At 63.5% G+C, this 57,087-nt stretch carries 53 protein-coding genes (2 of these 53 running past the window's edge); 25 read left to right on the forward strand and 28 right to left on the reverse strand.

The window, feature by feature from the left end; translation table 11 throughout:
- The 3 genes from ACODR8_RS08510 to ACODR8_RS08520 all read right to left on the reverse strand — a co-directional run.
- Positions 1–1,167, reverse strand: the beginning of a protein-coding gene (locus tag ACODR8_RS08510; RefSeq protein WP_489006846.1) for a putative Ig domain-containing protein. Its footprint begins 35,493 nt before the window's first position; only the first 1,167 of its 36,660 coding nucleotides appear in the window; its start codon is at positions 1,165–1,167; the stop codon falls past the left edge of the window.
- 396 nt (positions 1,168–1,563) lie between these two features.
- The gene (locus tag ACODR8_RS08515) at positions 1,564–2,343 is read right to left on the reverse strand and encodes an SDR family NAD(P)-dependent oxidoreductase (protein ID WP_489006847.1); all 780 of its coding nucleotides are present in this window, start codon (positions 2,341–2,343) and stop codon (positions 1,564–1,566) included.
- Positions 2,344–2,352: 9 nt separating this feature from the next.
- The gene (locus tag ACODR8_RS08520; RefSeq protein WP_489006848.1) at positions 2,353–2,772 is read right to left on the reverse strand and encodes a nuclear transport factor 2 family protein; all 420 of its coding nucleotides are present in this window, start codon (positions 2,770–2,772) and stop codon (positions 2,353–2,355) included.
- 151 nt (positions 2,773–2,923) lie between these two features.
- Between ACODR8_RS08520 and ACODR8_RS08525 the strand changes: the two genes are divergently transcribed.
- Positions 2,924–3,727 (forward strand): SDR family NAD(P)-dependent oxidoreductase, encoded by an 804-nt coding sequence (locus ACODR8_RS08525; protein ID WP_489006849.1) that lies wholly within the window; start codon positions 2,924–2,926, stop codon positions 3,725–3,727.
- Positions 3,724–4,506 (forward strand): SDR family NAD(P)-dependent oxidoreductase, encoded by a 783-nt coding sequence (locus ACODR8_RS08530; RefSeq protein WP_489006850.1) that lies wholly within the window; start codon positions 3,724–3,726, stop codon positions 4,504–4,506. Before ACODR8_RS08525 ends, ACODR8_RS08530 begins: the two co-directional genes overlap by 4 nt.
- 80 nt (positions 4,507–4,586) lie before the next feature.
- On the opposite strand, the gene ACODR8_RS08535 is transcribed toward ACODR8_RS08530, so the two are convergent.
- Together ACODR8_RS08535 and ACODR8_RS08540 are read right to left on the reverse strand one after the other, a co-directional pair.
- A complete protein-coding gene (locus ACODR8_RS08535; RefSeq protein WP_489006851.1) occupies positions 4,587–5,021 on the reverse strand; it encodes a nuclear transport factor 2 family protein in 435 nt (144 codons plus the stop codon).
- 76 nt (positions 5,022–5,097) lie between these two features.
- On the reverse strand, positions 5,098–6,624 hold the full coding sequence (locus tag ACODR8_RS08540) for a long-chain-fatty-acid--CoA ligase (protein WP_489006852.1): 1,527 nt from the start codon (positions 6,622–6,624) through the stop codon (positions 5,098–5,100).
- 163 nt (positions 6,625–6,787) lie between these two features.
- Between ACODR8_RS08540 and ACODR8_RS08545 the strand changes: the two genes are divergently transcribed.
- On the forward strand, positions 6,788–7,549 hold the full coding sequence (locus ACODR8_RS08545) for an SDR family NAD(P)-dependent oxidoreductase (RefSeq protein WP_489006853.1): 762 nt from the start codon (positions 6,788–6,790) through the stop codon (positions 7,547–7,549).
- Between the two features lie 14 nt (positions 7,550–7,563).
- The gene (locus tag ACODR8_RS08550; RefSeq protein ID WP_489006955.1) at positions 7,564–8,319 is read left to right on the forward strand and encodes a ThuA domain-containing protein; all 756 of its coding nucleotides are present in this window, start codon (positions 7,564–7,566) and stop codon (positions 8,317–8,319) included.
- A gap of 233 nt (positions 8,320–8,552) precedes the next feature.
- Here ACODR8_RS08550 and ACODR8_RS08555 read toward each other — a convergent pair whose 3' ends face one another.
- Positions 8,553–8,918 carry a Rieske (2Fe-2S) protein gene (locus ACODR8_RS08555; RefSeq protein WP_489006854.1) on the reverse strand — a complete coding sequence of 122 codons (366 nt, stop codon included), beginning with the start codon at positions 8,916–8,918 and terminating at the stop codon, positions 8,553–8,555.
- Positions 8,915–10,012 (reverse strand): acyl-CoA dehydrogenase family protein, encoded by a 1,098-nt coding sequence (locus tag ACODR8_RS08560; protein WP_489006855.1) that lies wholly within the window; start codon positions 10,010–10,012, stop codon positions 8,915–8,917. Before ACODR8_RS08560 ends, ACODR8_RS08555 begins: the two co-directional genes overlap by 4 nt.
- 210 nt (positions 10,013–10,222) lie before the next feature.
- Here ACODR8_RS08560 and ACODR8_RS08565 point away from each other — a divergent pair, with 210 nt between their 5' ends.
- The 7 genes from ACODR8_RS08565 (at position 10,223) to ACODR8_RS08595 (ending at position 17,663) form a co-directional block, all read left to right on the forward strand.
- Complete coding sequence (locus ACODR8_RS08565; RefSeq protein WP_489006856.1) at positions 10,223–11,110, forward strand: helix-turn-helix transcriptional regulator; 888 nt, start codon at positions 10,223–10,225, stop codon at positions 11,108–11,110.
- Between the two features lie 310 nt (positions 11,111–11,420).
- Positions 11,421–11,825, forward strand: a complete 405-nt coding sequence (locus ACODR8_RS08570) for a Zn-ribbon domain-containing OB-fold protein (protein ID WP_489006857.1) — start codon at positions 11,421–11,423, stop codon at positions 11,823–11,825.
- A gap of 60 nt (positions 11,826–11,885) precedes the next feature.
- On the forward strand, positions 11,886–12,974 hold the full coding sequence (locus tag ACODR8_RS08575; protein ID WP_489006956.1) for a thiolase family protein: 1,089 nt from the start codon (positions 11,886–11,888) through the stop codon (positions 12,972–12,974).
- A gap of 1 nt (position 12,975) precedes the next feature.
- Complete coding sequence (locus tag ACODR8_RS08580) at positions 12,976–14,184, forward strand: acyl-CoA dehydrogenase family protein (protein ID WP_489006858.1); 1,209 nt, start codon at positions 12,976–12,978, stop codon at positions 14,182–14,184.
- Positions 14,185–14,215: 31 nt separating this feature from the next.
- On the forward strand, positions 14,216–15,178 hold the full coding sequence (locus tag ACODR8_RS08585; RefSeq protein WP_489006859.1) for a thiamine pyrophosphate-dependent dehydrogenase E1 component subunit alpha: 963 nt from the start codon (positions 14,216–14,218) through the stop codon (positions 15,176–15,178).
- Between the two features lie 18 nt (positions 15,179–15,196).
- A complete protein-coding gene (locus ACODR8_RS08590) occupies positions 15,197–16,213 on the forward strand; it encodes an alpha-ketoacid dehydrogenase subunit beta (protein WP_119743887.1) in 1,017 nt (338 codons plus the stop codon).
- A 7-nt stretch (positions 16,214–16,220) separates the two neighbouring features.
- Positions 16,221–17,663 (forward strand): dihydrolipoamide acetyltransferase family protein, encoded by a 1,443-nt coding sequence (locus ACODR8_RS08595; RefSeq protein ID WP_489006860.1) that lies wholly within the window; start codon positions 16,221–16,223, stop codon positions 17,661–17,663.
- 35 nt (positions 17,664–17,698) lie between these two features.
- Here ACODR8_RS08595 and ACODR8_RS08600 read toward each other — a convergent pair whose 3' ends face one another.
- The 6 genes from ACODR8_RS08600 to ACODR8_RS08625 form a co-directional block, all read right to left on the reverse strand.
- Positions 17,699–18,688 carry an NADP-dependent oxidoreductase gene (locus tag ACODR8_RS08600; protein ID WP_489006861.1) on the reverse strand — a complete coding sequence of 330 codons (990 nt, stop codon included), beginning with the start codon at positions 18,686–18,688 and terminating at the stop codon, positions 17,699–17,701.
- Positions 18,689–18,832: 144 nt separating this feature from the next.
- Positions 18,833–19,213, reverse strand: coding sequence for a hypothetical protein (locus tag ACODR8_RS08605; protein ID WP_489006862.1), 381 nt, complete (start codon positions 19,211–19,213; stop codon positions 18,833–18,835).
- Positions 19,210–20,943: an FAD-dependent oxidoreductase gene (locus ACODR8_RS08610; RefSeq protein ID WP_489006863.1), complete on the reverse strand. Its 1,734-nt coding sequence runs from the start codon at positions 20,941–20,943 to the stop codon at positions 19,210–19,212. The genes ACODR8_RS08605 and ACODR8_RS08610 overlap by 4 nt, the downstream gene beginning before the upstream one ends.
- A gap of 71 nt (positions 20,944–21,014) precedes the next feature.
- Positions 21,015–22,643, reverse strand: coding sequence for a GMC family oxidoreductase (locus ACODR8_RS08615; RefSeq protein ID WP_489006864.1), 1,629 nt, complete (start codon positions 22,641–22,643; stop codon positions 21,015–21,017).
- Positions 22,644–22,727: 84 nt separating this feature from the next.
- Positions 22,728–23,888 carry an acyl-CoA dehydrogenase family protein gene (locus tag ACODR8_RS08620; RefSeq protein WP_489006865.1) on the reverse strand — a complete coding sequence of 387 codons (1,161 nt, stop codon included), beginning with the start codon at positions 23,886–23,888 and terminating at the stop codon, positions 22,728–22,730.
- Between the two features lie 11 nt (positions 23,889–23,899).
- Complete coding sequence (locus ACODR8_RS08625; RefSeq protein WP_489006866.1) at positions 23,900–24,988, reverse strand: phosphotransferase; 1,089 nt, start codon at positions 24,986–24,988, stop codon at positions 23,900–23,902.
- 190 nt (positions 24,989–25,178) lie between these two features.
- Between ACODR8_RS08625 and ACODR8_RS08630 the strand changes: the two genes are divergently transcribed.
- On the forward strand, positions 25,179–27,449 hold the full coding sequence (locus tag ACODR8_RS08630; protein ID WP_489006867.1) for a TonB-dependent receptor: 2,271 nt from the start codon (positions 25,179–25,181) through the stop codon (positions 27,447–27,449).
- Between the two features lie 411 nt (positions 27,450–27,860).
- Here ACODR8_RS08630 and ACODR8_RS08635 read toward each other — a convergent pair whose 3' ends face one another.
- Both ACODR8_RS08635 and ACODR8_RS08640 read right to left on the reverse strand, forming a co-directional pair.
- Positions 27,861–29,279 carry an aromatic ring-hydroxylating oxygenase subunit alpha gene (locus tag ACODR8_RS08635; RefSeq protein WP_489006868.1) on the reverse strand — a complete coding sequence of 473 codons (1,419 nt, stop codon included), beginning with the start codon at positions 29,277–29,279 and terminating at the stop codon, positions 27,861–27,863.
- Positions 29,280–29,369: 90 nt separating this feature from the next.
- Positions 29,370–30,137, reverse strand: a complete 768-nt coding sequence (locus ACODR8_RS08640; RefSeq protein WP_489006869.1) for an SDR family NAD(P)-dependent oxidoreductase — start codon at positions 30,135–30,137, stop codon at positions 29,370–29,372.
- A 189-nt stretch (positions 30,138–30,326) separates the two neighbouring features.
- Between ACODR8_RS08640 and ACODR8_RS08645 the strand changes: the two genes are divergently transcribed.
- Positions 30,327–31,505: an aromatic ring-hydroxylating oxygenase subunit alpha gene (locus ACODR8_RS08645; protein ID WP_489006870.1), complete on the forward strand. Its 1,179-nt coding sequence runs from the start codon at positions 30,327–30,329 to the stop codon at positions 31,503–31,505.
- 289 nt (positions 31,506–31,794) lie between these two features.
- Here the strand turns inward: ACODR8_RS08645 and ACODR8_RS08650 are convergent, their stop codons facing one another.
- From ACODR8_RS08650 to ACODR8_RS08665, 4 genes are all read right to left on the reverse strand, one after another.
- Positions 31,795–32,826, reverse strand: a complete 1,032-nt coding sequence (locus tag ACODR8_RS08650) for an NADP-dependent oxidoreductase (RefSeq protein WP_489006871.1) — start codon at positions 32,824–32,826, stop codon at positions 31,795–31,797.
- A gap of 158 nt (positions 32,827–32,984) precedes the next feature.
- The gene (locus tag ACODR8_RS08655; RefSeq protein WP_489006872.1) at positions 32,985–34,334 is read right to left on the reverse strand and encodes an SPOR domain-containing protein; all 1,350 of its coding nucleotides are present in this window, start codon (positions 34,332–34,334) and stop codon (positions 32,985–32,987) included.
- 19 nt (positions 34,335–34,353) lie between these two features.
- Complete coding sequence (locus ACODR8_RS08660; RefSeq protein WP_489006873.1) at positions 34,354–34,869, reverse strand: hypothetical protein; 516 nt, start codon at positions 34,867–34,869, stop codon at positions 34,354–34,356.
- A gap of 12 nt (positions 34,870–34,881) precedes the next feature.
- Positions 34,882–35,601, reverse strand: coding sequence for a ParA family protein (locus ACODR8_RS08665; protein ID WP_006949984.1), 720 nt, complete (start codon positions 35,599–35,601; stop codon positions 34,882–34,884).
- Between the two features lie 199 nt (positions 35,602–35,800).
- Between ACODR8_RS08665 and ACODR8_RS08670 the strand changes: the two genes are divergently transcribed.
- The gene (locus ACODR8_RS08670; protein ID WP_489006874.1) at positions 35,801–36,853 is read left to right on the forward strand and encodes an SPOR domain-containing protein; all 1,053 of its coding nucleotides are present in this window, start codon (positions 35,801–35,803) and stop codon (positions 36,851–36,853) included.
- Between the two features lie 4 nt (positions 36,854–36,857).
- Here the strand turns inward: ACODR8_RS08670 and ACODR8_RS08675 are convergent, their stop codons facing one another.
- Complete coding sequence (locus ACODR8_RS08675; RefSeq protein WP_489006875.1) at positions 36,858–37,757, reverse strand: LysR substrate-binding domain-containing protein; 900 nt, start codon at positions 37,755–37,757, stop codon at positions 36,858–36,860.
- A gap of 86 nt (positions 37,758–37,843) precedes the next feature.
- Between ACODR8_RS08675 and ACODR8_RS08680 the strand changes: the two genes are divergently transcribed.
- The gene (locus ACODR8_RS08680; RefSeq protein WP_489006876.1) at positions 37,844–38,860 is read left to right on the forward strand and encodes a 2-oxoadipate dioxygenase/decarboxylase family protein; all 1,017 of its coding nucleotides are present in this window, start codon (positions 37,844–37,846) and stop codon (positions 38,858–38,860) included.
- Positions 38,861–38,862: 2 nt separating this feature from the next.
- Positions 38,863–40,263, forward strand: a complete 1,401-nt coding sequence (gene astD / locus ACODR8_RS08685) for a succinylglutamate-semialdehyde dehydrogenase (protein ID WP_489006957.1) — start codon at positions 38,863–38,865, stop codon at positions 40,261–40,263.
- A 6-nt stretch (positions 40,264–40,269) separates the two neighbouring features.
- Here the strand turns inward: astD (ACODR8_RS08685) and ACODR8_RS08690 are convergent, their stop codons facing one another.
- From ACODR8_RS08690 to ACODR8_RS08715, 6 genes are all read right to left on the reverse strand, one after another.
- Entirely contained in the window at positions 40,270–40,425 is a 156-nt protein-coding gene (locus tag ACODR8_RS08690) for a hypothetical protein (RefSeq protein WP_489006877.1), read from the reverse strand.
- A gap of 201 nt (positions 40,426–40,626) precedes the next feature.
- Positions 40,627–41,007 carry a VOC family protein gene (locus tag ACODR8_RS08695; RefSeq protein WP_489006878.1) on the reverse strand — a complete coding sequence of 127 codons (381 nt, stop codon included), beginning with the start codon at positions 41,005–41,007 and terminating at the stop codon, positions 40,627–40,629.
- Between the two features lie 361 nt (positions 41,008–41,368).
- Positions 41,369–41,581, reverse strand: coding sequence for a DUF2093 domain-containing protein (locus tag ACODR8_RS08700; RefSeq protein ID WP_006949998.1), 213 nt, complete (start codon positions 41,579–41,581; stop codon positions 41,369–41,371).
- Positions 41,581–42,984 carry an NAD(P)H-dependent flavin oxidoreductase gene (locus ACODR8_RS08705; protein WP_217675184.1) on the reverse strand — a complete coding sequence of 468 codons (1,404 nt, stop codon included), beginning with the start codon at positions 42,982–42,984 and terminating at the stop codon, positions 41,581–41,583. The genes ACODR8_RS08700 and ACODR8_RS08705 overlap by 1 nt, the downstream gene beginning before the upstream one ends.
- A 93-nt stretch (positions 42,985–43,077) precedes the next feature.
- The gene (locus tag ACODR8_RS08710; protein ID WP_489006879.1) at positions 43,078–44,211 is read right to left on the reverse strand and encodes a glycosyltransferase; all 1,134 of its coding nucleotides are present in this window, start codon (positions 44,209–44,211) and stop codon (positions 43,078–43,080) included.
- Complete coding sequence (locus tag ACODR8_RS08715) at positions 44,204–45,073, reverse strand: alpha/beta fold hydrolase (protein ID WP_489006880.1); 870 nt, start codon at positions 45,071–45,073, stop codon at positions 44,204–44,206. The genes ACODR8_RS08710 and ACODR8_RS08715 overlap by 8 nt, the downstream gene beginning before the upstream one ends.
- 37 nt (positions 45,074–45,110) lie before the next feature.
- On the opposite strand from ACODR8_RS08715, the gene ACODR8_RS08720 reads away from it, so the two are divergent.
- From ACODR8_RS08720 to ACODR8_RS08750, 7 genes are all read left to right on the forward strand, one after another.
- On the forward strand, positions 45,111–46,496 hold the full coding sequence (locus ACODR8_RS08720; RefSeq protein ID WP_489006881.1) for a protein adenylyltransferase SelO family protein: 1,386 nt from the start codon (positions 45,111–45,113) through the stop codon (positions 46,494–46,496).
- 352 nt (positions 46,497–46,848) lie between these two features.
- A complete protein-coding gene (gene astD, locus ACODR8_RS08725; RefSeq protein WP_489006882.1) occupies positions 46,849–48,282 on the forward strand; it encodes a succinylglutamate-semialdehyde dehydrogenase in 1,434 nt (477 codons plus the stop codon).
- A gap of 73 nt (positions 48,283–48,355) precedes the next feature.
- Positions 48,356–49,168 carry a uroporphyrinogen-III C-methyltransferase gene (gene cobA / locus ACODR8_RS08730; RefSeq protein WP_489006883.1) on the forward strand — a complete coding sequence of 271 codons (813 nt, stop codon included), beginning with the start codon at positions 48,356–48,358 and terminating at the stop codon, positions 49,166–49,168.
- Positions 49,165–49,461, forward strand: a complete 297-nt coding sequence (locus tag ACODR8_RS08735) for a DUF2849 domain-containing protein (protein ID WP_489006884.1) — start codon at positions 49,165–49,167, stop codon at positions 49,459–49,461. The genes cobA and ACODR8_RS08735 overlap by 4 nt, the downstream gene beginning before the upstream one ends.
- Before the next feature lie 3 nt (positions 49,462–49,464).
- A complete protein-coding gene (locus ACODR8_RS08740) occupies positions 49,465–51,096 on the forward strand; it encodes a nitrite/sulfite reductase (RefSeq protein WP_489006885.1) in 1,632 nt (543 codons plus the stop codon).
- 140 nt (positions 51,097–51,236) lie between these two features.
- A complete protein-coding gene (locus tag ACODR8_RS08745) occupies positions 51,237–51,677 on the forward strand; it encodes a DUF934 domain-containing protein (RefSeq protein ID WP_489006886.1) in 441 nt (146 codons plus the stop codon).
- Positions 51,670–52,455, forward strand: a complete 786-nt coding sequence (locus tag ACODR8_RS08750) for a phosphoadenylyl-sulfate reductase (RefSeq protein ID WP_489006887.1) — start codon at positions 51,670–51,672, stop codon at positions 52,453–52,455. Before ACODR8_RS08745 ends, ACODR8_RS08750 begins: the two co-directional genes overlap by 8 nt.
- A 4-nt stretch (positions 52,456–52,459) precedes the next feature.
- Here ACODR8_RS08750 and ACODR8_RS08755 read toward each other — a convergent pair whose 3' ends face one another.
- Positions 52,460–53,167, reverse strand: coding sequence for a hypothetical protein (locus ACODR8_RS08755; RefSeq protein ID WP_489006888.1), 708 nt, complete (start codon positions 53,165–53,167; stop codon positions 52,460–52,462).
- A 22-nt stretch (positions 53,168–53,189) separates the two neighbouring features.
- Positions 53,190–54,176, reverse strand: coding sequence for a magnesium transporter CorA family protein (locus tag ACODR8_RS08760; protein ID WP_489006889.1), 987 nt, complete (start codon positions 54,174–54,176; stop codon positions 53,190–53,192).
- A 478-nt stretch (positions 54,177–54,654) separates the two neighbouring features.
- Here ACODR8_RS08760 and ACODR8_RS08765 point away from each other — a divergent pair, with 478 nt between their 5' ends.
- Positions 54,655–55,566: a beta-1,6-N-acetylglucosaminyltransferase gene (locus tag ACODR8_RS08765; protein ID WP_489006890.1), complete on the forward strand. Its 912-nt coding sequence runs from the start codon at positions 54,655–54,657 to the stop codon at positions 55,564–55,566.
- 36 nt (positions 55,567–55,602) lie between these two features.
- Positions 55,603–57,087, forward strand: the 5' portion of a protein-coding gene (locus ACODR8_RS08770; RefSeq protein ID WP_489006891.1) for a DUF885 domain-containing protein. Its footprint extends 315 nt past the window's final position; 1,485 of the gene's 1,800 nt are visible here — the first part of the coding sequence; it begins with the start codon at positions 55,603–55,605; the stop codon falls past the right edge of the window.

The following is a 57,087-nucleotide window of genomic DNA, read 5'->3' on the forward strand; positions in this document are numbered from 1 at the left end:
GGCCAGCGCGCCGCCATCCTCGATCGTCGCGCCAAAAATGTCTCCAGCACTGATCGCAGTGGCCGTCGTCGAAAAATCGAGCAGGCGGAAGGCAAAATCACCGGTTGCGTCGCCATCGGCAAACACCGTCAGCTTATATTGTCCCGCGACCAGATTGAGCAGCGGGTCCCCGTTGAAGGAATCCGAACTGTTGAAATTCCGGTTGTTGATCACCTGGCCGCGCGGTCCGCTGAGCGACCATTTGAGGCTGTCGCGGCGGATCAGATTGTCGAACAGCAACTTGCTGTCGCTGGCGAGATCGAAATCGAACACCGTGCTGCTGCCAGCGGTCGCGAGACGGCCCTGCACCCGCTCGTTGATCGTCAGGGCAGCGCTGGTCTGCGTAATCTTGCCGAAGGTGAAGGAATAGCTGATGTCCGCCGTTGCCGAATTATAAACCCGGCCTTCAATCTCCATCATGTACGTGCCGCTGCGGTTCAGCAGATAGGCACCGGAATCGTCGAACCCATGTGGCCCGGTGACATATTCGCCGTCCGGGCCGATCAACCGCCAGGCCGTCGATTCAGCCGGATAACTGTGCGCATCGAAGAAGAAACTGTCCCCGGCCAGTGCGTCGAACTTGTAGAGCGCGGTTTCGTTCGCCTTGTGCAGCCCGTTGACGACATCACCCGGCGTAAAAACATCGGCATTGGCTATATCGAGCAGCCGGAATGCATAATTGCCGGTCGCGTCGGCCCGGCCATCGATGCTGAGCGTATATTCGCCCGCTTGCAGATCGAGGATGTTGCCGCCCGAAAAATCGTAGGAATCCGACTGGGCCAGATTGCGGTTCGAAACAATGCTACCCTTCTGGTCCGCCAGTGCCCAGAACATGGTGTTGGTGGCGGTAAGGGAATCGAACACCACCTTCTTGGGTTCGGTCAGGGTGAATGCGAAGCGATCGGTTTCGCCCGGTACTTCGATAGTGCCAGTGATCGGCGGCACGTCCGCCGCCAGCAGCAGGCGCGGCTCGACCGCTTCGAAATGGAGCCGGTTTGCCAGACTGGAGGAATTGCGCAGCGCGGCCCGGCGACGCAGACGCCAGTCCCCCGGCAACCGGTCCAAGGAGCGCCGCCCGCGGGCCAGCAAGTCGCCCAACTTGCGAAATGCCTTTACGTCCTGCTCCATAGCCCCCCCAAAACGGCATCCAGACTGAAATAATCGTCTGTTGTCCTGTTTTGGGACAAGAGGGTGGAACATACCCTCCGTTGAACCGGTCGGACCGTCGAACAGCGGAACCGGCAACGCGGACGACCGTTCCTGTCACACCGGCTAGTTGATGCCGGGGTAACCAGAACGTGAGCGACGCGACCCGCTTACTTTCAACATTTTCCGTGGAAACCTGACCGCGAATTATCGCGGCATGCTTATCATCGAATCAACCTAACTAGTCTGTCAAACCTTGCAACTTATCGCAAGCTGATTACCGGCCCGTCCCGGCGCACAGCGGGCAAGCCGGCTGGCCAAGACCATCGGATGTCGGTTTTTTCGGACGAGCAATCTTCGCCCGCACGGCAGACTAGATCAGACCCCGGTCATACCCGCTGTGGATGCGCCATCGATGGCATATTCCGCGCCGGAGATGAAACCGGCCTCGTCGGAGGCGAGGAAGGCGACCAGGGCAGCAATATCCTCGACGCTGCCCATCCGGCCCATGGGCGACATGTTGTTGTAGGCCGCGCGCGCGCCTTCGGGCGACGCGGACTTGGCGATGATCGCGGTGATCATCTCCGTCTCCACCACGCCGGGCAATATGGCGTTGCAACGGATCGGCAGTTTTTCGGTGGCGCAATGGATGGCGATCGACTTGGCCATGGCCAGCACGGCGGCCTTGGTCACCGAATAGGCCATATAATTGCCCATCACCTTGTGCGCCGACATGGACGAATTGATGATGATCGACCCGCACGCCCCGCCAGGATTGGCGCGCATCAGGCGCAGCGCCGTCCGGGCGGTCAGCATCACCCCGGTCTGGTTGACGCCGATGATCCCGGCCCAGCCGTCCATGCTGATCGATTCCACGCTGCCGTCGCCGCTTTCCGTCCCGGCATTGGCAAAGGCGATGTCGAGGCGGCCAAATTCGTCGCTGATGAAGGCGGCGACCTTGTCCCAGTCGCGCTCCTCCTGCACCCGCGCCTTGACAAAGCGCGCGCCGGTTTGTGCGCACAGGGTCCGTGCCGCATCTTCGTTCGACCCTGTGAACACAACCTGCGCCCCGTCCCGCGCCAGCCGCTGGACGGTCGCGCGGCCTATGCCCGATGTGCCGCCCGTGACGATCGCCACCTTGCCCGAAAGATCAGCCATATCTTGTCCTCAATCCGCCATCAGCGTGCCGGTTGCCCGCGCGATCGATGCTGTATCGAAATAATAGGGGGTGATGCCACTGAACTTGTCGCCGCGCAGATGAAATACCTCGCACAGCGGCATGGCCAGCTGCTGGCCATTGTGGCGTGAAGTGGCATGGACCGTCAGCATGACGATCGCATGATCCTCCGACACGGTGATATCGCTGGTTTCCAGCGACGCATCGTCCCAGAAGGCGAACACCTTGGTATAGAGGTCGCGCAGCGCGCCCTTGCCCAGATATTCCCCGGCATAGGGCAGGCTGTCGGCCTCCAAGATACGGAAATCGTCGGTCATCATCGCCTCCGCCTCGTCCCAGCGGCCCGCAGCAGTCAGGGCATAGAGATTTTCAACCATCGACCGGATGGCGGCATAGCGGTGCGAGTCCATGGCAATCACTCTCCTGTTCCAGCCTAGATGCGCGCTTGGGAATGTCGGCGAACCTGTAAAAAGCGGCAGGTGAAGCGAAGGGCCAGTGGGCCGACAAGTGCCTCGACAAATGAGACTGGCCCATACGGGCCATGCTGAGAGAGGAATGCCCATGGCGGGACGGTTGGACGGACGGGTGGCGCTGGTATCGGGCGCGCTGCGGGGCATCGGGCGAGCCATAGCGCAATGCCTGGCCGCCGATGGCGCGACGACGATCATTACCGATCTGGATGCGGAGGATAGCGAGGCAGTAGCCAGCGCAATCGCCGCCATGCCGGGCTGTTCCTATATCCGGCTGGACGCGACACTGGAGGAGGCGTGGCAGGCTGCACGTGAGCGAGTGATCGCGGCGCACGGGCGGCTCGACATATTGGTCAATAATGTCGGCGCGGACCTGACCGGCAAGGTGCAGGATCTGGAACTGGCGACTTGGCGGCGACTGATGACGCTGAACATGGACACGGTGTTCCTCGGCACCAAGACGTTCCAGCCGCTGCTGGCCCAAAGCGGGGCGACGACGCCCTATGGCTCCAGCATCATCAATATCAGCTCGATCATGGGGCTGGTCGGCATGGGCGAGGTATCGGCCTATAATGCGTCCAAGGGTGCGGTCCGGCTGTTCAGCAAATCCAATGCGCTGGAATTTGCCGATGCGGGCGTGCCGATCCGCGTCAACAGCGTCCATCCCGGCTTTGTCGATACGCCGCTGCTGCGACAGGGGATGGAGCGATGGGCCGCGCGCGACGGGACGTTAACGGCGGACGATCTGATCGACCAGATGGCGCAGACGACGCCAATCAAGCGGCTGGCCCAACCCATTGAGATCGGCAAGGTGGTTGCGTTTCTGGCAAGCGATGACGCCAGCTACATGACCGGCAGCGAGGTCGTGGTGGATGGGGGATGGACGGCGCGATGAGCAGTTTTGACCTGAGCGGCGCGGTGGCGCTGGTAACCGGGGCCAGTGGCGGGATCGGCGGGGCGACTGTCCAGGCACTGGCCGACGCCGGGGCGACCGTGATCGCGACCGATATGGCGGCCAGCGCGTCGGTGGCAGGCGCGGCGGACTATCGACCGCTCGACGTCACCGACGAAGCGGGCTGGGCCGCGCTGGTGGACCATGTGGCGGCAACCTATGGCCGGCTCGACATATTGGTGAATAATGCGGGAATTTCGGTGACCGATACGATCGCTGAAACCAGCCTTGCGACGTTCCGCAAGTGCATGAGCATCAATGTCGAGGGGATATTTCTGGGCACCCGCGCCATGGCCGACCTGCTTGGCCGGAGCGGCGCGGATCGGCGGGGCGGATCGTCGATCATCAACCTGTCGTCGGTCGGCGGGCTGGCGGGCGCGCCGTTCATGTCGGCCTATTGCGCGTCCAAGGGCGCGGTGCGGCTGTTCAGCAAATGCGCGGCGCTGGAATATGCCGCGCTCGGCCAGCCGATCCGCGTCAATAGCGTCCATCCCGGCGGCATCGACACAAATATGATGGACACCATCTACGCCCGCTATGTCGAAACCGGTGCCTTCCCCGATGAAGCGACCGCGCGGGCGACGGTATCAGCGGGCCATGCGCTGGGACGGATGGGCACCGCGCAGGAGATTGCCGACGGCATCGTCTATCTCGCCGCGCCTGCCGCCAGTTTCGTTACGGGATCGGAACTGGTGATCGACGGCGGCATGACGGCGCATTGATCGTCAAAAAAAGACCCGGTCGCGCGATGCGACCGGGTCAATTTCCGCAGCTCCTGGAGAGCGAGCTGGCGGAAATATCGTCAGCTCTGGTGGATGATGGTGAAGGACCGGCTCTGGAAAAACCATTGCCCGTCCTGCTTCACCAGTCTGTCATTATAACAGGCCCGCGCGCGCTTATCCTTGCCCGTTCCCGGCTCGGCATAGACTTCGGAGAAATAGGCGCGCGCCTCCGCCCGGTCGCCATCCACCCGGATCATGCCGGGATTGAGCAGAAAACTGAGCTGGGGATAATGGGGCATGGCGCTGGCCCATAACTCGACGATGGCGGCCTTGCCCGACACGATACCGAGTTCGGGATAATGCGACAGATCCCAATGGCTGTCCTCCACCCAGAGCGAGGCCCATAAATCGCGATCGACGCGATTGACCGCATCGGCATAGGTTTCCAGCAGTTCGCGAATGGCCAGTCGGTCCTCCAGGGGACCGGCAAAATTGCCGGGAAAATTCGCAGCCAAAACCTCTCTCCTCATCTTCTTTTGTAGGAGGATAGGCGGGGAGCGGACGCCCGGAACCTGCCGGAAATCGCAGGTCTTACCGATACTCGTCGCGCAAAAGGCGGCGCAAAATCTTGCCGGATGGATTGCGGGGCAAGTCGGTGCGGAAATCCACCGTCTTGGGTGCCTTATACGCCGCAATGCGTTCGCGCGCCCAGGCGATGAGTGTCGCGGGATCGGGGGTCTCGCCCGCGACCGGCACGACGATCGCCTTGACCGTCTCCCCCCACTTCGCGTCCGGCACGCCGATCACCGCGACATCGGCAACGGCAGGGTGGCTGTAGAGCGCATTTTCCACTTCCGCCGGATAGACATTCTCGCCCCCGGTGATGATCATGTCCTTGATCCGGTCGGCCAGGTAGAGATAGCCGTCCGCGTCCATCCAGCCCGCGTCGCCGGTGCGCAGCCAGCCGTCGGCGTCGATCGCTTCAGCGGTCGCGTCGGGCCGGTCGAAATAGCCTATCATATTGGCCTGCGACGCGACCAATATCTCGCCAATCGCACCGGGCGGCAGCGTATCGCCGCCCTCGCCCGCGATCCGCACCTTCACGCCGGGCAGCGGCAGGCCGATGCCGCGCATCCGCTCGCTCCCCTGCGGATCATGGTCCTGCGGCGGCAGGCCGATGATGGTGCCGGCCGTTTCGGTCATGCCGTACATTTGCGCAAAGCCGCAGCCGATGACGGCGATCGCCTGCCGCAACAGATCGAGCGGGATCGCCGACCCGCCATAGCAGATGGTCCGCAGGAAACTGAAATCGGTATCAGCCGCAGCGGGATGGTCGCACAATATGCGCAGCGCCGTCGGCACCAGCATGATCTTGCTGATGCGGAAGGTCACGAGCAGGTCCAGCACGCGCGCGGGATCGAACTCGCGGACCACCACGCCCTTCGCGCCATGCTGAAGCGTCCACAGCCCCCAGCCCGATCCGCTGATGTGGAAGATCGGCATCGCGATCAGCGACACGTCCGCCGCGGTCCAGCGATACCAGTCTGGCAAATCCGGCTCCGACGCGCGCAGGCCCAGCAGGCTGCGGTTGGAGAGCATCGCCCCCTTGGGTTTGCCGGTGGTGCCGGACGTATAGAGTATCAGCACGGCATCGTCATAACCGCCGTCGCGGCGCGGATCAGTATCAGGCTGCGCGTCGCGCCAGTCAGCAAAGAGCAGGTGATCGTCGCAGGGATCGGTCAGCAGGACCGTAGCCCCCTGCCCCGCCACCCGGTCGAGAAATTCCGGTTCCACCAGGATCAGGCAAGGGCGCGCATCGGCCAATATATAGGCGACCTCCGGCGCGGCGAGCCGCCAGTTGACCGGCACGGTAACCAGGCCCGCCTTCGCCCCGCCCAGCCAGAAGCCGAAATAGTCATCGCGATTCTTGCCTAGATAGGCGACGCGATCACCCGGCGCATAGCCCGCCGCGATCAGCGCATTGGCGACCTGGCTCGCCTGCCGGTCGAGCGCAGCATAGCTGGTCTCGCGCCCTTCGAAAATCAGGGCGACGGCATCGGGCGTCGCGTCGGCGTGCGCCCGGACATGATCCGCTATAGTGATGACGCTCGTCCCCATGGTCCCTCCGCTTGGACGCCTTGCATAGCGCAAAAAGGCGCGCCGTCGCCCTGTCACAATCGCTAAGCAGGCCAGCTTACCCTGACGCTTTTGCCAGTGCAGCCCGTCACATATGCCGGTAAACAGGCAGGTGAATGAAGAGACTTAGGAAAAGGATGCCGTCATGGACATTGGTCTGAAAGGGCGCAAAGCCATATTGGCAGGGGCCAATGCCAGCATCGGCCGGGCGGTGGCGAAAGTTCTGGCCGCCGAAGGCTGCGACGTGGCGCTGTGCGGGCGGACGCAGGACAAAGTCGATAGCGTCGTCGCCGAAGTGCAGGCGCTCGGCGTGCGCGGCATCGGCGCGTCGGTGGACGTGACCGATGCAGAGGCCTTCCCCAACTGGGTCGCCAGCGCCGCGGAGCAACTGGGCGGGTGCGATATCTTCATTTCCTTCGTCTCGGTCAATCCGGGGGTCGATACGCCCGAAGCCTGGACCACGGTGCTGAACGGCGACATTTTGCCGCTGGTGCGCGGCATCCACGCCGCCCTGCCCGCGCTGGAACAGTCCGATGCCGGGTCGATCGTCACCATATCCTCCACGGGCGCGCTGGAGGAGTTTATGGGACCGCAGCCCTATAATGCAATGAAGGCCGCAGTGATCAACTACAGCGCCGCGCTGGCGCAGAAGCACGCGCCGCAGGGATTGCGGGTCAATTGCGTGTCCCCTGGCCCGGTCTATACCGATGACGGTCCGTGGGCCTATATCAAGGAACATATGGCCGATTTCCACGACGGCATCCTCAAGCAAATCCCGTTCGGTCGGATGGGTACGGGCGAAGAACTGGCCAAGGCGATCGCCTTCATCGCCTCGCCCGCCTGCCGCTACATGACTGGGGCCAATGTGCTGATCGACGGCGGCCTGACCAAGGGCGTGCAATATTGAGCGAGGCGGCAATGATGAGCGAGACGCAGCCTGCCCGCATCAATTGCGTGCTGATCGTCGGTGGTCTCTATCACGACATGGATTTCGCCCGGCTGGAATTGCTCAAGCTGCTGGCCGACGATCCGCGCGTGCGGACCCGCGTGTTCGAGGATTATGGCCATCTCGACGCCATCCTCGCCGCCGATATGCTGATCACTTACACCTGCGACGTCGTGCCGCCGCTGCCCGCGCAGGAAGCGCTGCGGCAGTGGGTGAACGATGGCGGGCGCTGGTATGCGTTGCACGGCACCAATTCGGTGCTGCGCCTGTTCGACAATGGCCTCTATGGCAGCCCGCGCTGGGCGCCGCTGATGATGGAAACACTCGGCAGCCAGTTCATCGCCCACCCGCCGATCGCGCCCTACCGGGTCGATGTGGCCGACCCCGACCATGTGCTGACGCGCGGCATCGCACCGTTCGAGACGACCGACGAGCTCTATCTGATGGAGCGGCATGGCGACCTGCACGTCCTGCTCGACACCGAATTTGCGGGCGAAGCGACCGGCTTTGACGAACATGACTGGGCGCAGGATCGGCACCCGGTGATGTATATCAAAGCGCAGGGCAAGGGCGCGGTGCTGTACAATACGCTCGGCCATTGTCGCGGCCATTATGACATGCAGCCCTTCCTCGACTGGTGGCCCACCGTCGATCGCTGCGCCTGGAACCTGCCGGTCTTTTACGATCTGCTGCGGCGGGGGATAGACTGGTGCAAGGATGAGGAGGCTTGAGGCTGGAGGGTTCTTTCCTCCCCCAAAAGTCCGTTCGTCCTGAGTAGCCATTGAGCGAAGTCGAAATGGCGTATCGAAGGATGCGTATGGGCGCGATGCTTCGATACTTGAACAGGTGAACCATCCCCCGGATGGTTCAGGATCGTCCGGGGGACGATCCGACCTGTTCAACTTCGACTTCGCTCAGTCCCTACTCAGCACAAACGGTGAAAGTTTGGGTACATAATTTTATTTCAAATCAATTGTTTAACCGGCATATCCTCCGCACCTGGCGCTTCATCCGGCACCGCGACCTCGATCCACCCATCCGCGCTTTCGCGCCAGGGGTAGAGTTTGAGCGGCTTGTAATCCGCCCCGCCCAGACATGCGCCATTATCGAGCTTGAAGCGCGCGCCGTGCAGCGGACACATCACCGCGCCGCGCCGCACCCGTCCACCCGGCGCCAGTTCCGCTGCGGCATGGCTGCAACGGTTGATCAGCGCATGGACCTTCCCCTCATCCTTGCAGATCAGCACGGGCCAGCCATTGACGAGAAAGGGCAGCATCGCCCGTTCTTCGACGGCACTCGCCTCTACCACCCGATGATAGCTCTCCGTCATGGCCGATCCGCTGCGCGACTGGTCAGCGCAATATAAGCGACTATGTCATGGTCGGTGTCGCCAAGCAGCGTGGCCAGCGTCATCACCCGCTTGAACGCCTGCCCCACCATCAGCTCCTCGGTCGTGCCGATGCCGCCATGCAGCTGCACCGCCTCCTCGCCCACCTGCATCGCGCTCTGGGCGATATAGGCCTTGGCCCCCATGACCGCAGCGGCGCAGGTCGCGCCATCGGCGGCGGCGGCGCGGTAGAGATGCGATCGGCTGAGTTCGACGCGGGCATAGCAATCGGCCATGCGGTGCTGGATCGCCTGAAAGCTGCCGATCGGCTGGCCAAATTGCTGGCGCGTCTTGATATAGTCGAGCGTGGCGGCAAACATCATGTCCATCAGCCCCAGCAATTCACCGCAAATGGCAAGCCGCGCCTGATCCAGAGTCTGCGCCAATGCCGCCTCCCCGCCCGCCATGGGCTGGGCCGGCGTGTCGACAAATTGCACATCGGCGGCGATAGACCCATCGACCAGCCGGTAGGGGGTAATGGTGATGCCCGGAGCATTGGCCTCAACCAGATGAAGCGTCAGCGCCCCCTCCCCCGTCCGCGTCGCGACCAGCAGATGATCGGCATAGCTGCCGCCCAGTACCATCTGCTTGGTGCCACTGATCCGGCCGTCATGGACACGGGTTTTGATGCCATCCAGGTCGAAGCGCGCCTGCCGCTCGAACAGGGCAGCGGCGACGATCGCCTCGCCCGCTGCGATGGCGGGGAGCAGCGTCGCCTTCTGGCTATCCGTCCCCGCCGCCGCGACCAAGCCAGCCCCCAATATGATCGCAGGCAGCACCGGCTCTACAACGACACAGCGGCCCAGCGCCTCCATGACCGTAATGATATCAACCGCCGACCCGCCAAATCCGCCCGCTTCCTCCGGCAGGGCAAAGGCCAGCAGGCCGGTTTCCGCCAGCATCGCCCAGTTGGCGTCGGCAAAGCCGCGCGGTTCGCGCAGATAGGCAAGGCGGCGGGCAGCGTCATACCTGTCCGCGCCGAACCGGTCGACCAGATCGCGAAGCATGGCCTGCTCTTCGCTGAGATCGAAATTCAAGCCACCATCCCCCGGTCTGTCATGGTTGGCGCGCGTCCTGCGCTGCCCCGCTGTTGCTGTTCCATGACGCTTTTATGCACGGTGGGCGGGCGCGGCGTTGACTGGGCTTTCCGCTAGGTTCTTGATCCTGTCGCGTGAGCGGAAAAACCTATCGCTAGTCATAGGTTTTGCCGCTTGTCGCAGCCGTGCAGCAGGAATAGCATCATCGCTATGGAGAGATCAGGTGACATGCTCGTCGCCGCCCGGTCCGACAATGGGGACGCTGCAAAGACAGTGACCGATTTTCGCATGGGCAGGCAGGTTCCAACCGCGATTCAGACGGCCGCCGACATTCGGCCCGCTGCCGAAGCGCTACGCGACATTGCCCGCGAACTGGGCAATTTCCGCGTCGCCGCCTGCGCCAATATAGCCTCCCGATCCCCCATGACCGACGCCGATGGCGACGTACTGGCCAGCGGCGTGTTCGGTTGGCCCGCGACCAAGGAACAATGGTGGCAAAAGCCGCTGCTGGCACTCAGCTCACCGCTGACCTTCGCCTGTCGCTATGAAAATGAACCCTTCTGGGCCAATGCCCATGGCATCCACACCCGCGCGCCCAATCCCCTGCTCGACCAGATCGACCTCAGTCTTTTCCAGGGCGAAGTGAATGCGAACGCAGTCATCTGCGTGCCGGTCCATATGTCCTTCGGCCAGATCGCGGCGATCAGCTTCTCGCCCTTCAACGACAAGCGCGACGATCTGAGCAAGGAATTCGATCTTTACAGCGATCAGCTGGAATATCACGCCCGGCGCTTCGTCCACGGCTATACCCGCGTATCGAGCCAGCGCCCCTGGATTCCCAAGAATTGCCGCCTGTCCAAGCGGGAGGTCGAATGTCTGCGCTGGGCAGCTGTTGGCAAGACCGATGTGGAAATCGCCCTGATCCTGGAGCGCAGCTGCGCCACGGTGCGCTTCCACATCCACAATGCCGCGATCAAGCTGGAAGCCGTCAACCGCAGCCAGACCGTGTTCAAGGCGACCCAGCTTGGCTATCTGGGCAATGTCGCCGCCGTGATGGTCCCCCATCCGCAGATCGAGGCGCAGGTCGCCGCGAAATAAGCTCCCTCCCCCTTGGGACACCGCATGGGCCAGCCGGGCGACCGGCTGGTCTTTTTTTCGTCTGATTATGTCAAATCTTCGTCATCCCCGCGAAGGCGGGAATCCATCTCCCAGCTTATCACTTTGATTTTAGGTCTGGAGATGGATCCCCGCCTTCGCGGGGATGACAAGAAAATAAGTGGAGGATGCTCTTCACCCCCCTCCCCGCGCGGCGGAAGATGTTCAATGACCAACCTATGCTTTCTTACAGAAGCCTTTGCCCCTTCTCCTTCCCATAGTGGCCCGACACAAGGATGAGAGGGTTAGGACGTTGGGCGCATCTGCCATTGCCGAAGGACTGTTCCGGGAGACGCCCGAACCGACCCTGATCGGCGGCCGCCATCGTGAGACGGGACGGATCGTCTTTCCCTGCCCTGACGATGGCGCGCGCTGGGAGGCGGTGGATCTACCGCGTCGGGGGACGCTCTGGTCCTGGACGGTGCAGCGGTTTCGTCCCAAGTCGCCGCCCTATACCGGGCCGGAGGATTTTACCCCCTTCGCCATCGGCTATGTCGAATTGCCTGGCGCGACGATCGTCGAGACGCAACTGACCGGGGTAGATTTTGACCGGCTGACGATCGGCATGGCTATGGAATTGACGACCATGTCCTTTTCCACCGATGCGGAAGGCAACGAAGTCCGCCTCTACGCCTTCACCCCCGTGACGGAGGGCTGAGCGGTGCAGGACGTCTATATCATAGGGATCGGCATCCACCCCTTCGGTCGCACGGACGGGATGAGCGGTTTGCAGCAGGGCGCGAACGCCGCGCGCGCGGCCATGGCCGACGCGGGGCTGGAATGGCCCGACATGCAATTCGGTTTCGGCGGATCGGACTCTGCGGGCAATGCCGACACGATCGTCAACGAACTGGGGCTAACCGGCCTGCCCTTCATCAACGTCAAAAATGGCTGCGCCACCGGCGGGTCGGCGCTGATCGGGTCATGGCAGGCGATCGCATCGGGCGCGCATGATGTCGGCATCGCCATCGGCTTCGACAAGCATCCGCGCGGCGCGTTCAACGCTCTGCCCGCCGAATATAGCCTGCCCGAATGGTATGGCGAAGCGGGCTTCATGGTGACGACCCAGTTTTTCGCGATGAAGCTGCAACGCTATATGGCGCTGCACGGCATCAGCCCGACCTCGCTCGGTCGCGTCGCGGAGAAGGCGTTTCGTAATGCCGTTCATGCCGACCATGCCTGGCGTCGATCGCCAGTCGATATCGACACCATCCTGAACGCCCAGATGATCAGCGACCCGCTGACCAAATATATGTTCTGTTCGCCTGCCGAAGGTGGCGTCGCGCTGGTATTGGCGAGTGCGAAGAAGGCCCGCGAACTGGGGCGCGATCAGGTGCGGATCAAGGCCGCCGTCGTGCGGACGCGCCCCCCCGGATCGTTCGAGGTGTTCGCGCCCTGCATGGACATAGAGCGCGGCGGCGCGCCGACCCTGCTCGCCAGCAAGGCGGCCTATGAAATGGCCGGGATCGGCCCGCAGGATATCGATCTTGCCCAGTTGCAGGACACCGAGTCCGGTGCTGAAATCATGCACATGGCCGAAAACGGCTTTTGTGGCGATGGTGATCAGGAAGAATGGCTGGCCAATGGCTGGACCAATATTGACGGCCGCTTGCCGGTGAACACCGATGGCGGCTGCCTCGCCTGTGGCGAGCCGATCGGCGCGTCGGGCCTGCGGCAGGTCTATGAAAATGCGCTGCAACTGCGCGGGCTTGGCGGCGGGCGGCAGGTGCCGGGCAAACCGCGCACCGCTTACTCCCATGTTTACGGCGCACCGGGCATTTCCGGCGTGACCATATTGGAACGATAAGATGGACCTGGATTTTTCCCCGCAGGATCAAGCGTTCCGCGCCGAGGTTCGCCACTTTCTGGACGAGCATCTGCCCCAGCATCTGCGTGAGGGGATGCGCGGCACGCCCGGCGTGTTCGTGGAGCCGGACATTGGCGGCGAGTGGCAGGCGATTCTGCACGCCAAGGGCTGGCTGGCCTATAACTGGCCGGTCGCCTGCGGCGGCACCGGATGGACGCCGATCCAGCGCTATATTTTCGAGAAGGAATGCGCGCTGGCCGACGCGCCCAGCCTGCCGGTACTGAGCCTGAAACTGCTGGGGCCGGTGATCTGCCGCTTCGGCACGGAGGAGCAGAAAGCGCGCATATTGCCGCGCATATTGGACGGCACCGATTTCTGGTGTCAGGGCTTTTCCGAACCCGGTTCCGGCTCCGATCTCGCCAGCCTGCGGACGCGGGCGGAGCGGCGCGGCGATCATTATGTCGTCAACGGGCGCAAGCTGTGGACCACCCACGCCCACCATGCGACCCATATCTTCTGCCTCGCCAAGACCGACCCCGCCGCCAAGCCGCAGCGCGCGATCAGCTTCCTGTTGATCGACATGGCGCAGCCGGGGATAGAGGTACGGCCGATCATCGGGCTGGCGGGCGATCATGAGGTCAATGAGGTATTTCTGGACGACGCCGTCACCCCGGCCAGCGAATTGGTGGGCGAAGAAGGTCAGGGCTGGACCATCGCCAAATTCCTGCTGGAAAATGAACGGGGCGGCGCGTGCCATGCGCCCAAATTGCTGTCCGACATCGCCCGGCTGCGCAAGGCGGCAGGTGCGGAGCCGGACGGCAAGGGCGGCTGCATGAGCGACGACCCCCATTATATGGCGCGGCTGGCGCGGGCCGAGCTGGAGGCGCAGGCGCTGGAAATGACCGAGATGCGGGTACTGGCGGAAATGGCCAAGGGACTGCCGCCCGGACCGCAGACATCGCTGTCCAAACTGGTCGCCTCCACCCTGCGGCAACAGGTCGACGGGCTGGCGGTGCAGCTTTACGGCTATGCCGGGATCGCGCTGGAGGGGCAAAGGCCGCTCTATGGCAATCAGGCGCCGCCCGCGCTGCATGGTAAGGCCGCGCAACTCGCCGCGCCCCGCTATCTCAATTCACGTGCCTGGACCATCTTTGGCGGGACCAATGAAGTTCAGCGCAATATCATAGCGAAAACGGTTCTGGGGCTGTGACCGACAGAATCAATCGATTGGGAGAGACGATATGCAATTGAGCCGCGAGGCACTGATCCGGGCCTATCGTCAGATGAAGACGATCCGCCTGTTCGAGGAGCGCCTGCACGACGAAATCGCGCTGGGCGAGATTGCCGGCTTCACCCATCTCTACGCGGGCCAGGAAGCCTGCGCGGTGGGCGTGTGCGAACATCTGGGGCCGACTGATTACATTATCTCCACCCACAGAGGCCATGGCCATTGCATTGCCAAAGGGTGCGACGTCATTGCGATGATGAAGGAGATTTACGGGTCACGCGATGGCCTGTGCAAGGGCAAGGGCGGATCGATGCACATTGCCGACATGAATGTCGGGATGCTGGGCGCGAACGGCATTGTCGGCGCAGGCGCGCCGATCGCGGTGGGCGCGGGCATCACGGCCAAGAGCAACGGCACCGTCTCGATCGCCTTTTCCGGCGACGGCGCCTGCAACCAGGGTACGACGTTCGAGGCGATGAACATGGCGGTGGTGCTGAAACTGCCGGTCATCTTCGTGTTCGAGAATAACCATTATTCCGAACATACCGGCGAAGCCTATGCCGTAGGTGCAGAGAGCATGACGGCCCGGTCGGCCGCGTTCGGAATGAAGGCAATCAAGGCCAACGGCATCGATTTCTTCAGCGTCTATGAAGCGATGCGCGAGCTGATCGACTATTGCAAGGCAGGCAATGGCCCCGCCTCGATCGAGCTGGATTGCGAGCGTTTCTACGGCCATTTCGAGGGCGATCCGCAGCGCTATCGCGGACCGGGCGAACTGGATCGCATCCGCGAGGAGCGCGACTGCCTCAAGACATTCCGGACCAAGGTGACGGAGGCCAAGCTGCTGGAAGGGGCCGAGCTGGACAGGGTGGACGCGGAAGTCACCGACCTGATCGACCGGGCCGTGGCGGAAGCCAAGCAGGCCGACCGGCCAACCCCGCAGGACGTCCTGCAAGACGTCTATATCAGCTACTGACGCCAGGAGGATCGACATATGGCAATCAAGATGATCCGCGACGTCATTCGCGACACGATCGACGCGGAAATGGCGCGAGACGACAGCCTGATCATGCTGGGCGAGGATATTGTCGGCGGCAATGGCGCGCCCGGCGGGCCGGAGGCGATCGGCGGCATCTGGGGCACGTCCGGCGGGCTATGGGCCAAATATGGCGCGGACCGGGTTATCGACACGCCGATTTCAGAAAGCGCCATCATCGGCGCGGCTGCGGGCGCGGCGCTGACGGGCAAGCGGGCGATAGCGGAGATCATGTTCGCCGACTTTATCGGCGTGTGCATGGACCAGATCTGGAATCAGGTCGCCAAGTTCCGTTACATGTTCGGCGGCAAGACGACCTGCCCGCTGGTCATCCGTATGCCCTATGGCGCGGGCTTCAACGCCGCGCCCCAGCATAGCCAGGTGATCCACCAGTTCGTCACCGCCATGCCGGGGCTGAAGGTCGTGATGCCCTCCACCCCCGCCGACGCCAAGGGACTGCTGACCCAGGCGATCCGTGACGATGATCCGGTGATCTTCCTCGAGCATAAGGCGCTCTATGGCGTGAAGGGCGAGGTGCCGGACGGGGATTATGTCATCCCCTTCGGCCATGCCCGGCAGGTGACGCAGGGCGACGACATCACCATATTGGCCACCGGCATGATGGTGGGCTTTGCCGAGAAAGCTGCGGCGCAACTGGCGCAGGACGGCATCGGATGCGACATACTCGACCTGCGCACCACCAGCCCGCTGGACGAGGAAGCGATCCTCGACAGCGTCGAGCGGACGGGACGGCTGCTGATCGTCGATGAAGCGCCGCCGCGCTGTTCCTTTGCGACCGACCTGTCGGCACTGGTCGCGCAAAAGGCGTTCGCATCGCTGAAGGCACCGATCGACATGGTCACCGCGCCGCACAGCCCGGTGCCGTTCGCACGCGAACTTGAATCCGCCTATCTGCCTTCGCCCGACAAGATCGTGGCAAGTGCGGTGAAGCTCATGTCCTACCGGCGGGGATAAGCACATCATGGCCAATCTGCGCGCATTTGCGATGCCCAAATGGGGCATAGAGATGACCGAGGGCGTCGTTGCCGAATGGATGGTCGCCGAGGGTGTGCCGTTCAAGAAAGGCGACCTGCTCGCGCTCATCGAAACCGACAAGATCACCAATGAGGTCGAGGCGGAGGCCGACGGCATGTTCCCGCGCCTGATCGCCCAGACCGGCGGCACCTATGCGGTCGGCGAACTGATCGCTGTGCTGGCAGGACCGGACGAGGCGGTCAGCGCGGCTGATGTCGATGCCTTCGTCGCCGGGTTCAGGCCCGCCGACAGCAAGGTCGCGTCCAAGGCTGGCGGTGCGCCGCCGCCCCCTGCACCCGTCCCGGCAGCACCTGCGCCGGTCAAGGTCGCCATCGCCACCGACGCCCGGATCAGCCCGGCGGCGCGCGCTTTTGCGGAAGCTGAGGGCGTGGATATCAACGCGATCACCGGGTCCGGGCCGGACGGGCGGATCACCTTTCAGGATGTGCAGCAGGCCAGCCTGCCACCGATCACTATCGGTGGTGGCGCAACGGTGGACCTGACTCCGGTGGGCGAGACGTTGGGCAATGTGTTTGCCAGTCCGCTGGCGAAACGGTTGGCGGTGCAGCATGGCGTGGACCTGACCGGTATGACCGGCACGGGGCCAAAGGGGCGGATCGGCAAGGCGGACGTGCTGGCGCTGGTCAAGCCTGTTGCCGTGGCCCAAGCTACGCCCTCCGCACCGATCGCCTTTGCCCGTCCTGCCCCCGGCACGGCGGAGATCGTCAAAATGTCGCCGATGCGCAAGGCGATCGCCAAGGCGCTGAGCCACAGCAAATCGACCATCCCGCATTTCTATCTGCGCTCTGCTGTCAGGATCGACGCGATCCTGGGACTGCGGGCGCAGGCGAAGGCCGCGACCGGCGAAGCGCCCAGCATAAACGACTATATCGTGCGCGCCTGCGCGCTGGCGCTGGCGCGGCACCCCGACGTCAATGTGCAGGTGCATGGCGACGAGATCCATCGCTTCGGCAGTGCCGACATTGCGGTGGCGGTCGCAACCGACAAGGGGCTGATCACACCCATCGTGAAGGGCGCCGACACGCTGTCGGTCGCGGCGATTTCGCGGGAGGTCAAGACGCTGGCGGAAAAAGCGCGAACGGGGCGGTTGCAGCCGGACGAGTTTCAGGGCGGCAGTTTCTCGGTCAGCAACCTCGGCATGTTCGGCATCGACCAGTTCGACGCGATCATCAACCCGCCGCAGGGCGCGATCCTGGCGGTGGGCGCGGGTACGCGCCAGCCGATCGAGATCGGCAATGCGCTGGCCTTTGCCACCATCGTTCAATTCTCGCTCTCCTGCGACCATCGCGCGATCGATGGCGCAGTAGGCGCAGCCTTCATGCAGACGCTCAAAGGCCTGATCGAGGAACCGGCGCTGCTGGTGGGATAAGGGGTCGGGGGCCGTGGCAACGGCCCCCGTATCGTTCAGAGCCTGACGATCTGCTTGCCGCGATTGGCACCGGTGAACAGGCGGGCGAGCGCAGCGGGCGCTGCCTCAAACCCCTGCTGCTCATCCACCTGCCAGCGCAACCTGTCGGCCAGCACCAGCGCGGCGAGCCGGTCGCGCATCGCGGGCCAATGGGCCTGCTGGTCGAGGATGATGAACCCCTCCATCCGCGCGCGGCGCAGCACCAGATTGAAATAGTTGCCCGGCCCGGCAATCTGCCCGCCCTGCTCGTAGCGGCTGATCCCGCCACACAACACCACCCGCGCGCCGATAGCGAGGCGGGCGAGCATCGCGTCCAGCACCACGCCGCCGACATTGTCATAGACGATGTCGCAGCCCTTGGGGGCCAGCGCCTTCAACTGCTCTGCGACCTTGCCCTCGCGATAGTCGATGGCCGCGTCGAACCCTGCCTCCTGCACCAGCCAGGCGCATTTGTCCGGCCCGCCCGCTATGCCCATGACATGGCAGCCCGCGACCTTGGCCAACTGCCCGGCAACCGATCCGGTAGCACCTGCCGCGCCGGATACCACCACGACATCGCCCGCAACCGGGCAACCTATCTCGTAAAAGCCATGCCATGCGGTCAGGCCGGGAATGCCCAGCACCCCCAGCATTGCATAGGGCGGCAGGTCGGGATGGCAAATGTCGAAACCCTCGCCATCACTCACCAGATATTCGGTCCAGCCGGTCATCCCGGCGACCATCGTGCCGACCGGCCAGCGCCCGCCCCGGCTCTCGACCACTTCCGCCACGCCCATGCCGCGCATGACGTCGCCCAGCTCGATCGGTGCGACATAGCCGCCGAAATTTTCCATCCAGCCCTTTTGCGCCGGTTCAAACCCCAGCCAGCGGACGGCAAGCAGCATCTGCCCCTCCCCCGGCACCGGCATCGGCGCATCGACCAGCGCAAAATCGCCCTCCGCCAGAGCGCGTCCGACCGGGCGATCCGCCAAAAGCCATTGCCGCATGTCCATCCTGCTCCCTTTTGCCTGTCGGCGCTGTTGTCGTGGCGGCGATGCTTCGCCACAACTGCGCTTTCCGGCAGGCCTCGCCCGCGCCACGCCAACGCGCGATGCTGGTGGCGGAACTGGGGTCTTGTTCGGGCTCAGCCTTTAGTTGTTCGTTGCGCCTTCGCTGATCCAGCGACGGATCAGGGCGATGGTTGCTGCGTCCAGCGGAGGCGCGGCAAAGGGCATACGCGCGCCCTTCCCGCCTTTCTTCAAATGCGTGCCTTCCAGCTTCATGACCATGTAACTGGTATCAGGCTTTTTGGGATCGACCAGCAGCCAGGCGCTTTCGCCCGATTTGCGCTTGAACAGGCTGGCATAGGCCGCCTTGGGATGGAGCGCGAGATTACCCGCCTCCTGACCCGTCAAATGGCATACGGCGCAGCGTGTCTTAAGCGTCGGCGCGATGTCAGCGGCGAAGCTGACCGGCTTGGCCGCCGCCGGTGTCGCCAGCAGCATGGCGAGAGCGAGGATCGGCCCTCTCATGCATTTGCTCCCGTGGCATGGCGGGCAGCGATATAGCCATAGGTCAGGGCCAGGCCGATCGTGCCACCCGCGCCATAATAGGCCCCGCGCGATGGCGATGCGATGCAGTTGCCTGCGCCATAAAGACCGGGGATCGGCGCGCCGCTGGCCGCCAGCACCTGCCCATGCTCGTTGATGCGCGGCCCGCCATTGGTATCGAGTGCGCCCGCCGCCAGGATGAAAGCGTAATAGGGGCCTTTGTCGGCGAAGGGGTGCATCGTCAGCGCGGGATAGGGATTGGCCGGGACTTTCGTGCCTTCGCGCGCGGCGGAAAACAGCTTGTGCCATTGCGTGTCGTAAAGGCGCGCACCGCGCCCAAATTCGGGGTCCTTGCCTGCCTTGGCATAGTCGTTGAACCGGGCGATACTGGCTTTGGTCGCCGCCCCGAACCCGGTATCGAGGCGCACGCCGCCAGTCTTTGGCGCAAGCGTAGCCAACCGCTTGTCGATATTGGCGACGAGCATGCCCCAGTTGTCGCCGCTGATCAGATAGGGGCTTTCTGCCACGTCCAGCGGATAGGGGAAAGCGCCGCCGAACCGGTCGAGCGATCGGCCGTCGAACAGCATGAACATCAGCTGGTTGGGATATTCTTCCTTGGACGGATCATAGGTGAAATGGGCGCGGGTGCGGTCATTATAGCTGCGCTTTTCATTGACGACGCGCTGGCCATATTTGTTGACCAGGATCATCGAATCCCCCGGCAGGACGAACGCCCCCATGCCGATCGCACGATTGGCGAGCGCCTCCTCCAGCACCACCTGCGTCCGCCATGCGGTGTCGAGCGCCCCCATCTTCGCGCCGACCGCCCCTGCGATGGCGATAAAGTCGCCAGTCGATCCGGGCATGGCGCACGCCCCATAAAGCGCCGTCTGGTGCAGGCCCACCAATTCGGTGTTGTGGGCATAGCCGCCCGTGCCGAAGATCACGCCCTTGGTCGCGCGGATGCGGATGATCTTACCGTCGCTTTCCGCCTCCGCGCCGATGACGCGATCCTTATCGACGATCAGCCGGGTGACGCGGGTATCGGTCAGGATCGGCAGCTTCTTCTTTTCCAGCCAGGCGGCCAGTTGCGCCGCCAGACTGCTGCCGCCCGCCGAGGAGCCGGAGCCAACCGCCGGCTCCAGCGCGCGGCCGGTCGGCGTCTTGTTGGTCGGCAGATGGTCGGCATAGTCGGGTGCCGGCTCGTCGACCTGAAACAGGCGGAACTGCTTGAACTGTACCGCGTCGATGGCACGCAGATGATCGACGGCTTTGCTGCCATTATCGTAAAAAGCCGCGATCAGTTGATAGTCGAGCGGGTCGAGACCGAGCGTTGGACTGGCGGGATCGAACTGCTGCGGATAGCTATATTGCGCCATATAGGCGATGGCGTCGGCGCGCTTGTCGTCAATGCCCTGCTGGCGGAAGATGAAATGGTTGCATATCCACGCGACGCCGCCAGACTTGCCGGTGGTGCCGCCGGTGATCGGCATTTTTTCCACCATCATGACCTTTGCGCCCGCACTGGCCGCTGTCACCGCAGCAGTCCCCGCCGCCGCGCCGCTGCCAACGCAGAGAATGTCGGTTTCATGGTCCCAGCCTGCCGTAGCCGCCTCCGCCCCGGTCAGCGGGGCCATGGCAGCCGCAGCCGCAAGGCCGGTGCCCGCCAGCATCGCACGGCGGTCCATCATAAGGCGATCTCTCTCGCGCATCGTCTCTCTCCCATCCGCTTGTCGAACGCGATGCTATGCCGGTATGCTGATCGCCGCGACTATTTCAAACGCTAGGGTGCAGCATGGATGATCTCCGCCGCGCGCCAGCCCAGCGCCATCGCGGGCGCATTGGTGTTGCCGGTGATCAGGCGCGGCATCACCGAACAATCGGCCACGCGCAGCCCCTCGACCCCATGGACGCGCAGCGACGGATCGACCACCGCGTCCCCCTCCGCGCCGATGCGGCAGGTCCCCACGCCATGCAGGCCGCTGGTCGAGAGCGACCGGAATGTGTCCAGCAGAGCGTCGTCATCCTGCACCTGCGCGCCGGGGATGAGTTCCTGCCCGACATCGTCGGCCAGCGCCGCCTGCGCCACATAGTCGCGCATCAGGCGGATGGAGGCGATGGCGGAGTGGCGATCCATCTCGCTGTCCAGCCAGTTCGGCATGATCGCCGCGCCGTCCGCGGGTTCCTGCCCCCTCACCTGGATCGTCCCTTCGCTGCTCTGGCGCAGCAGGGTGCCGGACACGGTGAGGCCCGGCCTTTTGTCGATATTGCCCAACGGCACCGGATCATTGTCATCGCCCAGCGCGAACATATAGCCGCTGAGATACAATTGCAGGTCGGTGCGCGGCCCGGTGACGCCGGTGGACAGGAAGGCGCCAACCTCGAACGGGCCAGTCGCCATCGGCCCGTCGTGGCGCAGATAATAGCGCGCGACCGACTGAACGAGGCCCAGCCCGTAGAAGCGCTGGCCGATGCCGCTGTTGCGCTTCAGGCGAAAGGGCATGGTGTAGGACAGATGCTCCAGCATGTGCCGCCCGACATGCGGGTTATGGTGCCGCACCGCGATGCCGCTGGCAGAGAGCGCATCGCCATCACCGATGCCGGATCGCTGCAGGATTTGCGGGCTTTCGACCGTCCCGGCACAGACGATCACCTCGCCATCGCAATCGACGCTGAAACGCCCGCGCGCATCATTGACCAAAGCCACGCCGACCGCACGCCCGTTGGACAGGCGCACATGACGCACCAGCGTATCGGTCAGCACATGGACATTGCGCCGCTTCATCGCGGGGCGCAGAAACACCTTCGCCCCGCTTTCGCGACGGCCCTTGCGGATATTGTGGCAATAATAGCCGACCCGGTCACCGACCACGCTGTTGAGATCATCGGTGCGTCGCAGGCCCATCTGCTCGCCCGCCGCGATCAGCCGTTCGGCCAGCGGATAGCGATAGGTGCGCGGCGTGACATGCACCGGGCCGCCCTGCCCCCGCAACGCGCTGCCACCCAGGCCATGATCCTCGATAGCGCGATAGGCGGCGATCATCGATCCGGCGTTCCAGCCGGTCGCGCCCGCCGCTTCCCAATCGTCATAATCTTGCGGTTCGCCCCGGCTCCAGATCATGCCGTTGATGGACGATGATCCGCCCAGCCCCTTGCCCCGGATCCACACTTCATGCGCGGCTTCATCCGGGCGGCGCGGCTGCGCGATCTGATAGGCCCAGATATGCGCCGGGCTGGAGACGAGCTTGGCGATCCCCTTGGGCATGGCGATCAGCGGCGAGCGATCCGGCCCGCCCGCCTCCACCAGCAGCACCCGGTTGCCCGGGTCGGCGGACAGGCGTTCGGCCAGCACGCAGCCGGCCGATCCTGCGCCGACGATGATATAGTCGAAACTTTCCGGCAGGTCAGCCATATCCTCTCCCGATAACTATTATGGAGCGAGGATCAGGCCGGGGGCCGCCCCTGCCTACTGGCAGATGCAACAGGCGCTGGATAATCAGTGCGGCTTATGGTCGCGCTTGATTTTCTTGGCCAGGCTCCATTTATGGACTTCGGTCGGGCCGTCATAGATGCGGAAGGCACGGATTTCGCGGAACACCTGCTCGACGATCGTGTCGCCGGTCACGCCCGTACCGCCCATCACCTGCACGCATTTGTCCGCCACCCGCATCAGCGCTTCAGACACCGCCACCTTGGCCATCGAGCTTTCGACCGTGCCGAGCGCGCCCGTGTCCAGCACCCCGGCGCACCAGTCGATCATCAATTCGCATTGCTGGAGGTCGATCAGATTTTCCGCCAGCATGAAGCCCACGCCTTCATGGTCGACCAGCGGCTTGCCAAAGGCCATGCGGCGGCAGGCATAGGCGGACGCAATCTCATGCGCGCGGATGCAGGCGCCCAGCCAGCGCATACAATGGGACAGGCGCGCGGGCGACAGGCGGACCTGGGCATATTTGAAACCCTCGCCGCTTTGGCCCAGCATCTGGTCGGCAGGCACGCGCAGATTGTCGATGGTGACGACGGCATGGCCGCCCGGCATGGAGCTGTCGATCGTGTCCAGCACCCGATCGATACGGATGGCGGGATCGGGCAGGTCGATCAGGAACATGCAGGCGCCGTCGGTTGATTTGGCCATGACGATGCCCACCATCGCCCCCTGCGCCCCGGTGATGAACGCCTTGCGGCCATTGATGACCCAGTGATTGCCGTCCTGATGGCAGCGCGTCTGCATCATCGACGGGTCCGACCCCGCGCCGCCATCGTCCGCCGGTTCGGTCATGAAGAAGGCGGAACGCCCGCAGCCTTCCAGCAGGGGCTTGAGGAAATGCGCCTTCTGCTGCTCCGTGCCGACCTTGCCCAGCAGATACATATTGCCCTCGTCAGGGGCCATGGTGTTGCAGGCCAGCGGGCCGAGCGGCGAGAGGCCCGACTTGATGAGGACGGTCGCCGTCTCGCGCTGGGTCAGGTGCGATCCGTCGGGCAGGACATGGGGGGTCAGCACGCCAGCCGCGCGCGCCTTTTCCCGCAACTCCATCACCAGATCGTCGCTCGGACCATGAAAGCCGCAACGCGGGTCGCTCTCATAGGGGACGACAGTCGTGCGGACGAAGGCTTCGACCCTGTCGGCAATGGCCTGCGCGCGATCGGTGCTGAACATGGGACTTCCTCTCAAATATCGGATTGCGCCGTCGCACGGGCGATGGCCGCCAGTTCGGGCAGGGTTTCGACCAGCGATTGCGCTTCGGGTGATGATGCCGTGCCGCGCGCCAGCCGTCCCTTGATGCCGTGGATGATCGCGGCGAAGCGGAACATGTTGAAGGCGAGGTAGAAGGACAGGTTGGCGATGCCGTCCCGTCCCGTGCGGGCGCAATAGGCCGCGACATAGTCAGCCTGCGACGGGATATTGAGCACGCCAAGATCCGCGCCCTTGAAGCCGCCGATGATGTGCGGTGGCAGATGATACATCATCAGATGATAGGTAAAGTCAGCGAGCGGATGGCCCAGCGTCGACAATTCCCAGTCCAGCACCGCCAGGATGCGCGGTTCGACCGGGTGCCAGATCATATTATCGGCGCGGAAATCACCATGGACGATGCTGGTTTCATCGCCCGCCGGTATCTGCGCCGGCAGCCAGTCGGTCAGCCAGTCCATATCGGCAAGCCGTCCCGCTGCCTCATCCTCCTGATATTGGCGCGACCAGCGGGCGATCTGCCGCGCGAAATAATTGCCCGGCTTGCCATAGTCGCCAAGGCCGATCGCCTGATAGTCGATGCCGTGCAGCTGCGCGATGGCGCTGTTCATAGCGTCGAAATAAGCCGGGCGTTCGGAGGGCGTCAGCGACGGCAAGGTAGAGTCCCAGAAGATGCGCCCTTCGACCATATCCATGACATAGAAGGGCGTGCCGATGACGGCGGCGTCATCACACAGGCCATGGACCGGCGCGACAGGGAAGCCGACCTGCCCAAGCGCCGCCAGCACCCGATATTCGCGCTCCACGGCATGGGCGCCGGGCAGCAATTGCCCCGGCGGCTTGCGCCGCATCACATAGGCGCGGCTTGGCGTGACCAGGCGATAGGTCGGGTTGGACTGGCCGCCGTTAAACTGTTCGACGATGAGCGGCCCGGCATAGCCTTCCACATGGGCCTGCATCCAGCGATCGAGCGCCACGCTGTCGAAGCCATGCCCCGCGCGCACCGCGCCGGTGCCGCCGAATTTATCCTGCCGGTCAACGCCCACGGCCCCATCCCTCTCCCGCACCAGATTGCATCCCGCCATGCGACGTCCCGCTGGCTTTGTCCCCTGTGTTTTGTTTCAGGTGCCGCCGACCTCTCGAAAATCGCAGTTAGCAACGCCGGGATTATGGCGCATCCCTCATCATCGGAACGAGGACGCAACAAGCGCGGGTTTCGGACTGCGCATCGTAAGCGTCGGAAAACAGGGAGAGTATATGCAAACGGATCACTTCATACGGCCGGTCATGCTGGCATTGGGCAGTGCGCTCCTATGGAGCGGCGCGGCCATGGCGCAGGAACAGGGGCCGCAGGCAGATGCTGAGGCGGTCGATCCAAACGCTATCATCGTCACCGCCCGCCGCCGCGAAGAGAGCCTTCAGGATACCCCGGTGGCGATCACGGCGGTCAACGCCGCGATGCTGGAAAACAAGGCGGCGGTGAATATCGGCGACCTGACCGGTGGGGTTCCCAACCTGCTGATCACCAACCAGAATGCGGGCGCAGCGGCAGCCAACCTGGCGATCCGCGGGCTGACCTATGCCGACGTCGAAAAGTCGCAGGAACCCACCGTGGGCGTCGTCGTCGATGGCGTGTTCATCGGCACCAGCACCGGGCAGTTTTTCGACTTTTTCGACATTGAGCAGATCGAAGTGCTGCGCGGGCCGCAAGGGACCTTGTTCGGGCGCAACACGATCGGCGGCGTCATCAACATCCGCCGCACCCGCCCAACCGGTGAGTTCGGTGGCAAGGTCGAAGTGTCCTATGGCAAGTTCAACACGCTCGCGACCCGCGCGGTCGTCAACGTGCCGCTGTCGGGCGACGGCAGCGTGGGCGCCAAATTCTTCCATTTCCACAACGAAACCGACGGCTGGTATCGCCAGTCGCAGACGGGGGAGCGGCGCGGATTTGGCAATAATGAGAATTTCGGCGGCTCCATCCTGATTGCGCCAAAAGGCAGTGATTTTGACGCCTTGTTCACGCTGGAAAAACAGGTCCAGAAGTCCGATCCGGTTGTGTCCAACCTGACCAACAGCACCGAACTATTCTGCGGCTTCATTCCGGCCAACGAGTGCAACCGTAACAACACCACCGACCTCTACACTGTGTTCGGCCTGCCCAACCTGACCCAATATTCCGCGCCCGCCGCGACGCTGGAGATGAATTATGATCTGGGCGGTGTGAAGCTGACTTCGGTCACCGGCTGGCGCAAATCGCGTGAGAACCAGACGCAGGATTTCGACGGATCTTCGACCGACCTCTATTATGTCCGTCGCCAGCAGCGCTACGAGCAGTGGAGCCAGGAAGTGCGCGCCGCTGGCAAGTTCAGCGACAGTTTCGACTATGTCGTGGGTCTCTATTATTTCAGCTCCAAATATCAACTGACCCAGCATAGCCGCGTGTTCGGTTTCGCGCCGACCGTCGATCCGCTGATCTTCGACACCAACCCGCAGGTGGTGAACGGCAAGACCAAGTCGATCGCCGTGTTCGGCGACTTCAACTGGGCCTTTGCCGACCAGTGGCGCCTGTCCTTTGGCGGTCGCTTCACCCGCGACAAGAAGGCGCTCGACAACAGCTTTGGCGGGACGGAAATCGGCCGGGGTGCCGACACGTTCAAGAAGTTCACGCCCAAGGTCGGTGTCGATTTCCGTCCGAACGACGACATCATGTTCTATGGCAGCTGGTCGCAGGGCTACCGGTCGGGCGGCTTCTCGCCCCGTGCCGGCACCGCCGCCAGCGCCGGTGTCGCCTATCAGCCCGAAGTGGTCGACAGCTTCGAAGTCGGCGGCAAGTTCGACCTGTTCGACCGCAAGGTACAGTTCAACGTCGCAGCCTTTTATTCCAGCTACAAGGATCTGCATCAGAACAACACGCTCAGCTGCCCGTCCTGCTCCACCGGTAACGAGACGATCACGTCGAACGTCGGTTCGGCAAAGATCAAGGGGCTTGAGTTCGACTTCACCGCACGGCCGACGTCGCAACTCACGATCACCGGCTCGCTCGGCCTGCTGGACTCCAAGTTCAAGGGTTTTATCGTCGGTGGCATCTCGCCGGTGACCGGCGCGGTCGTGCCTTATGATTTCTCCGGCAACGACCTGATCTACAACCCGAATATGACGGCGTCGCTGGGGGCGGACTACACCGTCCCGACCAGCTTTGGCGAAGTCATCGCTAACCTGAGCTATCGCTATATCGGCCGCTATGACCAGCAAATCTCGATCGGCGGCCTGTCCGGCAACCTCAGCACCGGGCCGATCATCGTGACCGGCAATGACCCGCGGGTGCGGACCGACAAGCAGGGTCTGGTCGACGCCAGCCTGACCACCAAGTTCGATATTGGCGGGACGGAAGCACGGCTGACGGTCTTTGGCCGGAACCTGGCCAATGATCGCGGGCCGACCCATGGCTTCACCGTCGGTGGCCTCTGGTCCTTCGGCACCGCGCGCGAACCCCGCACCTATGGCGCGACGCTGGGGGTGAAGTTCTAAGACATCAGCGAGAGCGCGAGAAGAAAGGGCCAGGGAGATGATCCCCGGCCCTTTTTTACAATCATACACACTGCAAACTATATGGACGATCATCATCCCCTGTCAGGCAGAGCTATTGCATATACCCTTTCATTATCCCTCCAACGTCATGCTGAACTTGTTTCAGCATCCATCGTGCCCCAGAAGCCGCAGTTCGTGACGAGGAATGGATCCTGAGCCGAAGGCCAGCGAAGCTAAATAAATTCAGGATGACGATGAACGAGGGGACGGTTTCATATGCGATAGCCCTTCGCTGGCAGATGAGGATTTTTGTAGCCGATTTGTAGATACCGCTATCGCGTCCCTTGGGCGGACGCAAAAAAGGGCGTCGGAGCCATCGCTCCGACGCCCTCCCTTTTACTCAACCCCGGATCAGAGTTCGTCGTTCAGATATTTCATGATCGTGTTCTGGAACTGGCGGATCTGGATTTCCTGATAATTGGCCAGTTGCACCTTGCCGTTGAGCGAGGCTTTGAGGCCGGTCTGGACATAGGGCAGATTGTCCATATCCTGTTCGAACACGTCCCCCAATATGCCCAGCTCCGGCGCTTCGGTCCATTTCTGGTCAACCGACAGAAACTTCATTGGCGGCGCCTTGGGATGCGCCTGGCCTGGGGGGACGCGGGTAAGGACGCGCACTTCCATCAGGCAATGATCGACATCGTGCCAGGGACGCCAGCGATAGACGATATTCGGCTGGAACCCGGCCCAGGGGCTGAAATTGGGGAATACATTATAGAGCAGCGCATCCATCATTTCCGCGTCGGACGCGAAGCTGACGTCATGGCCGAACATGGCGGTCGTGGTATCGCGCAGCGACGCGCCCAGCGCCGCACGGGCGGTCGCGCCTTCGGGCACCGTGACGTTGTAGCCGCCTGCCGCTGCTTCCTTATCCTCATAATTATCGGACGATCGGCCATTATATTTGACGAATTCATCGACGATCCACTGCTCCGCCTTGCCCGCCGGGTCGACATGGGGGGACATGGTGCCGAACGGCGTGACCGTCAGGTTCACATAGTCGCCATAGATATTATACATCGAATTGGCGTCGCCGGTGAAGGGCAGCAATTGCGGATGGGTGACGACGGTGTGCCAGCTTTCCATGAAAGCCTCCATCACCACCTTCCAATTGGCCGGAACCACCTTGCCCACCCACATGGCGGTGGCGCATTCCTCATGCCGCCAGCGCTGGAAATGATCCGGCATGGGGGCGAGAAATTCCTCCAGCGTCGGGCCGTCGGCAGCTTCCCGGATGAAGATATAGCCGCCCCAGCGCCCCACGCTGATTTCCGGCAGCGCCATGTCCTCTTCCTTGAGGTGAGCGAAGTCCCAGCGGCAGGGAATTTTCTTGATCGACCCGTCATTATTCCAGGTAAAGCCATGGAAGGGGCATTGCAGTTCGGCCGACCAACCGTCCTGCGTCTTGAGCTTGCGCCCGCGATGCAGGCAGACATTGGCGAAGGCGCGAACCGACCCATCCTCCTGCCGGATCAACAGGAAGGATTTGCCGACATTTTCATAGACGACATGGTCGCCCGCCTCCGGCAACTCCTCGTCCCGCGCGGCAAATTGCCAGGTACGCGGCCACATTTTGCGCTTTTCCGCCTCGAAAAATTCAGGGCTGGTGTAGCGGCTGGCCGGGATCGGCTCCGACCCCAGATTCTCATATTCGTCAGTATAGAGAAATTCGGGTACATGGTTGGTGTCCGCCAGCATCAGGTCGCGGACGCTGGTGCCGGGGCAGCGCGGCAAGGGCGCGCCTTTGATCCGGTGGTCGCTTTCAGCCATTAATCTCTCTCCTGCCATTCCGCCTGCTCTGCCGCACGGGCATAACCGCACGTTGAAACCTTGGTCGTTCGTTCAAATATACCGTCGCGGTCATTGCGCGACCATCCCCCCGTCGACGACAAATTCGCAGCCGGTGATGTAGCGCGCATCGTCGGACGCCAGAAAGGCGACCATAGACCCGATGTCGGACGGCTCGCCCATCCGGCCCATCGGTATGGCCGCGACGATCTGGTCGAACACGTCCTTGTTGTCGGCGATCGCGACCTTCTGCATGTCGGTCCAGATCATGCCGGGATGCACAGTGTTGACGCGGATATTGTCGCGCGCGGTTTCCAGCGCGACCGATTTGGAAAAGAGCCGCACCCCGCCCTTGCTGGCGGCATAGGCGGCGGTGCCTTGCACCCCGACCAGTCCCGCTACCGAGGACAGGTTGACGATCGACCCGCCATGACCCTGCGCCCGCATCTGATCGATCGCCACCTTGGTGCCCAGATAGACGCTGTCCAGATTGACAGAAATCTGTTTGTGCCAGTCGGCAGAGGTCATCTCGCTCATCGCGCGCAGCACGGCGATACCCGCATTGTTGACGAGAATGTCGATCTTGCCGAACGCGGCAATTACTGCGTCGATCAGCGCCGTCCAGCCCACTTCGTCAGTGACATTCTGCGCCATCGATTGGGCGGGAACCCCTTGCGCGCGCAATTCTTCGGCACGGGCGGCGACGGCGGCGCCATCCAGATCGGTCAGGAACAGGCTGGCCCCCTGCCCCGCCATTTTCAGCGCCGCGGCAAAACCCAGCCCATTCGCCGACGCAGCACCCGTCACTACCGCCACCTTACCCTTAAGGTCGATCATCATCCGCCAGACATCCTCATCCGATAGTTTGCACCGCAGAGTGACGCCTGTGCGGCGCGGTGCAACTAGCGCTAGTCAGAGTCCCCCTCGACCTGACGCGCGCTACCTATGACCTTATCGAGTTCCGGCCTGGTCACGCGCGCGCTATGATGCGGGCAAAGCCATAGCGGCGAACGATAGAGAGGGTTGTGCATGGGCTATCATGACGTCATCGGCCAGGAAGCCGAAAAGATGCTGGAATATGTCGAGACCGGCACGACCGACAGCGCCCCTGACACGATGGAGGTGCCAGCATCCGCCTATACTGACCCCGCCTATTGCGCACGGGAGAAAGCGGAAATCTTCATGAAGATGCCGCTGCTGGCCGCTCTGACCGCCGAAATGCCCAATCCGGGCGATTACAAGGCGATGGACCTGATGGGTAAGCCCGTCCTCATCACCCGCAAGAGCGACGGCACGGTCGCAGCGATGATGAACGTCTGCTCCCATCGCGGCATGATCCTGAAACCCGAAGGCCATGGCAATACCAAACGCTTTTCCTGCCCCTATCACGCCTGGACCTATGGCAATGACGGCAAGCTGATCGGCGTGGCCGAGCCGCATAAATTTGGTCCGCTGTGCAAGGAAGAACGCGGCCTGACGCAATTACCGGTGGCCGAAGCGGGCGGGATCATCTGGATATGCCTGACGCCGGGGCTGGAGTTCGACATCGCCGCGCATCTGGGCGGGATGCTGGATGATCTTGAAGCCTATGATCTGGGCAGCTGGCATTATTGCGGGTCGCGGCGGATTTACGGGCCGAACTGGAAGATCGCCTATGACGGCTATCTGGAGGGCTATCATTTCGCCGCCGCGCACCCGACCACCATCCATCCGCGCAGCTTCAGCAACATCATGAATTTCACAGCCTTCGGCCCGCATATGCGCGTGGGATATCCGCAGGTGCGGATCAAGGAAGCGTTGAGCGCGATTCCGCGCGCCGACTGGGGCGAGCATGAGAATGAAGGCTATGACTTCGTGCGCACCATCTTCCCCAATATCAGCATCTTCTTCGCGCCCGAAATCACCCAGGTCGCGCAACTCATCCCCGGCGACACACCTGGCAGCAACACCACCAACCTGATGTTCATCCGCCGCCAACCGCCCAAGGACGATGCGGATGCAGCGGGTATCGAAGCCATGATGGACTGGCTGCGCGACGTCGTGAATGACGAGGATTATGGCGTTGGATTGCAAGTGCAGAAGGGGCTGGAGTCCGGCGCGATTCCCTCGGTGATCTTCGGCCGCAACGAGCGCGGCAACCAGTATTTCCACAAATATGTGGACTATCTCCAGCGGGCTGACCCGAACGAGGCACCGCCTGAGTTGTAAGGCGGGCGTCTACATAGTGACCTGTCAGACCACTCCCCATTGAGGCTAGAGGAATTACCGATGCCCTTTCGTACCCCCTCTACGTCATGCTGAATTCATTTCAGCATCCATTTCTCGTCACGTGCGGAGGTTTGTGGGGCACGATGGATGCTGAAACAAGTTCAGCATGACGAGGGTAAATTAGCGATAGCCCTGCCCTTGTTGGGAACGTCGGGTGCGGGCGTGCTACCGCCCGCGTAAATCCTCACCGTCAGGGAAGGCGATGAGACGCAAGTATGGTGTCTTGATCTTACAACGTCGTCACGCCCTCATTCAGCCGCACCACCGTCTTGCCCGTGGTCTTGCCCGACATCAGGTTGATGAAGGCGCTCGGCGCATTTTCGATGCCCGTGGTGACATTTTCCTGCGCGATCAACGCGCCTGATCTGATCCAGCCGCCCAGTTGCGCCTCCGCCTCAGCCAGCATGTCGAGATGCTCATAGGCCAGGAAGCCGCGCATCGTGATGCGGTTGACCAGTATCTGCCACAGGTTGCGGATCGGGTAGGGATCATTGTGGTTGTTGTAATTGGCCATCATGCCACAGGTCACGATCCGACCGAACGCCGCCATATTGGGCAGCATCGCGTCGAGTATATGCCCGCCGACATTGTCGAAATAAACGCCGACGCCGTCGGGACAGGCCGCCTTGATCGCCGCATCCAGATCCGCCTCCGCGCGATAGTCGATCGCCGCGTCGATGCCGAAGGTGCCGGTGACCAGCGCCGCCTTGTCCGGCGATCCGACGATTCCGACCGATCGGCAGCCTGACAATTTAGCGATCTGGCACCCGACGCTACCGACAGCCCCCGCCGCCGCGCTCATCACCACCGTATCGCCCGCCTTCATCTCGCCGATGCGCTTCAGGCCGACATAGGCGGTGATCCCCGACCAGCCCAGCGCCCCCATATAGGCGGTCAGCGGCACGGTGGGATCGACATGGACATTCTCGATCGCGAGATTGGCCGGGTTCAGGATCGAATATTCCTCCCAGCCGACAAAGCCGCGGCCATAATCGCCCTCCTTGAACGCCGGATTGCGCGACTGGACGACGCGGCCCAGCACCATGGTCGGGATCAGGCCACCAATCGCGACCGCAGGCAGATAACTGTCATCATTGGCATCCAGCATCCCGCGCACGGCAGGGTCGATGGCGAATACCTCATTCTGGATCAGGATTTCACCATCCTCCAGCGCCCGCACCGGATTGTCGACCAGCGCGAAATTCTCTGGGACAGGGACACCGTGGGGACGCGAGGCAAGGACTATCTGGCGGTTGATCACGGCGTTTCTCTCCAGGGACTGCGCTTTGCGCCCGCTATGCCCCGCCCCGTTGGCCCGTAACACTGGCGAAAGGCACAGCTTGGCGCGAACGTCCCAAGAAAAAGCGCGCGAAGCCTGTGGCCTCGCGCGCTTCAAGGTTGCGCTATGGGAGAGGAAATTCAGCGCGAAGCGAACTGGCGGCCCTTGGTCGCGATGGCCCAGCGCTGCGGCGTCGCGCCCGGCGCGCCTTCGCGCACGAAGCACTGGCCGCGCTGCGACTGGATCGTCCGGCACGCGGTCATCGCATCGTTGCGGCTGGCAAAGCCGCTGATGGCGAGGCGATGATAGGGCTTGCCCTTGACCGTCGCCTGGCTGGTGAGAACCGGGAAAGCGGCAAGCGTGCTGTTGCGGCCCGCCATGCTCATCCATTTTTCCTTGGCGATCGCCGCCGTGTCATAGGCACCCAACTGGACGACCCAGTTGCTGGCACCAGCGCTGACCGGCTTGATGAAGGCAGCCTGCTGCATCCGGGCGACCGGTGCAGCGGCTGCCACAGCCTGCGCCTTGGCGCGAGCCTTGCCCGCAACCGGCTTGGCCTTATGATCTTCGATGATGAAGTCGCGGGCCGCGACGCGGACCGGTGCGGTCTGGGCGACCGGCGCGGGTTCGGTAACCGGTGCGGCGGCTGGTTCGACCGAGGCGGTCTGCACCGGCACTTCCGCCTGGGCTGCGGGCAGCGGCGCAGGGTCAGACGGCGCAGCAGCCATTTCGACCGGCGCGGACGTAGCTGGCGCAAGCGCCAACGCCACCGGCTGGCCAGCATCGGCGGCATCGATCGTCACGCCCATCAGCGCAGCAACGCGCTGCGGCGCGGCGGAGGGTTCGGCAATCTGCGCCCAATCGGAAATACGCTTGTTCGCGGCGAGCGGATCAAGGTCCATGCCCACGATCATGCGCGCATCCTTCCAGCGGCCAGCCAGCGCATAGGCATAGGCCAGATTCTGGCGGGTGCGGGCGGTCGCGGACGGATCGTGGATCGCTTCGGACAGGATACGCACACCTTCGGGCGCGTCGCCGGCCATCGCCATCGCCAGACCATAGTCGCCAGCAGGAACGGTATCGGCATGGGCGAGCAGCAGGCTGCGCGCGCTATCGGCGCGGCCCTGCGCAACCTGCACCAGCGCCAGGCTGACGATCGTGCGCGCGTCATTATTGCCCAGCGTCATGGCGTCGGTGAGCGCAGCTTCAGCCGATGCGAAACGACCGGCCAACACATAGGCCCGGCCCAGCATCTGGCGATAGGCGGCGTTCTGCGGCGCGAGTTGCACCGCTGCCTCAGCAGCCGCAATCGCCTTGCCGCCGTCGCGATCGGCCAGCGCCTTTTCAGCCGCGATGGCAAGCTTGGTCGGGTTGCCCTTTTGCTGGACAGCCGATGCGGACGGACGGAAGGCCGCCCCGGTGCAGCCAACCATGGTGGTGGCGACCAGCAGCGATGAAATCGCCGCCTTTGCAAATGTGTTGCGCTTCATAGTCCTACCCACCCTTCAATCACTGGTTGCCGCGCATGTGCGGCAGCTGCTGTGTCAGCCGGTCAATTTCCGGCAGGCCGTTGAGAAAATTGTCGAGAGATTCGGTGACGATCTGCTGCGCCGAACGGCCGGTAATGGCGCAGGCGAGCCGCAGTTTGAGATGACGATCCGCGTCGATCCGCAGCGTGAAGGCCGCCTTGCGACTGGCCGTGGCTTTCGCCTTGATCGGCGCTGCCTTGCCCGCGATGCGTTCGGCCAGTTCCTCACGCTCGATTACGACCGGCGGCACCGGTGCCGGGACTGGGACCGCCGCCGGCATCGGCGTCAGGCCGATCGCGACCGGCTGCTCGTCCACCGGCAATGGCGCAGGCTCCACGTCGAAACCCATGTCGTTCCAGCCCAGATCATCCTGCTGCACGGCAGCGCCCGCAGCACGGCCAAAGCCTAGCATGGGACGGCGCATGGCGGGCTGCGCCGCGCCCTTGCGGGCAAGCAGGCCGGAGGTGAGCGATGCGAGGGGTTTGGGTTCAGCCATGATGCGTCCCCCTTACTGGCCGATCACGCGGCGGCCGAAGCCCCCGCCGACCGGACGGGTTGCGACGGTGCCGACGCTGCCCTGAGGCACGGAAAAGACCGTGCGGCGGAAATTCTTTTCGAGCCGGTCGGAGATATAGGACCACAGCGCCACGACCTCCGCCGCCGACCGTCCCTTGGGATCGACCTCCATCACGGTGCGACCGTCGATCATCGATGCCGCAAAATCGGTGCGGTGGTGCAGCGTGATCGGCGCGACCGTGCCATGTTGCGACAGGGCGACGGCGGCTTCCGACGTGATCCGTGCCTTGGGCGTTGCGCCGTTCACCACGAAGATCAGCGGCTTGCCCGCGCGTTCGCACAGATCGACTGTCGCGCCCACGGCGCGCAGGTCGTGCGGGCTGGGACGGGTTGGCACGACGATCAGTTCGGCAACGGAAATGACGCTCTGGATCGCCATGGTGATCGCTGGCGGCGTGTCGATGACGGCAAGCTTGAAACCCTGCTGCCGCAATATTTCCAGATCGGCGGCGAGCCGCGCGACGGTCGTTTGCGCGAAAGCGGGCAATTCCGCCTCACGCTCGTTCCACCAGTCGGCCAGCGACCCTTGCGGATCGATGTCGATCAGCACGACAGGACCGGCCCCGGCAATCTGCGCCTGCACGGCCAGATGGCCCGACAAGGTCGTCTTGCCAGATCCGCCCTTCTGCGATGCCAAAGCCAAAATCCGCACGCAAATCCCCCCAGAAAATCCAGTTCCGTCTGGGATTGCCATAACCGCGCCTAAAATTCGGTTAATGAGCGGGGAAGTTTGATTGACGAAGTGTCAACAGGGTTAAGCGCGTTTCAAGCATGATGTGCTTATGATAATCAGACATTAACCTTGTTTCATCATAGCCGATGCAAATCTATTGGCGCAGGAGCATGTGCATATGAAGCGTATCTGGGGAGCTTTGGCTGTCGGCGCCATGATGGGCATCGCGGCACCGGTGTTGGCCGACGTAAAGACCGGGGTCGATGCCTGGCAGCAGGGCGATTATGCCAAGGCGATCGGCGAATGGCGACCGCTGGCGCAAAATGGCGATCCCGACGCGCAGTTCAATCTGGGCCAAGCCTATAAGCTGGGCCGCGGCGTGCAGCCGGACCTCAACGCCGCGATGGACTGGTATCGCAAGGCCGCGACGCAGGGGCATTTGCGGGCAGAGGATAATCTGGGCCTGTTGATGTTCCAGCAAGGCGACCGGGCGGGGGCCATGCCCTATCTCCAGCGCGCCTCCGTGCGGGGTGAGCCGCGTGCGCAATATATTGTCGGCACCGCGCTGTTCAACGGCGACCTGATCGGCAAGGACTGGGTCCGCGCCTATGCGCTGATGACCCGCGCGTCCACGTCTGGCCTGGCGCAGGCGACGACCAGCCTGGAGCAGATGGACAAATATATTCCCGAAGATCAGCGCAAGCAGGGTCTGGCGCTGGCGGCGACACTGGAACAGTCGGAAAAGGGCGGCGCGCTGGCATCGGCCAGCCCCGCACCTGTTCGCCCCACGCCATCGAGCGTGCGGACGACCGAACTGCCGCCATCGACCATCCGCCAGCCGGTGACCGCGCCGCCGGTCCCCAAGCCGGTTCCGGTCAAACCCAAGCCCACGCCGCAGGTTGCTGTTGCCAAGCCCGCGCCGCAGGTCGCGGTCGCCAAGCCCAAGCCGACGCCGCCAGCGCCCCGTCCTGCCAGCACCGTCCCTGCCCCCGCCACATCGGGCGGATGGCGCGTCCAGTTGGGCGCGTTCGGCGAGGAAGGCCGCGCGCGCGGACTGTGGGGCCAGTTGACTGGCAAGGTCAGCGGCCTGTCAGCCTATCAACCCTATCTGGTCAAGGCAGGTGCCGTGACGCGCTTGCAGGCCGGGCCAGTCGCCAGCAGCGACGACGCCAGTCGTCTGTGCAGCCGGATCAAGGCGGCAGGCGCGGACTGTATCCCGAAGAAAATGTAAAAGATCAGGCCAGCACGGCCTGATCCACTATCCAGTCGCGAAACTGGCTGAGCGCCGGATGGGTCGGTGCGTCCAGCGGGCGGGCGAGATAATAGGCCTGATCGCTCGACAATGGCCGGGCGAAAGGGATGACGAGGGTTCCCGCCTCCAGCTCCGGCCGGATCAGGAAACTGGGGATCAGCGCCACCCCGGCCCCCGCCGCAGCCGCCTGCGCCAGCATCAGGAAATGTTCAAAGGCAGGACCGGGTGGCAGCGTCCCCGCCTCCACCCCTGCCGCCGCAAACCAGCGTGACCAGGCATCACGCCGCGAACTCTGGCTGAGCAAAGGGGCGGTCAGCAGGTCGGCGGGCTGCCGCAATGGGTGCGCGGCCAGCCAGCCCGGCGCGCAGACCGGCACCGCTTCCTCGCGAAAGAGAAAATCCATCGTCGCGCCGGGCCATTCCTCCGGCGTGCCGAAATGGATGGCGGCGTCAAACTCCTCCTGCGCGAAATCGAAGGGCTGCGACCGCGCGGCGAAATCCACCACCAGTTGCGGGTGCAGGGCGCTCAGATGCGGCAATCGCGGCGCGAGCCAGCGCATCCCGAAACTGGGCAGGGTCGCGATCTTTAGCGCCGTGGGCGATCGCCGGGTCGCCATGCGCGACGTGGCGCGGCGGATGCGGTCGAGCGCGGGCAGCAGTTCATCGGCATAGGCGCGACCCGCCTCGTTCAGCCGCACCCGCCGCCCCACCCGGTCGAACAACGGGGTTTGCAGCCACTCCTCCAGCTGCGCGATCTGACGGCTGACCGCGCTCTGGGTCAGGCCAATTTCTTCGCCCGCACGCGAAAAGCCACCATGACGCACCGCCGCCTCGAAACTGGTCAGCGCGGTCATGGAGGGTAGCCATTTGCGATGGTCGTTCATTCGCGTCTCGCATCAACAGATGACAGGTCACCATTTGGAAAATCCTGCATAGGCTGAGATAATGCGCCTGTCACCGGGAGCTACCTATGTCGAATGAGAATGATAGCCATGTCGTTTCGCTGACGCTGGCGACACTGGGCGAAACGGCGGGACGGCGGGTGCTGGGCGCGCTGGCGATCGACCCTGCCTTGCTGGCCGAGCGTGGCCCCACGGTATCGCGCGCAGCCTTTGCGATGGCGGTGAATATCGCGCTGTTCGATGACCTGCTGAAACGTGTGCAAAGCGGCGCGGCCTATGTTGCCGATACGGTCGAAAGCGGCGGCCGGGTGACGTTCGACCATGGCGCCTTGCGGACGATACGCCTGCCCGATGGCCCTACCGGCGCGTTGCCGGGCGGCGAGGATGCCTTCACCCGCATATTGCTGCCGCTGGGCTATCAAATGGCGGCCATCTATCCGCTCGATCGGCTGCGCATGACCGGGCGCGCCTATGTTCATGCCGACAGGCCGGAGGCGATACCGCAATTCTTCCTGTCCGAACTGCATGTCGACCGCTTCGACGCAGAATTTGGCGCGGTCGCGGCACGAGTATTCGGCACGTCGCGCGACCCGCTGGGTGACGCAGAACAAAGGGTGCTGGCGCGTTTTGGTGCCGGTGAAGCAGTGACGCTGGACGAAGCGGCAGCCGCGCTGCCGGGGATCGTCGCGGCGTTCGACCGGCAGCATGACATGCCAAGCTTTGCCGATTATCAGACGCTCCTGTCCCGCTCCAACGAAGCGGCGTGGATCGCGACCGAAGGTAATGCCTTCAACCATGCGACCGACCGGGTGGCCGATGTCGCCGCACTGGCAGAGCAGCTGAAAGCGGACGGCCAACCGATCAAGGAAAAGCTGGAGATTTCAGCGACAGGACGGGTGCGGCAGACCGCATTCCGCGCCGACAGCGTGGAGCGGCTGTTCGGCGATGGCGAGTTGCGCGACGTGCCAGGCTCCTTCTACGAATTTATCAGCCGGGACATTGATCCGGCGACGGGCAGGCTGGACCTGGCGTTCGACACCGGCAATGCGACCGGCATTTTCGCGATGACCAGCGCGGGGGCATGACCATGGTGCTGCAATCCTTCGATCCGGCCTCGCGCGAACTGGTGTGGGAAGGACCGGTTGCCGATGCCGCTGCCTGCAACCGGGCGATCGCGACAGCACGGGCCGCCCTGCCCGGCTGGCGCGCACTGGCGGTGGAGGACCGGATCGCCATCGCGCGGCGCTATGCCAAGGTGTTGGGCGAACGGCGGGCGGCGCTGGCCGAGCTTATCTCGCGCGAGACGGGCAAATTGCTCTGGGAAAGCGACGCCGAAATCGGATCAATGATCGCCAAGGTCGAGGTCTCTATCGCTGCCCATGCCGAACGCACTGGGGAACGGGCCACCGACATGCCCTTTGGCCGGGCAGTGCTGCGCCATCGCGGCCATGGCGTGATGGCGGTGCTGGGGCCGTATAATTTCCCCGGCCATTTGCCCAATGGCCATATCGTCCCGGCCCTGATCGCAGGCAATGCCGTGGTGTTCAAGCCATCGGAAATCGCACCCGCCACCGGCGAGGCTATGGCGGACGCCTGGGCAGCGGCCGGATTGCCCGACGGGTTGCTGAGCATCGTGCAGGGTGGCCGGGCCACCGGCGAGGCACTGGTGGCGGGCGATATTGACGGGCTGCTCTTTACGGGATCGGCTGGTGCGGGCGCAGCTTTGCGACGCGCGCTGGTGGACCGGCCGCATGTCATCATGGCGCTGGAACTGGGCGGCAATAATCCGCTGATCGCCTGGGACAGCCCGGACAAAGCGGCCTCGATCATCATCAATTCCGCCTTCATCACCACTGGCCAGCGCTGCTCCTGCGCCAGGCGGCTGATCGTGCCAACGGGCGCGATGGGCGATCAGATCGTGGCAGCCGTCGATGCGCTGGCGGCGCGACTGCCGATCGCGGCCTGGAATGAGCCGGGCGACGCCTTCATGGGACCATTGGTGTCGGATCAGGCCGCCGCCACCGCCCATCGCGCCGTCAGCGACCTGATCGCGCGCGGCGCACAAGTGATCCGGCCTTTCGCCGGGATCGAGGGGCGCAGCGCCGCTTTCGTCACCCCCGGCCTCATCGACATGACCGGTGTGGATGGTCCCGATGCTGAGATTTTCGCGCCCCTGCTGTCGGTGATCCGGGTGCCGGATTTCGATGCGGCGATGCAGGTCGCCAACGCCACCGCCTTTGGCCTGTCCGCCGGACTGATCTCGCAGGACGCAGCGCTGTGGGACAGAATGGTGGAGGAAAGCCGCGCTGGCGTGGTCAACCGCAACCGGCCGACCACGGGCGCAGCGGGCAACATGCCCTTCGGCGGCCTTGGCGCGTCCGGCAATCACCGACCCAGCGCCTATTATGCCGCCGATTATTGCGCCTATCCGATCGCCAGTTTCGAGGCGGACGGGGTGCTGGCCGTTCCGGTCAACGGGCTGGACTGAGCGCTGCTACAGACCCAGCCGCGCCCAGAAATCATCGGGTGCGATCAACGCGCTGCCGCCGCGCGATCGGTCGATCCGCGACCAGCTGCTGTGGGGGATGGTGACGCGCGGCGCGGTTTCGGCGGCACGCGACTGGCGGGAACGGTTGGCTTTACTGGTCATCGTTTTCTCCTTTCATCAAGGGAACACGAAACCGGGCGTGGACGCTTTGGCACCGTGCGCTTTAGCCGTTGGTGACGCGGAGCAAGCTGATCCTTCAAAAGCCGCGAAGCATGATGCTTGCGACTTTATCTAGCGATGTAGTTGGGAATGTCGAAATAGCTTTGCTTGGGGCCATGCGACGCTGGCTTGGCCCCCTCACGCTCACCCGAAACGGTGGAGGGCGCAGAGCTTGTTGCCGGACGGGTCCCGCAGATAGGCGACGTAAAGTCTGCCAAAGCTGGCTTCCCGGACGCCGGGCGGATCTTCGCAGGAGGTGCCGCCAGTCGCGATACCCGCGGCGTGCCAGGCGTCGGTCTGTTCAGGCGATGCCATGGTGAAACCTATCGTCCCGCCATTGGCGCAGCTCGCCGGCTGACCATCCAGCGGCCTGGACACCATGAACACCGCGCCATTATGCAGGTAGATCAGGCGGCCCATATCATCGGTCAACGACGCTTTGCCGCCGATCGCCTGAAACAGCGCGTCGTAAAACAGCTTGGCGCGATCCATATCGTCGGCGCCGACCATGACATGGCTAAACATGAAATACCTTTGGGTGGGATGAGTGATGAACCGACAATCGTCCTGCGCGAGACGCACGGAAAGGGCCAGTCAAGCCAGCCCGGACCGCATCGCTCCAATATGCTGGAGTCAGAAGATCGTGCTGTAGAGAAACCAGCCGACGATCAGCAGGCTCGACACGATGCAGATACGATCACCAAAGACGTCGATACGAGACATCAAAAACATCCTTCCACCATGGGCGATCTTCGTCGCCTCTATGGAAAGATTACATCAGTTTTTACCGAACAGAAACATCAAAATTGCGACGAAGCCACTGATGCGTGCGACGGGCCGCATTTTGCGACCCTTGAACGCCTCTTTGGTCGCTCGTTCGACGGGATCAGCGAAAAGCCGGGCCGCGATGGCGCAGGAAAGAATCGGTTGCCTCCTGCGGCCCGCGATAGGCTTCCTGAAATTCCGCGCTCCAATATTTAAGGTCGTCCAGATCGATCCGCGCGCCGGAAACCGCGCACAGGACGAACTGCCCCGGCCGCACGACATCGAAATGCGGCGTGTCATAATGCAGCACCGCCAGCCCCTGAATATCCGCCATCAGTCGCCCGTCAGGATACGGTCGACCAGTTGCTTGACGGTCGGAACGAAGCCGTTGGAGTAGAAAGGATCCTGCTTGAATTTATAGGCGCCATGGCCGGCAAACACCAGATTCTGGTCCAGGTCGCCGCCATGGACGGCTTCCTGCAACGCCTTCTGGATGCAGAAGCTGCGCGGATCGGCAAGGCGACCGGTCGAGTTGGTCTCGCTATCCATCCAGCTGGAGAAGGCGCATTGGCTGAGGCACCCCATGCAGTCGGTCTGGTCCTTGCGGATCACCGCCCGCTCTTCGTCGCCGACGAACACCAGCGTATTGTCCGGCGTCTTGAGCGCGGAGGTAAAGCCCTGCCCGAACCACTCCCGCGCACGATTGAGGTCGCCCAGCGTGACCCAGAAATGCTTGCCCTTCACGCCCACGTCGAGCTGGTGGGTATGATCGCCCGCCTGTTCGGTGCTGAACGCAATCTGCCGTTCCGAACGCGCTTCCAGGCTGCGCAGGAAGGGATTGCGCACCGCCGAGCTGTAGAAGCCGGTGGGCGAAAAGCGGTGGAGCAGGATGTCGCCGGGGTTCAGTTCGGTCAGCAACGCCTTCCACGCCTGCGGGATCGGGCTTTCCTGCGTCAGCAGCGGCCGGGTGCCGAACTGGAACGCAATGGCACCCAATTCGGGATTGTCGATCCAGTCGTTCCAGTCCTTGAGTGCCCAGACGCCGCCCGCCATCACGATCGGCACATCATCCGAAATGCCGCCTTCGCGCATGGTTGCCCGCAGATCGCGGACGCGGGGATAGGGATCCTGCGGCATTTTAGGGTCTTCCGCGTTGGACAGGCCGTTATGGCCCCCGGCCAGCCAGGGATCTTCATAGACCACCGCCGCCAGCCATTCCGCCGCCTTGGAATAGGCGCGCTTCCACAGCGCGCGGAAGGCGCGGCCGGAGGAGACGATCGGCAGATAGCTGACATTGTAGGAGGCCGCGATTTCCGACAGCTTGTATGGCATACCCGCGCCGCAGGTTACGCCCGCGACCATGCCTTTGGTCCTCTCCAGCACGCCGTGAAGCACGCGCTGCGCCCCACCCATTTCCCACAGGACGTTGATGTTGATCGCGCCCTTGCCACCGGCAATCTCATAGGCGCGCTTCACCTGTTCGACCGCGCCATCAATCGCGTAGGCGACCAGTTCCTCATGGCGGTCGCGGCGGGTGCGACCATGATAGATTTGGGGGATGACATTGCCGAAACTGTCATAGCTGTCGGCATTGACCGCCGACACCGTACCGATGCCGCCAGCCGCCGCCCAGGCGCCCGAACTGGCATGGTTGGACACCGCAACGCCCTTGCCGCCCTCGACCAGCGGCCAGACTTCGCGGCCACCATAGACGATAGGCTTCAACCCCTTGAACAACGACATCTCCCGCGAAAAAGCGACACCGGACCCGACCGGGCAAAGGCCACTGCTATAGCAGCCTTTGCAGTGATTGACGAATTTCCGCGCGCCTTAGCGCAAAATGTCGGGGCTGGCCAGTGCCTCCCCGTACAGCTTGGCATAAGCATCGACCATCGCCTGTTCGGCATAGTCGCGGACGGCGCGATCGCGGTTGGCGCGCCCCAACCGGGCGCGCAGGTCAGGGTCGGTGGCGAGCGCGCCAAGTGCTGCGGCAAGGCCTGCCTCGTCCGGCACGACGAAAGCGCGATTCTCCGGCGCGACCATATTGATGACGTCGCCCACATCCATCGAAGCGACCGGAACGCCCGCCGCCATCGCCTCGACCAGCGAGATGGGGAATTGTTCGCTGTCCGAGGAAAGCGCGAAAATGTCGAACAGGCCGACGAAGCGCCAGGGCCGGTCCATGAAGCCCGCCATGTGGAGATCGTCGAGGCCGTGGGCTGCGGCTTGCGCCAAGATGGCGTCGCGCTCCGGCCCCTCCCCTACGACCACCAGTTGCAGCCGATCCTTGTGTGCGGCGACCGCGCGGACAAGGCGGGGGATATTCTTGACCGGGCGTAGTCCAGCCAGCGTGCCAACCAGCAGCTTGCCGGGCGAACGGCACAAGCCGGGAATGGCGTCGGGCGCTGGCGGGTCGGCATAGCGGGCGGTGTCGATGCCGTTGCGGATCAGATGGACCTTGGCCGCAGGCTGTTTCCAGACCTGCCGGGCGATGCCCTCCAGCCGGACGGACGGGACGACCAGCGCACTGGCGCGACCGAGGGCAACGCGGCGATAGAGGTTGCGCTGGGGCTTGAGACCGGCGGCTTCATCGGCGTTGAAACCATCTTCATGATGGATGAGCGGCGGCATGGCCGACACTGAGCTGGACACTCTGTGCGCCATCGCAGCGTCCATCGCCCCCCAATTATAGGTCAGAATTAAATCATAATTTTTCAAGAACTTAGCTATATCGCGAAAACGCCCTACCCCCGGACGACCGGCAAACGGGGGTGACAAGGGAAAGTCGACGCGCACTGCCGGGTCGATCGCCGCACGGGCGCCCAGTGCATCCGGCGCAGCGCTGACGATGCTGTGGCGCGCCTTGTCGCCCCAGATGTTCATCAACCGGATGGCGCGTGCTTCCTTGCCGCCCAAAGTGAAGCTGCCATGGACGTGGAGTATGTGCGGCTGACTGTCAGCCATGCAGGACGCGGGCCAGCAACCGGTCGATCGCGGCGATGCTTTCCGGCTCGTCCAGCGCGGGGGCATGGCCGACGCCCGGCACGGTCACCAGTTCCGCCTTTGCGCCGATGTCGGCCACCATACGCTGCGCCGTCTCTGCGCTCAGCAGGTCGGATCGTTCGCCGCGCAGCAACAGCGTCGGAATATCGCGGAAGGCCGCCATGACCGGCCACATATCCACGCCTGCGTCGCTGCCCATGGCGCGGATCGGCTCGGCGATGCGCATGTCATAGTCCAGCACGATCCGGCCCGCGCTGTTCAGGCGATAGAGGCGCTTGGCCATGGCCAGCCATTGTTCCAGGCCATAAGCGGGATAGACGTCGCGATTGCCCTCCTCCAGCGCGCGGGCGGCGTGGACCCAACTGGGGTGCGACTGGTTGACGCCGACATAGGTGCGGATGCGCGCCAGGCCCGCTTCGTCCAGCGCCGGGCCGACATCGTTGAGCAGCGCGCCCGCCAGCCACTCGCGATGGGTCGCGGCGACCAGCATGGTGATGAGTCCGCCCAGCGACGTGCCGACCGCAACGAAACGGGTGATGGCAAGGTCGGCGAGTAACCGGCTGATATCCTGCAAATAGGTGAGCGGCACATAGGTCATCGGGTCTTTGGCCTGGGCGCTTGTCGCGCGCCCCCGCATGTCCGGGCAGATCAGCCGCCAGTCGCCCGCCAGCCGTTCGGCCAGCGGCTCGAAATCACGCGCATTGCGGGTCAGGCCCGGCAGGCACAGCAGTGGCGGGCGGCCATCATGCCCCCCGGCATAGTCCCGGTAATGCAGCCGCAGCCCATCGGGGGACCACCAATATGCGTCGCTATAGTCGACCAAGCTTGATCCTTTAGGTGTCGCTCCCCCATATCGCCTTATGAACCATATCCCGCAAGCCGCCAAATACAGCCCCGCCAGCGAAATCGATGCGCTGATGCCCGACATCGCCGATCCGGTGAGCGCAGCCGACTTCCCCCAGACGATCCTGCGCTTCCGCAACGACCGGGCGGCGGCCACGGTGGGTCTGGACGGGCTGAGCGATGACCAATGGATCGCGCATTTCGGGCGGTTCGCGCCGCTGGAGGGATCGCTGCCACGGCCGCTGGCGCTGAAATATCATGGCCACCAGTTCCGCCATTATAATCCCGACATTGGCGACGGGCGCGGATTCCTGTTCGCGCAACTGCGCGATGATGCGGGCCGCTTGATGGACCTTGGCACCAAGGGGAGCGGCCAGACGCCCTATAGCCGCTTTGGCGACGGGCGGCTGACGCTGAAGGGCGGGGTGCGGGAGATATTGGCGACCGAGATGCTGGAGGCGCTGGGCGTGCCGACGTCCCGCACCTTCTCGATCATCGAGACGGGCGAGGCGCTGGAGCGTAATGACGAACCATCACCCACGCGCGGAGCGGCGATGGTGCGCCTGTCCCATTCGCATATCCGCATCGGTAGCTTCCAGCGGGCGGCCTTTCATGAGGACAAGGCGCTGCTGGAACGACTGACCGACTATGCCCTGACGCGGCTCTATGACGAGGAACCGGGCGACAATCCACCCGCGCAACTGCTGGGCCGGGTGGTCGAACGGACAGCCGATCTGGCGGCCAGCTATATGATCGCGGGGTTCGTCCATGGCGTTCTGAACAGCGACAATATCAACGTGACGGGCGAGAGTTTCGACTATGGCCCGTGGCGCTTCACGCCCTTGTGGGACGCAGGCTTTACCGCCGCCTATTTCGATCATCAGGGCCTCTATGCGTTCGGGCGGCAGGCCGAAGCGATCCATTGGGACGTCGCGCAACTGGCGGTGTCGCTGCGCGCGCTGGTCGAGGCCGAACCGCTGATCGCGCAGCTGGAGCGGTTCCCTGCGCTCTACGCGCAAGCGGTGGCACGGCGCTTTTGCTGGCGACTGGGCGTATTGCCGGGGGACGGCACGAGCGCGATGATAGAGGCGGCGGTGCAGGGCATGGTGACGACCGGGACCGGGATCGACCGGTTTTTCCATGACTGGCGAGGCGGGGTTCAGCGCGAAGGCGTGGAATATAGCGACGCGGCCTGGGGCGCGTTTCGCGCGGCCGTCGCTGGGTTTGAGGCTGTGCCGGGCGCGCGGGACCATGACTATTGGGCGGACGAAGCGCCCTGCTCGATGCATATTGACGAGGTCGAGGCGATCTGGGCGGCGATTGCGGAGGGGGATGACTGGGGGCCGCTGTACGCGAAGGTCGCGGCGGTAAGGCGGATGGGCGCGGCGTATGGGGTAGCCTGATGATGGGTTGGCGATGAACGGACATGTCCCCCCTCCCGCAGGCGGGAGGGGGCTAGGGGGTGGGCTTGCGCAAGGTTGCGTTGGCCCACCCCGCTGCGACTAAATTCGCTCCGCTCATTAAGTCTCGCTGCCCCTCCCGTTTACGGGAGGGGCATGAAAACCGGACCGTCCCCTAACCACCCACCTCCGTCATCCCCGCGAAGGCGGGGACCCATCGTGCATCCCGCGATCCAATTGTGTGACGAGAGATGGGCTCCCGCTTTGGCGGGAATGACGGGTTGAGAAAATTCCCGCTTCATGCCGCCCGCCCCGCCCCCTTCCTTCCTTAACCTTTTTCCGTCATATCAGCGCCATGGCCGCAACCCTGACATCCCATGAACCCGCCACCGGCGTCCTGCTCTGGCAGGGCGAGGCGGGGGATGTGGAGGCGGAGGTTGCGCGGGCGCGGGCGGCGTGGCCGCGCTGGGCGGCGCAGCCCATCGCCTACCGGATCGAGACGCTGCGGCGCTTCGTCAATGTCGTGCGGCGGAACGAGGATGCGCTGGCCGACCTGATCGCGCGCGAAACCGGCAAGCCGCTATGGGACGCCCATGCCGAAGTGGCGGGCGTGATGGCCAAGGTCGATATTTCGGTCGCGGCCTATTCCGAACGCACCGGACAGAAGCGGCTGGAGGCGGCGCTCGGCGCGCGACAATCGGTGCGGCACAAGCCCCATGGCGTGATGGCGGTGCTGGGTCCGTATAATTTCCCTGCCCATCTGCCCAATGGCCATATCGTCCCGGCCCTGCTGGCGGGCAATGCGGTGGTGTTCAAGCCGTCGGAGAAAACGCCTGCGGTGGGCGAGATGCTGGTGAAGCTCTATCATGAGGCTGGCGTGCCGATCGAGGCTATGCGGCTGTTGCTGGGCGGACCGGACGCGGGCAAGGCGCTGGCCGCGCATCCCGATGTCGGCGGCATCTTGTTTACGGGGTCCGCGCAGACCGGCATTGCGATCAACCGGCAATTTGCCGCGCAGCCATCGAAGATATTGGCGCTGGAGATGGGCGGCAACAATCCCATCGTCGTGTGGGATACGCCCGAAATCAACGCCGCCGCCGTGCTGGTGGTGCAGTCGGCCTTCCTGTCGAGCGGGCAGCGCTGCACCGCGGCCAGCCGCCTGATCGTCAAGGAGAGTATCGCCGACGCCTTCATCGCGGAGGTCAAGAAGCTGGCCGACAGGCTGATCGTCGATCATCCCCATGCCGACCCGACCCCCTATATGGGTCCGGTGATCGACAATCCGACCGCTGACGGGCTGACCGAGAGTTTCCTGTGGCTGATGAGCAATGGCGGCAAGCCGATCAAACATATGGTGCGGCCCAAAAAGGGCCTGCCCTTCGTCAGCCCCGCGATCATCGACGTCACCGCCATGACGGAACGGCCCGATGTCGAGCTGTTCGGGCCATTATTGCAGGTGATCCGCGTCGCCGAATTTGGCGATGCGATCGCGGAGGCGAACAATACGCGCTACGGCCTGTCCGCCTCGCTGGTTGGCGGGACGCCCGACCAGTATAACCAGTTCTGGGCCAATGTCCGCGCGGGCGTCATCAACTGGAACCGGCCGACCAATGGCGCATCCTCCTCCGCGCCGTTCGGGGGTGTCGGCATTTCCGGCAATCACCGGCCAAGCGCCTATTATGCCGCCGATTATTGCGCCTATCCGGTCGTGTCGGCGGAAATCGAGCAGCCGCGCGCGTCGATCGGCGTCGGGCTGAAGGACATTGATATCAGCGCGATGGGCGATTGACGCCTGCCCGGACAAGATTTCCTAATCCCCGGCATACCCATTCTGAATTGAACTTCGCCTGCACCTTGTCCACATGGCGAGCATGGCTGACCCTGTATCTGATCCTGTTCAACCCGCTACCGTCCATCTGGTCGGCGCGGGGCCGGGCGACCCGGAATTGCTGACGATCAAGGCGGTGCGGCTGATCCGCGACGCGCGGCTGATCGTCCACGATGGGCTGGTGTCGGACGAGATTCTCGCGCTGGCGTCGCCAGACGCGGAGCTGATCAGCGTCGCCAAGCAACGCAGTCGCCATTCGATGCCGCAGGAGGCGATCAACGCGCTGCTGGTGCGCTTTGCGCTGGCGGGCGAGTCTGTCGTCCGGCTGAAGGGCGGCGATCCGTTCATTTTCGGGCGGGGCGGCGAGGAAATGGAAGCCTGCCGCGCGGCAGGCGTGCCGGTGGAGATCGTGCCGGGCGTCAGCGCGGCGATCGGCAGTGCGGCGCAGGCGCAACTGCCGCTGACCCATCGCGACGCATCGAGCGCGGTGACCTTCGTGGCGGGCCAGTGCAAGGGATTAAGCGATCAGGACTGGTCGGGCTTGGCGGGCAAGGGCCGCACGCTCGTCATCTATATGGGCGTGGCGACGGCGGCGCAGATTGCCGACAAGCTGATTGCCGACGGCGTGTCGCCAGCTTTGCCGGTCGCGGTGCTGGAAAATGGCACGCGGGCCGATATGCGCACGCTGCGCACCCTGCTCGCCGACCTTGGCGACATGGTGGAACGTGAAGCGGTGGTCAGCCCGGCGCTGATCGTCGTGGGTGAAGTGGCGCGCTATGCGCTGGCACAGGACGTGCTGGCGGGGTGGGCGCAAAGACAGGAATATGGGGCGGAGATGCGTTCGTGAAGATATTGACGGGTAATGATCTGGCATCGGGCGACGTCATCTGGTGGGCGGGCGATGGCTGGTCGCGGCAGGTGGGCGATGCGGCCGATGTCGGCACGCATGGCGACGATCTGGCGCGCGCCGAAGAAGCCGCGCTGCGGGTCGTCGGCGCCTATGTGATCGACGCGACCCTTGGCGAGGATGGCGTGCGCCCGGCCCATATCAAGGACCGCATCCGCGCCTTCGGCCCGACCGTGCGCCCCGACCTAGTCGAACAACCAACCGAAGCCGACATCGGCAAGTGGGTGATCTGAACCATGTATCGTTATGACAGCTATGACCAGGCCATCGTCGACGCCCGCGTCGAGGAATTTCGCGACCAGACCCAGCGCCGCCTGACCGGCGCGCTGACCGAGGACCAGTTCAAGCCGCTGCGGCTGATGAACGGCCTCTATCTCCAGCTGCACGCCTATATGCTGCGCGTCGCGATTCCTTACGGGACGCTGTCGGGCAAGCAGATGCGCAAGCTGGGCGAGATTGCGGGCAAATATGATAAGGGCTATGGCCACTTCACCACGCGCCAGAACCTCCAATATAACTGGATCAAGCTGGCCGATGCGCCCGATATCCTGGCCGAACTGGCCACGGTCGAGATGCACGCCATCCAGACCAGCGGTAATTGCATCCGTAATATCTCGTCCGACCAATATGCCGGTGTCAGCGCCGACGAGGTAGCGGACCCGCGCCCCTGGGCCGAATTGCTGCGCCAATGGTCGAGCTTCCACCCGGAATTCACCTATCTGCCGCGCAAGTTCAAGATTGCGGTGATCGCGTCCGACGATGATCGCGCGGCGATGCGGCTGCATGACATTGGTTTGAAACTGGTCGAGCGGGACGGTGTAGTTGGCGCGGAAGTCTATGCCGGTGGCGGCATGGGGCGCACGCCTATGGTTGCGCCGCTTATCAGGGACTTCGTGGCCGAAGATGAGATTATTTCGTATCTGGAAGCCTGCCTGCGCGTCTATAATCGCTATGGTCGCCGCGACAATAAATATAAGGCGCGGATCAAGATCCTGGTCCATGAAATCGGCGTCGAAGAATATAAGCGGCAGGTCGAGGAAGAGTTTGCGCATATGCGTGAACTGGGGCTCAATCCGCCGGTCGAGGAACTGGCCCGCATTCGCGCCTTCTTCGCCGCGCCCGCCTATGAGAGCGGCCTGAGCGACGAGATTGACCGCAGCAACCCGGCCTTCGCTTTGTGGGTCGACCGGCAGGTCGCGGCCCACAAGGCACCCGGCTATGCGATCGTCAATATCAGCCTGAAACCGATTGACGGCATCCCCGGCGACGCATCGGCGGAACAGATTGGTCTGGTCGCGGACCTGGCCGAAGCCTATTCGTTCGATGAACTGCGCGTCACCCATGCGCAGAATCTGGTGCTGCCCCATGTGAAGAAGGCGGACCTTTACGCCATCTGGCAGAAGCTGGTCGCGGCGGGTCTGGCGGAGGCCAATCTGGACCTCATCACCGACATCATCGCCTGCCCTGGCCTCGACTATTGTGCGCTCGCCAATGCACGGTCGATTCCGCTGGCGCAGAAGATCGCGGCACGCTTTGCCGCGGCAGAGCGGCAGGCGGAGATTGGCGAACTGAAGCTCAAAATTTCGGGCTGTATCAACGCCTGCGGCCATCATCATGCCGGGCATATCGGCATTTTGGGCGTGGACCGGCGCGGCGTGGAAAATTTCCAGCTGCTGCTCGGCGGATCGGGCGCGGAAGATGCCTCGCTGGGCCAGATCACCGGGCCGGGCTTTTCCGAAGATGGCGTGGTCGATGCGATTGAGAAGGTCACCGACATTTACCTCGCCGAGCGGGAGAGCGGCGAACGCTTCCTCGACACCTATCGCCGCATCGGCATGAAGCCCTTCAAGGAGGCGATCTATGGTTGAATTGTCGTCTCACAACAAAATCTATGTCGTTTCCGCTCAGGCGGAAACTCATCTCCCAACCTTGCGTCGGTCGATAGCGTGGGAGATGGATTCCCGCCTTCGCGGGAATGACGATGGTGTTGGCATGGAGCGGTTTTAAGATGGTTGAATTTCTCTCCTTCCGCGACGGCGAGTCCACGCAGGAACCCGCCGTGACGGTCGAATCCTTCACCGGCCAGTCCAATGCCACCGCCGTCCGCATCGAACCGGGCGAGGATGCCCGCGAATTGCTGCCCCATCTCGATCGCATCTCGCTGATCGAGGTCAATTTCCCCGGTTTTGGCGACGGGCGCGGCTATTCGGCGGCGCGGATCGTGCGGGAAGCGGGCTATACCGGCGAATTGCGCGCGGTGGGCGACGTGCTGGTCGATCAGATCGTGGCCATGCGCCGCTGCGGCTTTGACAGCTTCCATCCCGCCAAGGCGCTGGACGATGCCGCCGTCGATCGCGCGCTCAATCGTTATACGCAAGTCTATCAAAAGACGATCGACGGCCGCGCGCCCATTTGGGCCAAGCGGCACCCGGAGACACAAAATGGCTGAAGCCGCCCGCACGCTCGACATCATCGACGCCCGCCCCGCCTTTACGCAGGGTGACGCGGACGCGCTCAACGCGCGGTTTGACGGTGTCGGCACGCTGGACATGCTCAAGACTGTCTTTGCCGAAGGGCTGGCGGGGAATGTCGCGGTCGTATCCTCCTTCGGCACCGAAAGCGCAGTGTTGCTGCATCTGGTGGCGCAGGCGGACCCGACCGTGCCGGTGATCTTCGTCGATACGCTCAAGATGTTCGCCGAAACCCTGACCTATCGCGACACGCTGATCGACGCTTTCGGCTTTACCGACAGCCGCACCGTGACGCCGATCGCCGAGGTGATCGCCAAGAAGGACGAGACCGGCCTTCGCTGGTCCTATGATCCCGATGGCTGCTGCGACATCCGCAAGGTCGAGCCGTTGAAGCGCGCCAAGGATGGCCTCGACGCCTGGATTTCCGGGCGCAAGGCGTTCCAGTCGGTCACGCGGCAGAACCTGCCCCGTTTCGAGGTCGAGGACGGGCGGCTCAAGATCAATCCGCTGGGCGACTGGACCAAGGATGATCTGGAGGCCTATTTCGCGCAACACGCCCTGCCCCGCCACCCTCTGGAAGCCCAGGGCTATCTGTCGATCGGCTGCGAACCCTGCACGTCCAAGGTGCAGCCGGGCGAGGACCCGCGCGCGGGCCGCTGGCGCGGCTGGGACAAGGTGGAATGCGGCATCCACTCGCCCGTCACGCCCATACCGGTGGTGGACCCCGAAGATCCTGCAAACATGCCGGTATTCTGACAAATTATCGTCGGACGGTGAAGCCCAGGGTGAAGGCAGCCGGTTGGCCGCGGCCCGGCGGGCGCGCGGCCAGCAGGTCGATGTCCATCCGGCCACGATCGAATGTCCAGCGCACGCCGCCCTGAACGCCAATCGACCGGTCATGACGGCCATAGGTTTCCGCCATCAGAGTGATCCGGTCGGTCGCGCTATATAGTATCTGTGCGCCGTAGAGCAGATGCGCACGCTCACCACGTACAATGCCCATGCCCATATTGACGTTCACGCTCACCCGATTGATCGGCGTCAGCGTGAACGGCACGAACAAGGATGCACTGTCCAACTGCCCCGACCGCGCATCGACCAGCACAGAACCGGCCAGCGCGATCCCCACACGCTCCCCCGGCGCGCCGCCGCCGCTGCGCACCGCCCATTTCAGTGCCGGTCCGACCAGCCATTGCCCCTTGCCCGATTGGCCCAGCCGCTGGATCGTCGCGCCCAGTTCCAGTGTCGGTACAGTAGCAGGAGTGCAAGCGGGACCAAAGTTCAGCAGGCTTTGCCCGCGTCCCAGATCGCTGGTCCAGCTTTCCAGATGGCAATCGCCGGGCGTTTCGACACCGGCATCATCGACCGCATGAGCGCCGCCGCCAGCCATCAGCCGCGCGGGCAGCAGGATCAGGCAGGCGACAAGCGTGGTGCGCGCGACCGCGCGTCGCGTGAGGATTTTCCGCATGACATGCCCCCTCGTGCCTGACTCAGAGCCAGCCGCGCTTGCGGAAATAGACGAAGGGCAGCACCGACGAGATGATCATCAGCACAATCGCGAACGGATAGCCCAAATGCCAGCGCAGTTCGGGCATATAGTCGAAATTCATGCCGTAGATCGACGCGATCAGTGTCGGCGGCAGGAAGGCGACGGCCGCGACCGTGAAAATCTTGATGATCTGGTTCTGCTCCAGATTGATCAGCCCCAGCGTCGCATCCAGCAGGAAATTGACCTTGCTCGACAGAAAGGACGCATGATCGGTCAACGCCTGCACGTCGCGTTGCAGCGTCTTGATCCGGTCGCGCAGGTCGCGGTCGGCGCGGGGGCTGCGCGCGCTCCAATAGGATAGCAGCCGTGCCAGCCCGACCAGCGATTCGCGCAATTTGGTCAGCAGGTCGCCCTCCCGGCCAATGCGCCCCAGCACCGCTTCCAGATCACGCGATTCCGCGCCGCCACCGGGGCCACCCGCCGCCTTGTGCGCGAACACCTCGCGTGAGACGGCGTCGCACTGACCGGCATTGCGTTCCAATATGTCGGCGAGGCGATCGACAATCGCTTCCATCAGGTCGAGCATCAGCGTTTCTGCCGTCGTCGCGCCATTGCTGCGCAGACGGCGGGCGATGACCAGATCAAAGGGCCGGGATTCGACATGCCGAACCGTGATCAGGCTCGCAGCGCCCAGGATGAAGGTTACGGGCGCAAGGACCGGCGCTTCACCGTCCGGCCCCGATACGACGGGAACGGTCATGAAGCGCGCGCCATCCTCCTCATAGAGGCGGGCGGACGGTTCGATTTCCTCCATTTCCTGCAATGTCGGAATGTCGATGCCCAGAAGCGCGGAAACCTGCGCTGCATCGGCCGCCTCCGGCCGGACCATATCAGCCCACAGGATGGGCGGATGCGCGACATCGCGATCCATATGCGTGAGATCGAGGGCGATGAGGCGGTCAGCCTCACGCGCAAAAGCGGTGAACATAGATTATCTCCTGAATATCGATGAGCCGACAGCTTCAGGAGGGATGACGGGGATAACCCCTTAGCGACCCACTGACGCTATCGGACGGCTAGATCGACTTCTACTGTCGGGGTCCATGGGGTTTGTCCTTGAAAGGGTCGCGCGAGACTCGGCCCGGCGAGGTGGATATGGGTCGATCGACAGCGCCTGTCAATTCGCTCCGGCAGCGTGTTTGACGATTTAATCGACCAGGAATTGGTAATAATATTACATTCATATGCCAAACGCCGCATTGTCCCTGCTCATTCATAGGCCCCCCTAAGAATCGCGGTGCATCATCCCCATATGCCGTTCTCGGCATATGGCCGGGGCGGCCTCGCTTCGACCTGAACCCCCTATGCCGGTCGAACCTGTCGCTTCGATGATTTTCCAAAAGGCTGGAAACACCTGCACCGCATCGGTCACCCGACCAATGCGCGCCTGATGGAGTGTGCCCCGCATGATCGCCTATCTCATCCTCGTCCACCGCTTCCCCGAACAGTTCAAGCGGATGTTCCGCGCCATCTATGTGCCGGGCAATCATTATCTGATCCATGTCGATCATCGGTCGGGTGCCACGATGCAGGCAGATGTTGCCGCATTCCTGAAACCCTATGCCAATGTCGCAATGCTGCCCTCGCGCAAGATGTTGTGGGGCGGATATAGTCTGGTCGATGCCGAACTGCGCGGCATGGCCAAATTGCTGGAGATGGGCACGGACTGGCGCTATTTCATCAACTTGAGCGGGCAGGATTTCCCGCTGAAATCGCAGGCTTACATTGCCGACTATCTGGCACAGCATGACGGCACCGAGTTCATCCGCGCCGTCCCGCAACAGGCGATCCGCCCCGACACGATGAACCGGCTGAGCCATTATTTCATCGAAGCGTTCAACCGCATCGTGCGCACTGGCATCCCGCGCCGCCGCATGGCCGGGATCACCCCCTATATCGGCACGCAGTGGAAGGCGGTCACCCGCGATTTCTGCGCCTTTGTCTGCCGCGACCCCGCCGCGCTGAAATTCAAGAATTTCTACCGCCGCACGCTGATTGCTGACGAAGGCTTTTTCCAGACCGTGATGATGAACGCCTTTGCCCCCGCCAAACAGGTCAATGACGATCTGCGCACGATCGACTGGATACCCGATGGCGACATCAAGCTGCGCCCCCGGACGTTCGTGACGCGCGATGCGCTGCGGCTGACGCTCAGCCCGGATCTGTTCGCGCGCAAATTCGATGCACAGGAGGACAGCCATATCCTCGACTTGCTGGAGGCGCATCTGCTGACGCCCGCCGCCATGGTGCTGCCGAAGCAGGCCGAACCGCACGTAACAATATTACAAGCCTCTGGACGGATCGCATCAGCGGCTTAAGAGTCTCCCTTATTCAAAGATAAGGGAGTCCCTGCCATGGACCGTCGTGATTTTCTGCTGTCCTCCGGCGCCGCTGCCATCGCCGTCGCTGCCCCCCGCGCCTTCGCGCAGGGTAGCGACGATGCGCGGCTGTCAGCGGCGTTCACCGCCATTTTCGAGCGGCAACTGGACCTCTCGCCCAGCTTCGTCACCAGCCTTGGTCTGGACAAGGGCGCGCGGGCCGGGGCCAAGAGCCAGCTGGACGACAATAGCAAGTCGGCGATGATGAAGCGGCTGGCCGCAACGCAGGCGGCGATCAAGGAACTGGAGGGATTCACGTCCGCCAGCCTGTCCGCTCCACAGCGGCTGAACCTTGACGTCATTCTCTATTCGCTTGGGCAGCAGACGGTCGCCCCGGCGACTTTCGGCCTGAACAGCGCAGTGCGCCCCTATCGTATCTTCCAGCAGGGCGGCAGCTATTTTTCGACGCCCGATTTCCTGAACACCGCCCACACCATCAATGCAGCCGCCGATGGCGACGCCTATCTGGCGCGGCTGGAGGCGTTCGCGCGCAACCTGCGCACCGACAGCGCGATGCAGCGGGACGAGGCGGCGCGCGGCTATCTGGCGCCGGGCTGGTCGCTCGACCTGACGCTGGGGCAGATGAAGAAGCTGCGCGATCAGCCTGCCGCCAGCAGCAGCCTGGTCCAGTCGCTGGTCAAGCGCGCGGCGGCCAAGGGTATAGCGGGTGACTGGCAGGGACCGGCGGCGGCGATTGTCGAGAAAAGCATCTACCCAGCGCTCGACGCGCAGATCGCGATGATCGAGGGGCTGCGCAGCAAGACGGCGGCGGGCGATGGCATATGGCGCACCCCACGCGGCGAGGAGATTTACGCCGCCGCGCTCAAGAGCGCGACCACGACCGACCTGTCGGCGGCGGACATCCACGCGATGGGGGTGGAGCAAGTCGCCGATATCAGCGCGCAACTCGACACGATCCTGCAAGGGGCAGGCTATACAAAGGGGACGATCGGCGAACGTCTGGCGGCGCTGAACGCCGATCCGTCGCAAGTCTATCCCGACACGGCGCAGGGGCGCGCCGACCTGATCGCCGCGCTCAATGCCGAAGCCAAGCTGATGCAGGCGAAATTGCCGCAGGCCTTTGCGACCATCCCCGACACCCCGCTGGAAATCCGCGCGGTGCCGGTGGAGATTCAGGATGGCGCGTCGAACGGCTATTATAATCGCGCGGCGCTGGACGGGTCGCGCCCGGCGATCTTCTTCATCAATTTGAAGGCGATTGGCGACTGGCCCAAATATACGCTGCCCGCATTGAACTATCATGAAGGGGTGCCGGGGCATCACCTCCAGATTTCGACCGCGCAGACGGCGGGCGACATTCCGATGCTACGCAAGACCGCCTTCATGAGCGCCTATAGCGAAGGCTGGGCGCTCTATGCCGAGCAATTGTCGGACGAGCTGAAAGGCTATGCCACCCCGCTCGACCGAGCGGGATATCTCCAGTCCTTCCTGTTCCGCGCG

The organism is Sphingobium sp. FG58 (assembly GCF_057809055.1).

Coding starts and splice junctions, on each gene's coding strand:
- ACODR8_RS08655 (WP_489006872.1), bottom strand. CDS start 34,334: ATGAAGCGCAACACATTTGCAAAGGCGGCGATTTCATCGCTGCTGGTC.
- ACODR8_RS08555 (WP_489006854.1), bottom strand. CDS start 8,918: ATGACGGAGAGCTATCATCGGGTGGTAGAGGCGAGTGCCGTCGAAGAA.
- ACODR8_RS08660 (WP_489006873.1), bottom strand. CDS start 34,869: ATGGCTGAACCCAAACCCCTCGCATCGCTCACCTCCGGCCTGCTTGCC.
- ACODR8_RS08635 (WP_489006868.1), bottom strand. CDS start 29,279: ATGGCTGAAAGCGACCACCGGATCAAAGGCGCGCCCTTGCCGCGCTGC.
- ACODR8_RS08675 (WP_489006875.1), bottom strand. CDS start 37,757: ATGAACGACCATCGCAAATGGCTACCCTCCATGACCGCGCTGACCAGT.
- ACODR8_RS08600 (WP_489006861.1), bottom strand. CDS start 18,688: ATGCGGCAATGGCTTTTGGCGGATCGCCCGGTCGGACGCGCTCTGGCG.
- ACODR8_RS08760 (WP_489006889.1), bottom strand. CDS start 54,176: ATGTTCACCGCTTTTGCGCGTGAGGCTGACCGCCTCATCGCCCTCGAT.
- ACODR8_RS08740 (WP_489006885.1), top strand. CDS start 49,465: ATGTATCGTTATGACAGCTATGACCAGGCCATCGTCGACGCCCGCGTC.
- astD (WP_489006957.1), top strand. CDS start 38,863: ATGGTGCTGCAATCCTTCGATCCGGCCTCGCGCGAACTGGTGTGGGAA.
- ACODR8_RS08530 (WP_489006850.1), top strand. CDS start 3,724: ATGAGCAGTTTTGACCTGAGCGGCGCGGTGGCGCTGGTAACCGGGGCC.
- ACODR8_RS08700 (WP_006949998.1), bottom strand. CDS start 41,581: ATGGCGGATATTCAGGGGCTGGCGGTGCTGCATTATGACACGCCGCAT.
- ACODR8_RS08520 (WP_489006848.1), bottom strand. CDS start 2,772: ATGGACTCGCACCGCTATGCCGCCATCCGGTCGATGGTTGAAAATCTC.
- ACODR8_RS08645 (WP_489006870.1), top strand. CDS start 30,327: ATGGGCTATCATGACGTCATCGGCCAGGAAGCCGAAAAGATGCTGGAA.
- ACODR8_RS08765 (WP_489006890.1), top strand. CDS start 54,655: ATGATCGCCTATCTCATCCTCGTCCACCGCTTCCCCGAACAGTTCAAG.
- ACODR8_RS08565 (WP_489006856.1), top strand. CDS start 10,223: ATGGAGAGATCAGGTGACATGCTCGTCGCCGCCCGGTCCGACAATGGG.
- ACODR8_RS08525 (WP_489006849.1), top strand. CDS start 2,924: ATGGCGGGACGGTTGGACGGACGGGTGGCGCTGGTATCGGGCGCGCTG.
- ACODR8_RS08550 (WP_489006955.1), top strand. CDS start 7,564: ATGAGCGAGACGCAGCCTGCCCGCATCAATTGCGTGCTGATCGTCGGT.
- ACODR8_RS08620 (WP_489006865.1), bottom strand. CDS start 23,888: ATGTTCAGCACCGATCGCGCGCAGGCCATTGCCGACAGGGTCGAAGCC.
- ACODR8_RS08630 (WP_489006867.1), top strand. CDS start 25,179: ATGCAAACGGATCACTTCATACGGCCGGTCATGCTGGCATTGGGCAGT.
- ACODR8_RS08605 (WP_489006862.1), bottom strand. CDS start 19,213: ATGAGAGGGCCGATCCTCGCTCTCGCCATGCTGCTGGCGACACCGGCG.
- ACODR8_RS08750 (WP_489006887.1), top strand. CDS start 51,670: ATGGCTGAAGCCGCCCGCACGCTCGACATCATCGACGCCCGCCCCGCC.
- ACODR8_RS08585 (WP_489006859.1), top strand. CDS start 14,216: ATGCAATTGAGCCGCGAGGCACTGATCCGGGCCTATCGTCAGATGAAG.
- ACODR8_RS08670 (WP_489006874.1), top strand. CDS start 35,801: ATGAAGCGTATCTGGGGAGCTTTGGCTGTCGGCGCCATGATGGGCATC.
- ACODR8_RS08720 (WP_489006881.1), top strand. CDS start 45,111: ATGAACCATATCCCGCAAGCCGCCAAATACAGCCCCGCCAGCGAAATC.
- ACODR8_RS08610 (WP_489006863.1), bottom strand. CDS start 20,943: ATGCGCGAGAGAGATCGCCTTATGATGGACCGCCGTGCGATGCTGGCG.
- ACODR8_RS08540 (WP_489006852.1), bottom strand. CDS start 6,624: ATGGGGACGAGCGTCATCACTATAGCGGATCATGTCCGGGCGCACGCC.
- cobA (WP_489006883.1), top strand. CDS start 48,356: ATGGCGAGCATGGCTGACCCTGTATCTGATCCTGTTCAACCCGCTACC.
- ACODR8_RS08710 (WP_489006879.1), bottom strand. CDS start 44,211: ATGGCTGACAGTCAGCCGCACATACTCCACGTCCATGGCAGCTTCACT.
- ACODR8_RS08640 (WP_489006869.1), bottom strand. CDS start 30,137: ATGATGATCGACCTTAAGGGTAAGGTGGCGGTAGTGACGGGTGCTGCG.
- ACODR8_RS08680 (WP_489006876.1), top strand. CDS start 37,844: ATGTCGAATGAGAATGATAGCCATGTCGTTTCGCTGACGCTGGCGACA.
- ACODR8_RS08575 (WP_489006956.1), top strand. CDS start 11,886: ATGAGCGGTTTGCAGCAGGGCGCGAACGCCGCGCGCGCGGCCATGGCC.
- ACODR8_RS08595 (WP_489006860.1), top strand. CDS start 16,221: ATGGCCAATCTGCGCGCATTTGCGATGCCCAAATGGGGCATAGAGATG.
- ACODR8_RS08745 (WP_489006886.1), top strand. CDS start 51,237: ATGGTTGAATTTCTCTCCTTCCGCGACGGCGAGTCCACGCAGGAACCC.
- ACODR8_RS08580 (WP_489006858.1), top strand. CDS start 12,976: ATGGACCTGGATTTTTCCCCGCAGGATCAAGCGTTCCGCGCCGAGGTT.
- ACODR8_RS08545 (WP_489006853.1), top strand. CDS start 6,788: ATGGACATTGGTCTGAAAGGGCGCAAAGCCATATTGGCAGGGGCCAAT.
- ACODR8_RS08690 (WP_489006877.1), bottom strand. CDS start 40,425: ATGACCAGTAAAGCCAACCGTTCCCGCCAGTCGCGTGCCGCCGAAACC.
- ACODR8_RS08515 (WP_489006847.1), bottom strand. CDS start 2,343: ATGGCTGATCTTTCGGGCAAGGTGGCGATCGTCACGGGCGGCACATCG.
- ACODR8_RS08695 (WP_489006878.1), bottom strand. CDS start 41,007: ATGTTTAGCCATGTCATGGTCGGCGCCGACGATATGGATCGCGCCAAG.
- ACODR8_RS08755 (WP_489006888.1), bottom strand. CDS start 53,167: ATGCGGAAAATCCTCACGCGACGCGCGGTCGCGCGCACCACGCTTGTC.
- ACODR8_RS08615 (WP_489006864.1), bottom strand. CDS start 22,643: ATGGCTGACCTGCCGGAAAGTTTCGACTATATCATCGTCGGCGCAGGA.
- astD (WP_489006882.1), top strand. CDS start 46,849: ATGGCCGCAACCCTGACATCCCATGAACCCGCCACCGGCGTCCTGCTC.
- ACODR8_RS08590 (WP_119743887.1), top strand. CDS start 15,197: ATGGCAATCAAGATGATCCGCGACGTCATTCGCGACACGATCGACGCG.